Consider the following 49,769-nt stretch of genomic DNA (forward strand, 5'->3'; position numbering starts at 1 on the left):
AGTAACTGAGTTCTTGGGATGCGAAAGAGAAGAAAAGCAAATTGGAATTTCAGTTAACGGTTATATAGTAGGCAATACATGGCACTCTTCTATTCCTGATTTTTCCACAAGTGGTAGCGAAATGTTGCTGTTGATAGAAGAAGCAAGGAAACAAGGCCTACACTTCAAAATTACTCAGTATGAGAGTTCTTACATGGTTATTGTTGGTGAGAAATCAGGTGAAAGCTTCTCCCTTATTTGCTCTGAAAAACATGCTCGTCTACCTAAAGCAGTAGCACTAGCCTATCTAAAAGCTAAATGCGTGGACATTACTCCATATCTAGCGGGTTGCAATGACCAAAAAAACACAAGCTTATCGGAGGTAAGAGAGAATGACTAATGAAGATTTAAAATTCTTTGTAACCGGAGGAACAATTTGTTTTCATGCACTAACGTTAAGTTTACAGAAAGAAAAACCTTTCGATTATGCTCTAGGTAAAGCTCACGTATGGTTAGAAATGATCAATAATCGTCAAATGCCTGTGAAATGGTACAAACCAACTAAACAAGGTCAAAATATACGTTTTCAAACAATATCTAGTAATGCCGATAATCAAAAAGCGTTAGATGCCCTGGATGAGTATTTAAAGAAAATTCGTGATGATTTTGAATATGATATTCACTTGAAAAGGGAAAGCGTGGGTGTGTAAATGGAAAAACAAGTAGCAATTGAACCCACTTTCGAGGATATGTATGAGAGATTTAAAAAGGGAATGAACATAGCATTTGAATACTGGCGTGAAATCTTTAAAAGAATCCAGACGGTTTTTAGAGAAAATCCACTGTTTGCAGAACTTTGTCTCTCTGAGGTTAAACAAGATAGAAAAAAACAAAGACAATTATATTATCGCAAGAAGCGGAGCCAGGCGCGTAAAAAATGGAGAAAGTAACATGCGAAAGGGGATATATACATATGGAAAATAGCAGCATGCAGATCCCCTCGACAGGGGTAGAGGTCGTAATCTACGAAAATGGAGTCGTAGCTGGCAAGCATCAAATGGACCCATATAGTAAGTTATTAATTATAGTGCAAGATGATAAGCTTGCAGATACGGAGACAACAACGCGCAAGCGGTACTTAAATAAAGATAAAAAGAAGTAATTACAAATGAATAGGTAAACCTGACCGAAAAGCGGAGGGTATCAAGTCAATCCACAGGACAAGTGGGCTGCCTTGATACCCTTTTTTATTTTATCCATAGGGGGAATTTGAGAATGGAAGACCTATTGCGAAGTTATAAGCAAACCAGAAAAGAGCTAAATCGATCTTTAAAGGCTATGGATAAAGGGAATGAAACTACTGCAGATCGAGAACACTTAGCTGCTTGCATACGTGATGTAGAATATGTAATCAAGTGGATTGAAACTGGATGGGAACCAGCAGCCGTTCGCGGAATCCAGAGAAGATCAAAAGATCAACGTGAAATTCTAGTAGATCCATTTCTCATGCAAAGCTATGCAAAACATAGTAGTCCTGGTGGTTGCCGAGTTTCGGTTACAGAAGAACAAGCATCGATGATTGATATGTATTTGTCTCTCCTTAGTAATGGAGAAAGAGAGGCATACTTAATGATATATGGCGGTGGTTTATCATATGAAAAAGCAGCAGAGCTCATGTATCTATCCAAAGGAAACATTCAAACGTTAATTCAAAGAGCTAAACGAAAAATTGAACTATTTCAATCGCTTATGGCCATCTCATTGATGGTCATTTTTTATTTTGTGGTACGAAAGCCAACTATTTATAGAGGGGTAAATAATTTGACTCAGGTATCTTGTGTAGAATTGTTTTTCCGTTTAGCGATACCAAGGCTTTAAGCGGCTTTTTCGAGAGTGTTTCTTAAAGCCAAATAATTTGACAAAAACGGTGAGGAGCTGGTCGACATGCAGCGGGGATAAAAACCCCTAAAAGGGATAGCGTCAGGAAAATGCGGATTTACAACGATAAGCCTATCCCTCGATATAAATCTACTGTTTTAACAACGTTAAGATATTTGAGACAAGTTATATGAGACATTATGAAGCCTTTGTTCTCAAGATTTCACTCTTGTATCAATAGGGTTTACTCTATTGGGACGAACTGGGAAACCTTGATACACAAGACTTCTTATCCTTAACGTTGTAAAAGCGCAAAATCCTGACGCTACCCCTAAAAAAATGTAAGTGCGGGTCCTAATGTGTCCGACCGGACCGGTCGGACCACTAACGTATTTTCTGAGTAGATGGAGGGGTGAAAAACAGAAGTGAAGCAATCAGGTGATTTATCACTGGAAGAGCTCTATCAAATAGCTGATGAGCTTTGTTTAAAGTGGTGGAACGTTCGTTTTGAAGGAGATATACGTTTAGTAAAAAACAAGTGGAAGCGGATGAACGCTTATTTTGTACCAGTTAGGCGAGAAGATAATCAAACTTATATCGGGACTGTTACATTAAGCAGCTTAAAAAACGCTCAACGAACTAGAGAAGAGGTAATTAGCACTTTGTTACATGAGCTGGTTCACTGGCGCATGTGGAAGACAGGAAAGCCGTATGAAGATTATTCACCTGATTTTGTCAAAGAATGTTGGCGGGTAGGTGCTCCATTCAGCAAAACAAAAACTGCTCAACGGGCAATGAGGCTATACAAAACGTAGGGAGGAGAAGGGATGGAATATGTAGAGCCGATCCGTGATGCCGAGCAGATCAATACCATGAGAATTATCCTACGTGATAAAACTAAGCGCGACGAAGTAATGTTCGTGCTTGGTATTCGTACAGGGCTCCGGATCAGCGACATTCTGCCTCTTCTTGTCCCTGATGTTGTGGTTGGCCGTGGAAGAACAGCCAGGGTAAAAACAGAGCTCACAATAACAGAAACAAAAACAGGAAAGAAAAAAACGGTAGAGCTGCATGATGAGGTCCGGAAATTGATAAAAGAGTATCTTTTGGGAGCGAAAAACCTCGACTGGAGCGGTTTTTTGTTTCCAAGTCAAAAGCCCAATAAACATGGCCACTATTCGCACATAACTCGCCAGATGGCATGGAAAATTATGAGCGGAACGGCCAAGAAAATTGGCTTGCCGAGAATAGGCACTCATACGCTGCGTAAAACGTTTGGTTATCATGCATATATGAGCGGTGTTCCGATCGAAACAATACAGTACATCTTAAATCATGATAACAAGTATGATACCCTGCGCTACATCGGTATCACTCAGGATGAAGCCAAGCGGGTATATAGGACATTGATTTTTCAACGCGCAGCGGTAATGGAATAAGGGTGCTATTCTCGATCATTTAGGCTGAAAAAAGTAGATAATAAGAATACGAATCGTAAGCTTCACGATAAATCGTAAGAACTTTACTAATAGTTTTGTTAACAAACCAACCACTCCTTTCAATCAAAAATTTATGAAGATATCATATGGTAGATAACTTTTGATAAATTATTCGATTGATAGAGCTTTAACTAGAAATATGAGAGAGCACCATATAAGGGGCGATAAAATGGCAAAGAAGAAATGGAGAAAGTATAAGGCTCATATTACTCAAAAAGCATATGAGAGATTATCAAAACAAGTTGATGATATTTTTGAAGTGGAATTGCCTGATATACGCAAAAAGATTCAAGAAGCAACAGGAGATGAGAGGGAGAGGTTAGAAAAAGAAAAAATTGATTTGCTTAGATCCGTTCTGCGCTACAATAAACAGCGTAACTATGCACATCTAATTCCTGAATTAAATGAACAGCCACAAGTCAGCGTGCATACCAATAAGGCATTTTGTGATGTTGACACATCGTGGTATTACTTTGGAGGTTACGGGGTAAAAATTGAGTCCGAATATAAGTATTATGTAACCTTTGTGTTCAAAAGTCGATTTTCGGCCATTTTCGGCCATTATCAGAGATTAGCATTTTTTTGATAGCCAAAAACTGAATGCATATGTCCATCCATCGTGGACAAAAAGGGTCAAGGGGGTCGTGAAACACGAGCTCCTTTTTTCTCTGTTTTTCTTTGATTTTCTTATCCCTGATAAAGTAGGTGAATAGCGATGAAAGAGATAATTCCACGGCACCTGAAATGCACATTATTAATAGGATTTGTATTTGCAGCGTTAGCTTTTCTAATGGGTAAAGACGTGAGGATTGGCGAGATAGGAATTTTTACTATGATAACTGCAATGTACTTTAAATCGTTTGAGAAATAGAAAGGGGTGAAGGGAAATTAAAGTCTCACAGATAATTAAAAGCTGCTTAATAATTGCCGTTCTACTGATGCTATCCGGTTGCGGAACAAGCAGGGATTTTCTTGTAGTGAAATATAGTGCCACAGGCGAGGTGATAGATAGTTATCACTTAAAAGGTACATATTACATACCACATACCACTGAAGAAGGCGTGTGGTTCTTCGTGAGAGATGGTAAGAAAGAGCAGTTTGTTCAATTGACGGGCAATGTTGATGTGATAGAAACAACTAATCAAAATGTTGATGAAATAAAGGAAAGTCTTGGAATAAAAAAATAGATACGAGGTGATAGCTTATGAAAGCCATCGAAATGATAAAGGAACATATTGAGGAATTGGATAAAAGCATTAGTAAAACATGTCACTCTATTTCATCGGGATACAGTGTGTATGCTAGTTTAATGCATGCAAAAACAAACGCATTGAATATATTAGTTCAAGCAGAAGAGAACTACAGAGAAACGATGGATATTCAAAATGAAGTAGTAAAAATACCATATGAAAAAGGGCAGTTGATTTATAAGCAAATTGTTTCTGCAATGATGGACGATTGCGAGACATTCGCAACTATTTATTATGAAGCAGGTACAGGTGCAACCCAAGCAGCCGTCAATGCAGCAAAAGAATTTGGAGCAGTATTGATGACCTCATCGCAATTATTGAAGTGTGATCTCGTAAGAAAAACACAGATGAAATGGCTTACAGTAGGTGATCTTCACCCATTATCAAACGCACCAAGGACTTTCATTGCGGATTGTCTAACAGACTCTCAATTAAAGCAATTAAAAGAGATAGCAAGAGATCGAAAGTGCAAGATAATTGCTATCAAACGTACCAAGACGGAAACAAATTGTCATTTTGACTTTCAATAATGCCGTGAGTAACAATAAATGGTAGGTTCTTCCAGAGGGGTAGAAGGCTTGCGGGTGCTGACGACCCCAAAATCTGGCTAGATACAAAAATTTTTTGTTCATTTCGCTTCGCAATTTGTGTTTATACAAGAAAATGCATAATGATGTATAACCATTGATACAACTGCATTTGAACGTTGTAATATACAGTGAAAAAAGGGGGTGGTGAGGGTGAGTAATGCGCAATCAGGATAATAACTTTAGCGAAATGGTTTTCACGACGAAGCAACTAAGTGAGATCCTCGATCTATCTGCTCGACGCGTACAACAACTTGCGGAAGAAGGAATTTTTGTCCGTGAAAAGCGTGGGAAATATAGAGCTATTGAGAGTATGCAAAACTATATTCGCTTTTTACAAAGTAATAATTCTGATAGTGAATCAGAGGTAGATTATTACGAAGAAAAAGCCTTGCATGAGAGAGCCAAGCGCCAAAAAGCCGAGATTGAAGTTGCTCTCTTAAAGGGGCAGATGCATACGGCTGAAGCTGTAGCTGCTGTCATGAATGACATGATTGCTTCCTGTAGAGCAAAATTACTTTCTCTCCCTGCGAAAATGGCTCCTTCTTTGGTTGGAAAAGAAGATGTGGCACAAGTTAAAGAGATGATATCAAAAGAAATTAAAGATACTTTAAAAGAATTGTCAGAGTATAGTCGCGAGATATTCTTGTCGAACAGCTCGGAACATTCGCTTGGTGAAGACGATGATTCCTAAAAAAACGTTTAATCTATTTAATGTCATAGCCAAATTATGGGCGCCTCCACCTGATTTAACGGTATCTCAATGGGCAGACGCGAATAGGCGGCTTTCCCCAGAAGCATCTGCGGAACCAGGACGGTGGAACACTGATCGAGCACCTTATCAGCGTGAAATAATGGATGCAATTAATGATCCTTATGTGACCGAAATTGTAGTGAAATCTTCAGCGCAGGTAGGAAAAAGCGAATTAATCTTAAACAGTCTTGGTTATTTTATCGACCATGACCCATCACCAGTTATTTTGTTGCAACCAACTTTAGAAATGGCCCAGTCATTTTCAAAGGACAGGCTTGCACCAATGTTGCGGGATTCTCCAACACTTAAAAATAAAGTAAAAGATGTAAAAAGTCGTGACAGTGGTAACACACAATTGCACAAGCGGTTTCCAGGCGGACAAATTATCCTTGTAGGAGCGAATTCTCCAGCAGGACTAGCTAGTCGGCCTATTCGTATTGTTCTTTGCGATGAGGTTGACCGTTACCCAGCTTCAGCGGGAACGGAAGGAGATCCAGTCAAGCTTGTTACGAATCGCACGAAAAACTTTTGGAATCGTAAACACATATATGTATCAACCCCAACGATAAAAAATGCTTCGAGAATCGAAGCACTATATGAAAACAGTACAATGGAACAGTGGTGTTTAGCTTGTCCAAGTTGTAAAACATATCAACCTTTATCGTGGGGCCAAATTACATTTGATTATGATGAAAAATTTAAAAAAGCAACTAATGTTTTACATGCATGTATAGATTGCGGCTCGTTACACAATGAAGTTGAATGGAAAAATCAAAATGGAAAGTGGATTGCACGACAGAAAGGATTAGATCGAAGGGGATTCCATTTAAACGAATTGTCTAGCCCTTGGAGCAGTTGGGAATCAATTGTAAAGAACTTCAAGGAGGCAAACGAAGCTCTTAAAAAAGGCGATCATGAACAACTAAAAACATGGGTAAACACTTCACTTGGAGAGACTTGGGAAGAAAAAGGCGAACAAATGGAGGCGGATATCCTCTTAAAACGTCGTGAAATTTATTCCGCAGAAGTCCCAGAAGGAGTTAAAGTCCTTACTGCTGCTGTTGATACCCAGGATAATCGTTTCGAGATTGATGTCATAGGGTGGGGAGTTGGCTATGAATCCTGGAGAATCCAGTACCACCGTATCTATGGAGACTTAAATCAGCCGCAAGTTTGGGATGATCTGGACGAATTTTTGCTCAAAACCTGGACTGATTTAAAAGGAAACAAGTTTCCTCTTGCGATTGTTTGTATGGACTCAGGTGGCCACTTCACCAATGAGGTTTATAGATTTTGTAAGGAGCGGGCTGGCCGTCGTGTGTTTGCAATAAAAGGGGAAGATAGTGGAGATGGAACGTATAAACCTTTGATCAACGGCACATCTGAAAATAATCGATATAAAACTACAGTTGTTCGCCTTGGTGTCAGTGAAGGGAAAAACAAGGTATTAAATTATCTGGAGATTGAAGCAGGTAATCCTGGATATTGTCATTTCCCTGAAGCTGTCCAAGGAAAAGAGCGGCCCTGGAACTATAACAAGGAATACTTTGAGGGGTTAACGGCTGAATCAAAGAAAATTAGATATAAAAATGGTGTACCTTACACAGTTTGGGTAAAGACAAGAGCAAGAAATGAACCTCTTGATTTAGCTGTATACAATCGAGCGGCAATTGAGCTGCTTCAACCAGACTTAGAAAATATGCAACCGTATTGTATCGGTGAAAAAATACCAATAGGCCAGCCTAATGCAAATAACAAGAAACGTCGTCGCGGCACAAAAAGCAGTGTGTAATCTAGTAAGGGGGTGAAGGGGAATGGCACTTTACACATATGAGGTAGCAAAGAAGCATTTGGACGCATGGTTAGAATGTGAATTGGCCATATCAAGCAGTCAATCATACAGTATATCCGGAAAGACTTTGACTAGAGCTAATTTAAAAGAGGTTATGGAACAAATTCGGTACTGGCAGAATCAAGTAGATCAGATCCAGCGGGAACAGAATGGATTAAGTCCTCGTAGAAAAGTGAGGAGATATATCCCTGTTGATCTATGAGCAGATGGAATAAACTTGTTGAATTTTTTGCACCATCTGCCATCGTTAAGAGAGAACGAGCTAAGACAGAAATAGCAAAACAAAGGGCTATCAGGGAAGTTTTCAATCAAGGTTATGGAGATCACGGAGGCAGTCGCAAAAAAAAATCTCTTCAAGAATGGGTTCCGTTTGCAGGTGACGCAGAAGAAGACATCCATCAAAATTTAAAAGATTTACGTCCACGAGCTCGTGACCTTTTTATGGGCGGAGCACTGTCAAACGGTGCTATTAAAACAATGAGAACGAATGTAATCGGCACAGGATTGAAGTTAAAGCCTTCCTTTGATGCCGATTTTTTGCGTCTATCACCTGATCAAACGATGGAATTAAAGCGCCAAATTGAACGTGAATTTTCACTGTGGGCTGATTCAAAAGATTGCGATGCTGTTGGCCTACATAATTTTTATGAGTTGCAACAATTAGCATTTCTCTCTTGGATGATGAGTGGAGATGCTTTTGTGTTATTGCCGATACTTCCACGCGATCATACCCTTTATGACCTAAGAATCCGACTGCTAGAAGCTGATAGATGTAGCAATCCATTAACTTATGAGATTGATTCCAATCACAAATTAAGTAGCGGGGTTGAAGTAGATCCAGACGGCATGATAGTAGCCTATTGGTTCTCGGATAAACATCCTGGATCAACTTTTTCAACGCCTTTGAAATGGCAGCGGGTGAAAGTCGTAGGAGAAAAAAGCGGAAGAAGAAATGTACTCCATTTGATGGAAGCCGAACGTCCCGAACAAAGAAGAGGTGTCCCCATCCTAGCACCAATCATCGAATCTTTAAAGCAGTTAGAAAGATATACCGAAGCAGAGTTAATGGCTGCGGTTATTAGTGGAATGTTTACTGTTTTCATTGAATCATCAACACAAGATCATGATCAATTTGGGTTAGGCCTTCCTAATGATAACCCAACTGGAGAACCTTTACCTTCAGGAGATGGCGACGATTTACGCCTTGGAAATGGTGCGGTTCAATTTTTAGAACCTGGTGAAAAAGCGACCATTGCGAATCCAGGTAGACCTAATTCCGGCTTTGATCCATTTGTTACTTCAATTTTACGTCAAGTGGGGGCTTCTTTAGAAATCCCTTATGAATTATTGCTAAAACATTTTACTGCCTCGTATTCAGCTTCGAGAGCAGCACTTTTAGAAGCCTGGAAAATGTTTCGAATGCGTAGAGCTTGGATGGCGGCAGACTTTTGCCAACCCATCTATGAAGAATGGTTTGCAGAAGCCGTAATAAAAGGGCGCATTAATGCTCCAGGCATATTTGACGACCCTCTCTTGTTTAAAGCTTATACAAAAGCAGAATGGCATGGGCCATCACAAGGATTATTAAATCCTGTTCAAGAAGTAACCGCATCTGCTTTGAAAGTAGAACATGGATTTAGTACAAGAGAACGTGAATCTGCTGAGATTACAGGTTCAGAATATGAAAGCAATGCCAGACAGCTTTCCTATGAAAAGAAAATAAGAGAGCAATATGGACTTGCAGAAGGAGGTGAGAAAAGAAATGTCAAAAACCACGGCGATGACGACCAGGAAATCGACTCCGATTTGGAACGCGACGAAGATAGCAAATAATAGCGCAGAGCTAACCATGTACGCTCCAATTGAAGATGAAGAATCTTGGTGGTATGACTCCGTAACTCCAAAAGGGGTAATGCGGGCGCTAAACAATCTAGGGAAAATATCTGAAATTACTGTTCGAATCAACTCTAATGGTGGAAGTGCCTTTGCAGGATTAGCTATCTATCAATATTTAAAAGATCATGATGCCAAAATTATCATAAAGGTAGATGGAATAGCTGCTTCAGCGGCTTCCATTATTGCGATGGCAGGTGATGAAATCGTGATGGGTGTGGGAGCCATGTTGATGGTGCATAATCCCTGGACTGTTGCAGCAGGAGAAGCAAAAGATTTTCGAGATACAGCAGATTTTTTAGATAAGGTCAGCGAATCTCTAATATCCGTTTATCAAGAAAGAACAGGTAAAGACGAAAATGAACTTAGAGAAATGCTAAATAATACTACATGGTTGACAGCAGATGAAGCAATTTCTACGGGGTTTGCCGACAGAGTAGACCGTAAACAAAAAGTATCTGCTTCAATAAAAAACGGAATCGTTACGTTTAACGATCAAAAATTTGATTTAAGAGCTTTTGCTTCGATTCCACCTTTATTTCAAAACGGAATAGAAGATTTAGGAGCGGAACCCCAAGAAAATATACAGACGACCGAACAAGCGCTAATAAGCGTAGAAGGTGAGGGAAAGATCGTGAATAGTTTAGAAGAATTGAAAGAAAAATACCCTGATATCTATAATCAAGCTGTTACTGCCGGAGAAAAAAAGGAGCGCGAACGCATTGCTGCACTCAATGCCTTAATTGATGCACCAGGAGCGGCTCCAATTGTCGCGAAAGCCATTGATGAAGGAAAAACTGTTGGGGAAACAGCAGTGGAAATTGTAAGAGCATCCAAAGAAAGATTAACGCAAGAAGGTAGTAATCGTATTTTGGATTCACAAAACAGTGGATTGCACCAAGTACCAGCAGATAAAGCACCAGAGCCTTTAAATAATGAAGCTGTTTGTCAAGCTGAAGCCGATGCCCTAGCAGCAGAAATCAAAGCTTTAAGAGGAGGTAGTAACTAATGCCAGCCTATGAAATGAAAGGGTACGATGATTTAATTGCTGGAATGGTCGTTCCAATTGCCACAACGTCAGTTATTATAAAGTCCGGTGTTGGAACGGTTCTTTCTCGCGGGACTGTTTTAGGGGTTTTGGATCAAAATCCTGATGGCACATATATTGTAGCGCCAGTAGATTCTAAAAAGGCGGATGGACCTAAGTCTCCATTCGGTATTCTAGCAGACCAAGAGGTTGATGCTTCTATTACTGATCGTCGTGCAACAGCTTACATTACTGGAGAGTTTAATCGGGATGCATTGAAATTCGGAGGAACAGATACAATCACTACTCATGATATTGCTTTACGAGAAATTGGGATTCTTACAAAACGGGTTGTAAAATAGGGGGACTGCAAGCATGGCCATCAAAGATATTTACTCTTTTCCAACACTAATAAAGGTAGTTGGGCAACTACCACCACCAAGTATGTATATATTAAATACATTTTTCCAAGACGGTGAAACATTCGACACAGAATATGTTGAAATCCAAACTATCAAAGGGAATAAGCCCATTGCGCCGTATGTATCTGAATTGCAGCCTGGTAAAGTTATTCAGCGCACAGGTTTTACTGCTAAACAGTACAAACCTGCTTTAATTAAGCCAGCAAGACCGATTACCGCCATTGATTTAAAGGTAAGAAGTGCGGGTGAAAGCCTAATCAATCCTGATAATCCAGAAGTGCGTGCTCGTAAATTATTGGCCCGTGACATCATCGACTTGACAGATACGATTACTCGCAGATTAGTTCAACAAGCCTCTGAGCTTATTTTCACTGGTAAAGTAACACAAATTGGAGAAGGCGTTGAACAAGTAATTGAATATGACTTCACAAATTCGGTTGTACTTTCAGGAACTGATCTGTGGAGCAATCCTGCTTCAGATCCTATTAAATTTTTAGCTAGTCAACGAAAGCTTATCCTAGATGGCAACGCTCCTACTCCTAACGTTCTTCTTGCCGATTATGATGCAGCCGTTGCCTTGATGCGTCATCCAAAAATTCTGGAACTAGCAAACAATCGTGGCGTAGATGTTGGGGCGATTGATACAACGTTATTACCTGATGGTGTTACTTATCATGGACGACTTCGTGATGTTGGCCTTGACGTATTTAGTTACACTGGGACATATACAGATGATGAAGGTAAAGAGCAGCCATTTATTCCTTCTGGTTCAATTGCCCTTCTATCAACTCGTGACAAATTTTCATTCCTTTATGGGGCAAATGTAATTATGGACCCTAAAACAGAGCAATTTGTGCGTGTAATGGGTAAAATCACGCCACAATCCTGGGTAACAGTTGAACCTGCCCAACGCTGGCTGCAAATGCTATCTCGCCCTCTTGCGGTTCCTGCAAATGTTAGCGGATGGGCTGTGGCTAAAGTTCTATAAGGAGGCGAATTACATTGTCTTATACTGCGAAAATGAGAATTAGGCATAATGGCGAACAGTACGAAATTGGAGATAGCATTCCTGATTTAAAAGAAACAGAAGCAAAACGCCTTTTGGATCTCCAAGCAATCGAAACAGACGAATCAACTGAAAAACCTCAAAAAACAAATAAGGGAAGCAAACCATCCACCGATAAAGGATGAAGAAAATGAACCTAAAGGAACAAATGAAACTTGATACTCAAACTGTATTTTTTAATACAGAAGAATTTGCTGAAATCCATAACGTAGATGGCAATGATATTCCTATTGTCATTGATTCAGAAGAGCTCATACATCGTAAGGCCAATGCCGTTAATCCGGAGGATGGCATTCACGATGCAGAGCTCTTATTTTATGTCCCAAAATCCTTTTTAACCTCGCGTCCAACGGTTGACAAGATGCTGACACTAGACGGAAAGAAATACCGTACTGTTTCGGTCAGCGAAGACTTTTCAACTTATACAGTCGCATTACATCGGGCTAGATCGTGATTACCATTGATGATTCCAAGCTGCAAGAGGTTGAACGTCGATTGGGACAATACGCAAAAAAAGCACCGATTGTACTAAGTCGTGCATTAAACCGTGCTTCTGCAAACCTAAAGACAAATGCTACAAAAGAAGTGCGTGCGTCTTATATGGTTAAAGCTAGCGATGTAAAAAGTACATTTCGTGTAAGTAAATCAACCAGTAAAAATATTGCTTCATCTGTTACATCTCGTGGAACTGCACTTGGCATTGAAAAATTTAAAGTAAAACCCACAAAGAGTAAATCTTCTAAAACATTAGGTGTCCAGGTAAAAAAAGACGGTGGGATAAAGGGATTACTCAATGCCTTTGTTGCAGAGGTAAACGGCCAGAAAGTGTTTGAACGCGAAAAAGGCTCCAGGCATAAAAAGCGAAAAGATGGCAAGTGGACGCAACTTCCGATTAAACGGTTATTTGGGCCACCAGTTCCCATTATGCTTAAAAACAAAAGAATCAAAGCTACATTGGAAGCCGAATCTTCAAAAGTGTTCGATAAACGATTGGATCACGAAATAAAACGTGTGTTGGAGGGTAACTAATGTCAACACCATTTCTATTGCAAGATGCCTTGGTCAATGAGATCAAGGCGCTTTTTTCTATTATGAGCTTTAAAAATGTGAAAGGGGAAGAGACAGAACTTAATGTTTTTGCTCAGTATCTCCCTGCAAAACAAACGGATGAAGATGGTGAGTATTTCCCCTATGCAGTTGTCCGAATATTGGACGGTGGCACTCCAAGTCAAACAGAAGCAGCTACCTGCAATGTGTTAATTTACTTTGGCTTATATGATGAATCAGAAGATTTTCAAGGGCACAAGGACTTGATGAATGTATTACAAAAACTCGAAACCTATTTTTTTGAAAAAAGAATTATCGACGGGAGCTATATGATCGGATATCCCTACGATTGGTCACTTCCAGACGAACCAACCTTTCCTTATTATTTTGGCGGTGCACAGACCGTGTGGACACTACCAGCTATCCGACAGGGGGTAAATTATGGCTGAGAAAAAAGAAACAATCAAAACAAGTAAACAGAAAAAAGAGATCGATTCGATGGAACAGTTAATCTATATCGGGCCTAATATTCCAGGCGGACGATTAACCCAAAATACTGTGTTTCTGGGTGGCATTCCAGAACATTTAACCGATTTGCAAGAAAAGCATCCAGAACTTAGTGATTTATTTGTGCCAGTGACTCAATTTATTGAAGCACAAGCTCAAATAAAACGACCTGGAACAGCAGAGCACCAAGCATATCAAGCGTTGAGCAGAAAGGAGGAAAAACATGTTTAAACACGGAGTATCCACTAGTGAAGTCGCAACCTCTCTCATTTCTCCTGTTGAATCAACAGCATCGCTACCTATTGTATTTGGTACTGCACCAGTGAATTTATCAACTAAAAAAACAATGCCTGTTAATGTGCCTATTCTTTGCTACACCTTTGCTGAAGCAGTATCACATTTTGGATACTCGGATGACTGGAAAAAGAACACTTTGTGCGAGTTTATGGATTCGCATTTCCGTTTATTTGCATTGTCTCCGGTTGTCATGATTAATGTACTCGATCCAGAAAAGCATAAAAAAACGGTGGAACCATCGAGCCTAGCCATGATAAAGGGGATAGGTACAGTCAAGGTTGAAGGTATTTTATCAAAAAGTGTGATTGTACAATCTACAAATGATACCCCTATCACCTACGAGCTTAATACAGACTATACCCTCTCTTTTGACAATGACGGCCACTTAGTTATCTCTGCTAAAAAAGATGGTGCAATGAGCTCCGTCACTTCAGTGCTGGTTGGATATGACAAGCTGGCTCCAGAAGAGGTTAAATCAACAGATATCATCGGTGGGGTAGATAATAACGGAAAATTGACGGGGTTAGAATTAATCAGACAAATATTCCCTCGTTTCGGTCTTGTTCCAGGATTGATATTAGCTCCAGGTTTCTCGCAAGACCCTGTTGTCGCAGCTGTAATGACAGCAAAGGCGGCTAATATTAACAGTGTTTTTAACGCGATTGCTCTTACAGACCTTCCAACTGATAAAGTGAGTCAGTATTCAGACGCTCCAGCATGGAAAAATTTAAATAACTACACTTTACCCCGTCAAATTTCATCATGGCCTAAATTAGCTTTGGGAGATAAACAGTACCATTTTTCAACGCAATTAGCGGGTGTAATTGGGGCAACGGACGCAGCCAACAGGGGAATCCCTTATGCATCACCTTCAAACAAAGCACTAAAAGCAAATGCAGCCGTGTTAGATGATGGAACCGAAATTTTTCTTGGCGACGAGGCAAATTACCTTAACAGCCAAGGAATCGTAACGGCTTTTAACTTCGTCGGCAGTTGGAAAGCGTGGGGAAACTTTACCGGCGCTTATCCATCCATTACAGATCCAAAGGATTGCTTAATCCCTGTGAGACGTATGTTTGATTTTGTAGGCAATACCCTCATCTTGACTTATTGGCAGAAGGTGGATGCCCCTACTAATAAGCGTTTAATTGAAACAATCGTCGACAGCGTAAATATTTGGCTTAATGGTTTGGCCTCTGCGGGCTATTTATTAGGAGGACGTGTAGAATTTCGACGGGAGGACAATCCCGATACGGAGTTAATGGCCGGGCACATTCAATTCCGTGTGTTTTTGACCCCGCCTTCACCTGCGCAACACATCGAGTTTGTTCTTGAATATGACACATCCTATCTAGCTGCATTGAAGGAATAAAGGAGGAAGAACATGTTAGATCAAGTCCCTGCAATTGTAAATGACTACAGTGTTTACCTAAATGGGAACGAATATCTTGGCGCTGCCGATGTTGATTTACCAGATTTAGAGTCTATGACAGAAACAATCAACGGCGCTGGTCTGAACGGAGATCTTGATATTCCAATACTAGGTCATTATGGATCAATGACCGTGACTATTAACTGGCGTGTCTTAGAAAATGCAAACTTTAAGCTGACAAGACCAGAAGTCCATCACCTTGATTTTCGCAGTTCGATTCAAGTAATCAATAAACAAACAGGTAAATTCGATCAAGTTCCACTCAAGGTCACGATCAGGGGTATTCCAAAAAACACGACACTTGGAAGTTTTGCTGTCGGATCTACGATGGATAATTCTAATGAACTCGAAGTAGTATATATCAAAATTCTCCACAACGGTGAAACAAAATTAGAAATAGATAAATTTAATTCGATATGTGTTATTGATGGAACGGACTTTTTCGCAAAAATACGCGCAAATTTGGGAATGTAGAGGAGGAATCAATATGAATGAACAAGATAAAAAACCTGAACAAGATAAAAAACCTGAACAAAACAAAAAACCTGAACAAAACAAAAAACCTGATATTAAAGAGGATATGGTAGAAGAGGTAGATCCAAAAAAATATGTCTTAGTTAAACCAATTCAATTTGACGGGGAAACAGTAACTAGTCTGAACCTAAACTTTGATGATCTGAATGGAAAAGACTTGATTCAATGTTCTAAATTAGCACGTCGATTAGATCCTTTAGATATTAATCCTGGACGAGCATTGTCTCTCTCGTATCAAATTGCGGTAGCAGCTAAGGCTACTGGTGTGGTTCCTGATCTTATCGAGTCTCTGAAAGGTAAGGACTTTACTTATGTCACCCAGCAAGCTGAAAATTTTTTAATTCAACGGGAATAGAAGGTGATATCGGACAGGGCATCCGTGTAATAGCGGTTATCCTGTCTTCTTCTATTCCTTCCTCCAGCCCGATTGATTGGTTAAATGAAACAATCTTCGACTTAAAGGAATGGGTTATAGCTGAAGAAACGGTTCGTAAAAAAAGAGAAAAAATGAGAAAGAATCAAGCGAATACAAGTAAGTCCTCACCCCGAAGGAGGGGTAAAAGATAAATGGCTAAAGTTTATGAAACAACCTTTGAACTTGGTGGAAAAATCAGTCCAGCCTTTAATAGTGTGTTTAAGAAAGCAGAAGGTAGAATAAAAGGTATCCGTGACGATGCTAAAGAGACAGAAAGCGCATTTTCAAAGCTTTCCAAGTCAGTTAGTAACTTTGGTGGTGTGGTTTCGAAGGTCGCCCAGTTTACAGGAGCCTATGCACTTGTTACAGGTGTAGCGGATACCTTTTCAAATCTCGTTAGCTCAGTTGGTGGATTCCAGGAGTCCATGGCTCAAATACGTGCTTCTACTGGGGCAAGTAAAGAAGAGATGACGGCTTTATCTGCATCAACAAAAAATTTGTATAATCAAAACTTGGGTGAAGATTGGAATGACCTTGCTAATGCTATTAGCCTTACAAAACAGGTTACTCAAAAGCAAGGGGCAGCCCTTGAAGAAACTACCAAAAACGCTATCGTGTATCGAGATGTTTTTGGTGAAGATATTAGAGAATCGATAAAAGCCTCGGACACTATGGCCAAAAATTTTGGGATCACGAGCAGCCAGGCATTTAATCTATTGGCCCAAGGAGCTCAGAAGGGGTTAAACAAGTCTGATGAGTTACTTGATTCTGCGAATGAATACGCACCCTATTTCAATACGTTAGGATTTACCGCCAATCAAATGTTTGATACATTCAGCGCTGGACTAGAGTCTGGCGCTTTTAATTTGGACAAAGTAGGGGATGCAGTAAAAGAGTTTGGTATACGGGTTAAAGATGATTCCAAGGGCACAAACGAAGCGTTTACTAGTCTTGGATTTAATGCTGATAAGATGGCCCAAACCTTTGCGCGTGGTGGGCCGAATGCACAGAAAGCATTTACCCAGGTTGTCGCTGCTATTTCTAAGGTGAAGGACCCTGTTAAAAAGAATACTATCGGGGTTCAATTGTTCGGTACGATGTTCGAAGACCTGGAGAAAGATGTAGTTGCAGCTATGGGTAGCGCAAGAAGTCAGTTCGATATGACCAAGGGAACAATGGATGAAGTTACGTCTATCAAATATGACACCGTAGGCAAAGCTTTTCAAGGAATCGGCCGGCAACTCATGACAGAATTTATACTCCCACTTGGAGACATCGCATTGCCGTTACTTCAAGGTTTTGGCGATTGGTTTGGCAGTGCTATTCCAAAGGTAAAAAGTTTCTTTACTAGTGTTGGCAGTGCAATCGGTCAAGGATATAGCATGGTACAAGACCTGTTTACTAATGGATTTGGAATCGAAATACAAAGCAACGTGTTTAACTATGCAAAAATGTTCGGGTTCAACGACTCGGATGCATCTTCTTTTGTAACGGGTGTTCAAAATGTATTTACTAACATCATGGATTTAAAAAACGACTTTATTAACGCTTGGACAAGCCTTCTACCTGATGTCAGTAGCGTTTTTGATTCTGTTCAAAATACCGTAATGGAAGTGTTACCTGTTTTTCAATCTGTAGGAATAGGTGTTTGGGATGCAGCCACCAAAATATCAAAAGCATTCCTGCCTATTGGATTTTATCTCTCATCCAAGCTATGGCCCATCTTTTCTAAGGTCTTTGGTTTTATTGCAAATGACGTTGCTCCAGCCATCTCGCGAGGATTCTCGTCAATGTTGCCAACTTTTATAAGCGTAGCAGGTAAGATTGGTAGCACCGTATCATCTATCTTTAATGTGACTAAGCCCATTATAGATGGATTGGTTGGTGCTTTTAATTTTGCGTTCCCTGTTATTAAATCGGTCGTAGTTAGTGCTATTAACGGAGTTAGCGGGGTTTTCAACGGTTTAATGACAACACTTGGCGGTGTCTTGGACTTCATTACCGGGGTGTTCTCAGGGGATTGGGGAAAAGCCTGGCAAGGGGTCAGAGGTATTTTTGAAGGGGTATTTTCCTCATTGGGTGAATTAATCAAAGTTCCTATAAACGCAGCTATCGGAGTCATAAACGCAGCCTTACAGGGCATTAGTAGTATCTCGATCGAAATTCCTGATTGGGTTCCGGGAATGGGCGGCCAAACCTTTGGCATGAGCATACCTGAAATTCCAATGCTGGCTACAGGAGGGATTGCAACTGGCCCGACCTTGGCCATGATCGGTGAGGGAGCAGAAAGCGAAGCTGTGTTGCCTCTATCGAAACTCGATGCTCTACTCAGTTCCTCTCCATCCATGGGAGGCGGAGGCAATCAGCCAGTAAATGTCTATTTTAAAGCAGAAGTTACCATAAATGGCGGTGGGCCAGAGACGCGGGAACAGGTGAGAGCGGGCATAAATGACGCTACTGAAGACTTTCATAGACAAATGAATGATTGGAGTGCACAGAAAGCGAGGACATCCTATGCCACGTAACTATACAACCTCTCAAGGAGACATGTGGGACGCTATATCTTGGAATCTATTAGGTAGTGAATACTATATGGATCTTCTAATTACAGCTAATCCGGAACACAAGGATATAGTAGTTTTTCCAGCTAATATAAATTTGGTTATCCCTGATGTAGATACATCTCAGATACCAGAACATTTACCACCTTGGAAGTATGAGGGGGACTAGAAACTGTGACAAAAGCAAGAAGTGCAAAACTAAAAGTCATATACAAAAAAAAGGATTTGACGGTTGATTTACTCCCTCATCTGTTAAGTTGGACTTACACCGACAACCTTAGCGGCCAAGCGGATGATCTACAACTAACCCTAGAAAACGTTGATCAACTATGGAGTGGAAAGTGGCTTCCTGACCTCTCTACATCAATACAAGCAACTATTCAAAGGGATAACTGGGATAAGGATGGAGTCAAAGAGGGTTTACCACTGGGCTCTTTTGAAATCGATGAAATAGAGATTAAGTATCCACCCTCTACCGTATCGATTAAAGGAATCTCAGTTCCAGAAACTACATCATTGCGAGGCGAAAAGAAAAATAAAGCCTGGGAAAAAACGAAATTGTCCGTAATAGCCAAGGAGAAGGCAAAAAAAGCAGGTCTAAAACTATTTTTTGATACCAAAGATAACCCTAGCTATGACAGGATCGAGCAAACAGAAGAAACAGACCTAGTATTCCTGCAACGACTATGTAATGATGCTGGCTTATGCCTGAAAGTAAGCGGTACACAAATAAATATTTTCGACGAAGAAAAATACGAAAAAAGTAAACCAATTGCAACATTAAAAAGAGATAAATCCGAGCTGAAATCATATCAAGGTCGCACAAAAACAACGGGCATGTATCGAGCATGTACAGTTACCTACTTTGCACCGAAGAGTAAGAAGAAAAATACAGCTACATTTACACCACCAAAAGCTCCTAAAACGGGCAGAGTCCTTAAAATAAATGAGCGAGTAAATAGCGTAAGTGAGGCGCTACGGCTTGCCAAAAAGAAGCTACGGGAAGCAAATAGAGAAGCTACTCAAGTATCACTTAGAATGGTAGGAAATCACCGGTTTGTCGCAGGGGTTACAGTTCTATTGGATGGGTTCGGAACCTTCGATGGCAAATATATCATTACACAAGCTACCCATACGCAATCTAGTGGGTATGAAACTAGCTTAGAGCTGCGTCGCTGTTTGGAGGGATACTAATGGATTCCTTGTTAAAAAATCTAATTCGTGTAGGCCGTGTTTCGGTCGTTTATCCGGAACGCTGCACCGCAAGGGTCTTATTTGATGATCGGGATGATCTCGTTTCTTCTGAATTGCCAATGCTTGGACGTGGATCTCTATCAAATAAAGATTACTGGCTGCCAGATGTAAATGAAATGGTTTGGTGTTTATTTCTACCTACAGGAAATCAGCAGGGTGTTATCTTAGGAACGATTTTCAACAAAGAAGATCCACCACCTTCAGCTATACAAGACAAAGATAAGCGGCACTTGCTATTTGGAGATGGAACATCAATTGAGTACGACCGAAAAAGTCACACACTGACAATTGACCTTCCTAATCCGGAAGGAACCGTTGTGATTAACGGAAGGTTAATTGTGAATCAACCAGGAGGAGGATAAGATGGGGCAAATAGGGAGTTATGGAAGCCTTGTTTTCGAAGTCTCTATTGATAAGAATCGTACCCCTTCTGACATCTCGCGATCGGCTTCTGCTCGATGGACACCGCATGAACGATTTGGCCAAAAGCCACGTTCTGAATTTTTAGGGCCTAACCTTGATACGTTCGGATTTACAGTACGATTCGACGCAAGATTCGGTATGAATCCAAAGGAAGAGATGGATCAATTGCTTGATTGGTGTCGATCTGGAAAGGCTGAGACATTAATCATTGGAGGTATCCCGATCGGGCGAGATCAATGGGTGATTACAAATGTTGTGCAAAAAATGCCTGTAATTGATGGCCAAGGTCGAGTGCTTGTTGGAATAGCCGATGTGACTTTGGAAGAATACATGAGGAAATGAGGAAAGACCAGTGGAGCATGAAGTGACATTGGATGATGAAAACATCGATTTTGGAGCAACCGGATTAGATGAGATCAAACAAAATTTGCGAATGATCTGCTCTATCTTTAAAGGCAGCGTTTCACTTGATCGAGGGTTCGGCATTACCCCGTCTCTTGTGGACTATCCTATCGAAATAAGCAAGGCTCATGTAACAGCCGATATAATAGCAGCCATACAAAAATATGAGCCTCGCGTAAAAGTAACAAGGATAACCTTTACACAAGATCATCCGTCTAGTCGCCTTATTCCTCATATTCGATTTGTCTTACAAGAGGAGGTGTGACGGTTGCGTTTATCCGAATTACCAGATATACAATTTATCGATACAGACCCAAATAAAATTACGGCCAGCATTATTAATTTATACGAATCGATAACAGATAGAAAGCTGTTTCCAGGTGATCCGGTACGGCTTTTTTTGTTGACCATTTCTAACATCATCGTGCATCAACAAACGTTAATCAATGATACAGCTAAACAAAATTTACTCCGATACTCGCGCGATGATGTCCTGGATCACATCGGAATTTTGGTAAATACACCGCGTTTATCCGAAATACCTGCCATAACAAAAGTGAGATGGTGGTTATCGATTCCTCAGCCAGAAGTTGTAAGCATCCCTAAAGGGACCAGGATTAGTCCAGACGGCAACTTGTTTTTTGCCACAATCGAAGAAGGGAAAATATCGCCTGGTCAGGATTATATAGATGTTTTATGCGAGTGTCTAACGCCTGGAACTTTAGGAAATAATTTTCTACCTAATCAAATTAACCAAATTGTCGACCCTCTGCCTTGGATCGAGCGAGCTCAAAATATAATCGAAAGTAAAGGGGGCGCAGATCGTGAGGACGATGACCGATATCGCGAACGCATTCGCGAAGCTCCAGAATCATTTTCGACAGCCGGCCCTGATGGGGCCTACAAATTTTGGGCTAAGACAACTCATCCAGATATAGAAGATGTTGACGTTAATTCTCCTTCTCCTGGTTCTGTAGAATTGAGGGTACTTCTAACCCGTGGGCGAGCTCCGGATAAAGAAATGCTAGATGCCGTTTATGCTAAATGTAATGATAGAAAAATCCGTCCTTTGACAGATAAACTTCAAGTGCTGGCTGCAGAAGAAATTAAATACCAAATAGATATGTCTTATTGGATTGACACGGAGGATATGGATAAAACCGAGGACATCAAGAAACAGGTACAAAAGGCAGTAAATGATTATATCGAGTGGCAAAGAAAAAAATTAGGGAGAGACATTAATCCTTCTGAGCTCATCCTTAAAGTTCGTCAAGCGGGCGCTTATCGCGTTGATATTCGATCACCCATATTTACTAAGATATACCGCCACCAATTTGCCTCGGCTAATACCGTCAATCTTGTATATGGGGGGATAGAAGATGTTGAATCTTGAACAAATTCGTTTGGTTGATATCCTCCCCCAAAATTTACGAACGGATAAGAAAGTCCTAGCTGCCGCAACAGCATTTGATCAAGAACTAACAAATTTGACCAAGGCTATCCCTACATTAAATCTACTGTATACCATTGATCAACAAAAAGAAGCGATTGTTGATGAGCTGGCTTGGGCGTTTCATGTAGATTTTTATGATAAGAATCTACCTATCGAGAAGAAACGAGAACTTGTAAAGAAATCAATCGCTTGGCATCGAATAAAGGGGACACCTGAAGCGGTAGAACAAGTAATCACAGCGGCTTTCGATGAATGCAGGGTAGAAGAATGGTTCCAATACGGAGGGAAGCCTTATCATTTTAAAATCATCACAAAGGATCGAATACCCGATAAAACAACCTTAAAGGCGTTAGCACGAGCGATAGAGTCCGTCAAAAACACAAGGAGTTGGCTCGAATCTATTTCCTTTCAACGGGATGAGCAGCTGACAGTTTATCACGGCCAAATAATTACAATCACAAAAAAAATAAATATTGGGGGCGATCAAAATGGCCCAATTTAACAACCCTGTACTAACAGAGAAAGGCTTATCTCTTTTAACGAAGGCTCAAATGGGGACACCGTTAACATTTACTAGAGTGGCAGTGGGAGACGGGAACCTATTTAGTAGTGATTTAAAAGAGTTGACCAAATTAATCAATGAAACGGAATCACTTCCTATTCTGGAACTGAAAAAAGTAAAAGAAGGTCAAATTGTGATACAAGCTGCAATAACTAATGAAAAAATGACAACGGGGAGTTACCTGCGTGAAATAGGAGTATTTGCCCTCGATCCAGATGAAGGCGAGATCCTATACAGTGTTTCTCATGCTGGCGAAAGAGCCGATTATTTACCTCCAATCGATGGAGGCCTCAATGAAATCATGATTGGGATACACATCATTATTGGGGAGGTTGCGAATGTTACTGCTGAAATTACACAGAGCGTATATGTCACTATGGAACAATTTAAAGAACATATCAATGATATGTCTATACACATTCGCAGGAGTGAATACGAACATGACATCAACGATTTAAGAGCCCGCATTCTCCTGTTTGAAGCAGCCTTACCGGAAAATTATAAACACAATAAATTTACCATTATGTTTAGTACCATTGACGAAATTAATCTACTAGATGGATATTATGACTCCACTCTCCAAAGGCTGGTGTTATAGTGGCAACGATAAAAAAAGAAGTAAAGAGATTCTCAGAAAGCACGAGCAGTACGCAAACAGTTACCATGACTTTGCCAGGCCTTAATAGTATTAAATCGATAACCGTAGACACAGGTGTGGTGTCATATAAAGTCAACGGCTCGACGGTAACATTAACACTATCTGGAGGTTCTTACTCACGGAGAGCGCAAACGGGCGGCTCCTATGTATCGTCTCACACCAAAGAGGTCAGTACATCACAGACCAGTTCAACCAATTCCTTTCCTAGCAGCGTTTCCTATAATAGCGATGGATATAGCGGAACCCTAGGTAAAGATGGAAGCGCGACTCAAAAACTAGTAAATAGCATCCCCGGCAGAACTAAGACGGTTTCTACCGAAAGAAATGCATCGAGTCCAGAAAGAAATTCTTGCGAGGAAGCATACAGTTACGTAGTGAGCGCTTTGCCCGACAGCATATCCTATAATCAAGGTGGATATAGCGGGACCTTGCGACTTAGTTCCAGGTCTATCGGTAATTGCAAAAGGCGAGTTAACATTTATTGGATAGATTCTGCAATTGGCTATTATTCGGGGACAGTCTCCGAACCATCAACAAACGTATACAACTATACACAAAACTACCGTGGCTCTGTTACGAAACCTGGATATGATACAAGAACCTACGCCTATTACTATCAATATACCGTAACTGTTGAGTACTCTGATAACTCGAATCCGAGCATTGTAGTATCTACAGCAAGTAATCAGGTATTAAATCCTGGATCAAAAATTCTCCTAAAAGGGACTGCCACGGATATTGATAACGGGAACGTTGTAGGCATTAAATATCAAGTGAACAACGGACCTATCAAGACGTTACACTCTGCCGTTTCAAACGGTACAGCGATAGCTTTCACAAGTACTCTAACATTTAAAGACAAACGTTTATATGATGGTACAGTTGATGTCACAAACGAAAACCTAGCCGAAAATATAGACCATCGTATTAATATATGGGCCGAAGATGATCAGGGTGGAAAATCGGAAACGGTTTTACGCAATTTCCGTGTTATCCTCAACCGGCCACCAGTTATTAGTGTAGATGGAGATCCACAAGATAAGGGACTCGATTTAGGGGAAATTACCACTCCACCAACTGTGAAATATTCAGTTTTTGATCCCGATGGAGACAAGATATCTATTGTTGAGGGTTGCGAGAAAACTGGAGGCGGTTTTAACGTTTTCCTACGTGATTTTAAGGCAGAGCCTAATAAGACCAATGAATTTCAATTAGATAAAGATACATGGTCTAAGCTACAGCCATCTCCAGCGCAATATTCTCTGGTTATAAAAGCTACGGATAATATCAATCCAACTGTATACCGTAATGTGCTTTTTAAGCGTAAGATAGGCAGGATTGAATACTTTTTGAAAGAGCCGTTTGTCACAGACATTGCGGCGAAACGGATTTTAATTACTCTTGATGCTGTTATCCCAAATGGGGCTGAGTTTTTTGTTAAGGTCACCAATAATGCTTTTGATGAGTCCCCTGTATGGGAGGACATAACTGCAAATGTAATTTATAATCGTGGCTACGCTTTTAAAAATCAAGCAAAAAGTAGTGACAAATGGGGTATCGGTATCCATATGGTCTTCCGCAAAGGGACAGCGACACAAGATATCATTCTTCGCGGGTTTGGGGGGGCATTCGATTGATTAAGTGGTCCAATCGTAAAGAGTTGTCTGACATAGCTAGTGGAACTGACCAGGAGGATTTAAGTCCTGAATTGATTGATGCATACGCAGCCATTGCGTCCCTGGAGGAAGAGCTGGCTGAAATTAAAAAGCTGATGAAAGGTGGTGAGAAAAAATGACGGTTAAAGAATACATGATACCTGTTTATAGTGTCTTGGTTAAAGCAGGTCGACGCGAAATCGAAACACTGCCAGAAGCATATCAAGTACCGGTAGCTGAGTATCTGGTCAAAAAAACTGAAGTTTAAAAACGCCTTTCCCATTCGGAGAGGCGTTTTTTCATGGGGAGCTGATAGGCTCCCTTTTTACTTTTGCCCCAAAGGGGGGGATAAGGAGAGGGAGAAGCATGGAAGAGAGTGTAATGAATGCATTGCTTCAACAGGGCCCGTTCGCTGCTCTGTTTGTCTGGCTGTTATTCTCTACCAAAAAAGAGGGAAGAGACCGCGAGACTCGATTGGTTAAACAAGCTCAAACACGCGAAGCAAAGCTTATGGAGCACAATGAACGGATGGTTACCCATTTGGAGCGCAATACAGCTACATTACAACAGATTGAACGCAGTTTAAGCGGGCTGGAGAATGATGTCCAAGAACTAAAAGATAAGGTGGGATGAGGATGATAGAGATAGGCATAGTGATTGCGGTAGTGATGGCTTCAGGGGCATGGTTGAAAACGCGGAGTTGGTTCCCAAACGATTACATTCCTCTCGCTATTGTTGTGATGGCGGTAGCTTATAATGCGATCAATGCTTTACTCTACGGGGGCGATTTACTCGAGGCTGGAAAGATTGCGTTTCTTGAGGCAACGGCTGCCATCGGGATTCATTCAGGGGTAAAAAATTCGTTTCAGAAGGGAGATGTAGAGTAATGAAAACACAAGACTTTATAGATAAGATAGCACCAAGTGCTGTTGCTGACATGAAGAAAACAAAGATACCTGCATCCCTTACAATCGCTCAGGCTATCCTTGAATCAGCATGGGGAGAGAGTGGACTAACTAAAAAAGGTAACAACCTGTTTGGTATCAAAGGTACAGGACCAGCAGGCGTATGCGCTATGCCTACAAAGGAGAATTACAACGGTCAATGGACAACTATCACAGCTAATTTCCGAGCTTACAACAACTGGGGAGAGTCTATTTCAGATCATTCGAAGCTAATCTTAAACGGTACCAGAGACAAGCCTACACGTTATCATGGCGTGCTAGGTGCTGATTATAAGACTGCTTGCCACGCTATTCACAAGGGCGGCTATGCTACTGATCCGGGCTATCCAGGTAAGCTTATTGGATTAATTGAAAAGTATGGTCTAGCTAAATATGATAAGGAGGAAACAACAGTGAAACCAGAAATAGCGAACGAAATTATTAGCCATTTACAGGGGCAATGGGCTTTTTACAATCAAATGGATATGAAGGATGAGGCTGTGAGGATCGGGCAATTGGCAGATGAGTTGAGGGTAGCTAGTGGGCAGGAAGCACAAAATAAATAGTTCTTAGAAAGTGCTAGTCCAAAGCTGGCACTTTTTCTTTTCCCTACTACGCACACATAATCTACTACATCATGGGAGCTGGTATGATGATATTTAACATGGATTGCATATCTGGAGCTAAACAACACCTACAAGACGACTCTATTGATCTACTTATTGCCGATCCACCGTATAATCTAGGTTTTGGGGGCACAAACATGACAAAGAACAAAAAGCCTAGATTTAGCATCATCGCAAACGATCGGCTACATCCACGAGATTATCAGCGATTCACTTTCCAATGGCTCCGAGAAGCGTATAGGGTTTTAAAGCCAGGTAGACACATCTACGTTTGTATCGATTGGCGCATGTATCCCCTTTTGTACTTATGGATGCAGCGCGTCGGATTTACTATAAAGAACTGTTTGGTCTGGAACAAAGTACACATGGGAATGGGCTGGCAATATCGCTATCAGCATGAATTCATCATCTTCGCTGTCAAGGGTAAGAATAAGGCCCGTCGTGTTTCGAATCGTCGTGCTACCGACATCTGGACACTGCCACGAATTGCAGGTCAAAAGACCATTCATCCCACCGAGAAGCCGGCTAAACTTATGGAAGACATCATTCTTAACAGTAGCCAGGAAGGTGAAACGATAGCAGATTTTTTCTTGGGTTCTGGTCCAACAGTCGAAGCGGCAAACAAACTTGGCCGTAAAATAACAGGCTTTGAAATAGATGAAAACTACTTTAATTTAGCAAGTAGTAGAAAAAAATTGCCTCCTTTATAGGAGGCTTTTTTTAATATTCTTCATCATAGTCTTGTGGGTGTTTGTATTGATAAATTTCTGTTAGTTTTTTAATTTCCTCATTCACATAGATAATTCGTGCTATATTGTCTAAAAATATTTTTATTTAAACAACTTTCTAATCACCTTAAATATATCAAACGTAGTCCTGTTATACGCCTTATTATAAGCATACTTCTTAGGATTTCTGAGCCATCCCCAACCTCTTGGCATCTTCAATCCAGCGCGGTGAGCGATTTGACGTTTCAAGCTGGTGCGAGCTGATATTCTCTTTTTAAGGCTAGGCTTTCGCATACCAAACTTCATAGGTAATCCCATCCCTTCTCCTTTAGTTATTGAAATAAGCAGACAGGATTTCAACATCTTGATTTGTGATAATAGTACTTGAAAAGTCCTCTATATCCCCCATTTTAAAACTTCTCAGTAACATCACTGTATATTTAATTTCATCGTAAGGCCCACGTAAAATAACGGTTCTTAAATCACCTTGCTCGGAGATTATGTCACTTAATATTGTGTATCCATTCTCAAAATAAGTAGATAAATGTTCTTCCATTTTTTCAAATTTTATCGGTTGATCCATGCTTTTCCACCCTGCTTTCTATCGATTTTTTTAAAGGTTCCTTTTTTTATGGCCCGTTGCCTCCTTATGAAAACAGCACCGATTTTTTATCGATGCTGTCTGTTTCTAATCATCTTCCATTCCTGCCATGATTCCATCAAACAAATTTTGCACTGGAGCAGGCATTTCAATAGATGATTGCTGTTCTTCTCCAGTAATATCAATCGGCCCGACTGTATTTTGAGTTAGTAATTGATATAACCATTTTCCAAGGATTCTTTGAGACTCCTTATTTTCTATCCATTGTTTTTTATCTACAGGCAATGTATCAGGAAGAATCAAAGAAACCTTTGGAGAATCATCCAATTCATCCAGGAATGCATTAACGTATGCTCTGCTAGATTCCTTTCCAAATTCTTTTGATTCCTTTAATTTTGTCAGGTGATTCAGCACTTCTTCTGGTGTGTTAACTGGTAATCTAAAAGTAACAATATCACCAGCCTCAACCGGTTTAACTTTCTTGCCCATGTTTACCACCTTATACGGATTGTTTTTGTTTTAAATACAATTTAAGGATATGCATGTAACTTTTTACAATCATCCAAATAGAAGTTTCGGCATCAAAAAAGTATAGAGGGTATTTCTTGTCTCTTTCATTTTCTGCTTTAATATAGCTTTCAAGAATGATAGAGCCTCCCCCTATCAAATGGGCTTTGCGGGTATTAGGAACATTGTTCCACGTCATTCTAATAAGTTTATGCTCTTCGATCGCAATAGGTCTTAAATGTTTATCAATGATCGGTTGAATGTCGACACGATTTCCATTCAAAAAGATATGACCTTTAATTTCTGGTAATGGAGAGATAATGATTTCTTCTAAATCTTTACGAGAACGGAAGACATAACCATACACTTCTCTTACTTCTCGAATAATATTGTCCAAATAAGGAGCTACCCCAATTTTTTCTCCATGACTATTTACGTTATCTACATTTCCGTTTGGTTCAACGACAGCTATATCCGTTGAAAGTCCACCGATATCATGTACTAGATATGTCATTTTGGACAAGTCTTCATTTTTTAAAGTCCCGTCCTCGTTTACAGTCAATTCCATAGTAGCTGCTTGACCTTCTGATGATACCAAGACTTCATCAAACGACGTATGTACTATTTTACCAGAATACAAAGGGGTATCCAAAAAGCGAATCTCATGGATACCATTTTTCAATTTTTCTCTTAATGCCTTGCGAGAGCCCTTCTTCTTAGCTTCGCTCATTGGCAAACCTGTAGATAAATGGTAGGTTGTTTCAATTTTTATAGTATTTTTTGCTTTAGCGTTTTCAACAGCATCTAATGCAATTGCAGTAAGCAATAAAATGATAGGTTGATCGCTTTCTCCTTTTTTCGAATCAATGGTTAATTCGTCATTGTTATGATATTTAGTCGCTAGATTACCTACTACATAGCAGCCTCTCCCTTTAGAAAGAGCGGAACTTATTATTTCAACATGTATCCCATCCAAAGGATTTTTCTCTAATTCAATGTAATCTCTATCCACTTCAGCTTCAGCAATAACATTTGGTATCTGAATGCGATTAACTTTTGTTCCTCTTTCAAATATTCCTTTCAAAGAATAGTTCCCCATATCAATTGCTGCATAATTCATATTCTAACCCCTCCAAAATTTTCTTTCCTGTTTCTAATGTATACAAAACGTATACGTTTGTCAATAGGCATGTATACATTTTGTATACGTTTTATATCAGCGAAATATTTTTAAGCTATTTGTCATAGCTTTCTTATCCTTTACATACACATTGATTAAATGATTAAACGATTAAATCACTAAATCATTAAGTGAGATAACAGGCGGGAAAGGGGGTTTTAAACAAATGGTAACGAGTGGGGGAGGGGCAGGAAATACACGTAATAGAAAAGTTAGGTCAGATAAAAAGCATCCCATCTTATCTAAGTTGGATGCTGATACTCACGACAAGTTAGTGAAACTTGCAATAAGCTGTGGAATGACAAAAACTAAGCTTGCGGAATTCCTAATAGACATCTGTCTTAACAGTCCTGATACGGTTAAAGCCATCCAAGATAAATACAACAAAACCCAAAAATATTATGTGTCTCCTGTGGTGGTAAATAATAAAGTTGAGTATATGTTTTTAGATTAGAGGACCCCTGTTTTCTTCCAATACTTAACTGATTTACGCATTATCTCTGCACACTTTTTGCACATTCCAGCGCGCACTGTTAATCCTTTTTTAGTTGTCTTATCACGACATACTGTACATTTCATTTCAATTTCTCCTTTTTATCCCTGGCTTGTAGGTCAGGGTTATTTACGTTCATAGATGCTCCGTAAAAATATGGCCACAAATATTACTCTGTGGGGCTGTATAGTAACGTTTCATCGGCAACTTATTTATTTAAGATAAATTGTTTAAAAAGCCTGTAAATACAACATTTTTAATGACCCTTATGTTCCTACATACGTATACAAACTTCAATTTAGGTATGTTTTGTATTCTATTATTTAAGAAAAATATAGATAAAAATGTTAACCAAATATTGTAGAACATTCGACCTTAATTTTACATATCCCAAAAATCGGTCTGTTTCACTTTCGGATCTACTTGGCGTAAAGCCTGAAGAATCTTCTTTACTGTTGTCATCGTAGGCAACTTATTTTCTTTAGAACATAGTTGACTAATTGTTTCACGGCTCAACTTAGATTTACTGGATAGCCATTCTTGACTCATACCTCGATTATCCAGGTACTTTCCTAATTTTGTTCGTTTCTTGCCAAGTCCAAACATTTCTAAATCACCTCAACAACATCCTTGACCTAATTTAGAAATTTAATACAAATATTTTTGAAAAAAAGTTGGAATTTTGGACAATCCATACGGCATTCATTTAGAACATACAAAAGAATATTCCGAAGAATGTTTCTCTAAAGAAGACTCCCACAAATTGTGAAAACCATTGATATATCCGGTTTATTGCGTGTTCAATAGTATTCTTTTTAGTTGAAATACTACTAGTAGTTAGGAGGTTTTTATCATTCCTATTTTTACTGTTTCTTCATCAGCAGCTATTGCATTAGGAATTGCCTCAATTGCTGGAATAGCCACAATGTTTCAGAAAGAGAATGACATTAAAGACAAAATATTAAGAGTGTGCAAACGTCGAGGAATTTTTGTGAAAGTAGGAGAGTTCATTCATTTGCCAAAAATAACAGCTTGTCCCAGGCGCTCATGGGGCGTACAAGTGCGTTTATATCTGCCGAAAGGAATTACAACAAAAGAAGTTATAAAGCAACAGGACGCCTTTTCCGAGGCTCTAAAACGCGATGTCCATTTTGAGTATTCTCATTGCACTGGATTGGTTATGGATGTTTATAGTCGAGGACTCCCAAGAACGATTAATTACACCTATGAAAAGTCCCATAGTTGGCGTATCCCGATTGGAGTAGATCGGAGAGGGGAGACTATCTATTATGATTTCGCTGGAGCCTATCCACACTTACTGAATGCTGGCATAAGTGGTGGTGGAAAGAGTGTATTCTTGAGATCAGTTTTGACCTCCCTTTCAACAGGGCCTAAACCGGATATGTATTTGTGCGACTTGAAAGGCGGTGTTGAACTAGGTTTATTTCGTGAGTTTAGGCATGTCAAAGAATTCGCAATAAATCTTTATGAGGTATACCAGGTGATGGAGACAGTCGAGCGAGAAATGAACCAGCGACTCAAATGGATGGCTAGTAAAGAAATTCAGGAATGGAAAGGGAAACGAATAATTTTAGTTATCGATGAGCTGTCAGACTTTCGAGCCAGTGGTCGTACAGATCCACACAAGGAAGTAAAGGCAGCCATTAAAGAAAAGCTAACAACAATCTCAGCAAAAGGGCGAGCTGCTGGTGTCACGATGATTCTTTCTACCCAGCGACCAAGTGCTGATATTATCGACGGCATCATAAAAACCAATGTGGCCACGACAATAGCTTTTAGAACCAGAGATAGCATTCAGTCTCGTATCATCTTGGATAATGACAAAGCTTCCGATCTTCCCGACATACCAGGGCGAGCTATTTTCCAACAGGGAAAAGATAATGAAATACAGACATTCTTCTTGTCTTATCAACAGGCGAAAGAACTCCTAAAAAATGTTGAAAAGAGGGAACCTAATGAACACAGCAACCATCAAGAAGCAATCTCGCTGGACGCAGATACTCTTATCCTTGGATGATCTGGGGTTCTTAACTACAAGCCAGATTCAGCGTCTTCATGGTCTAGGAAGCAGGCGAAACACTCATCGCATTTTAACTGATATGGACGGGATGTTGAATTCATTTCGCCTTGATGAGTCAGTCTATTACCTCTCAGCTAGTGGAAGGAAAGCTATCGGGTCAAAAAAAGTCCGTAGAAAGACACTTACAGCCACGCACACGCTTTTAAGAAATGAAGTGTACATTTGGGCCCGACCTGGATTTTGGAAGCATGAGCAGGCTATCAAATGGCAAGGGAAAACACTAGTTCCGGATGCCTTATACCAGGAAAGGGAGCAGTATTTTTTCCTCGAAATTGATTTAACTCAATCAATGGCAGTTAACAGACAGAAAATTACCTTGTATCAAGAACTGCGCGAGAGTGGGGGATTCCAGAAACAATTTGGCCAGTTTCCAATTATCCAATTCGTAACTACGACAGAGTATCGACAAAAGCAACTTCGCGGCATGCTCAATAAGCTGAAATCAGAAGTGCTATTACATTCCGATTTGCGGTAACACCTGTTCCATCGAATAACTAGAACCTGCGTCAAACTGACCATTCTTCACACATAACCTTTATTTGCAAGTCGTATATTTTTTTCAAAGTCCCGTAGAAACATTGGCAAAAACGGTCAATCAACCAGTGTCTATTGCTTGATCTATAAGCATTGATAGTATATTCCCATGCTTGCAAAGCAATAGGCATAATAAATTCATTATTTACTATACCTTCGGATTTTTTGAACATAACAAACCGTTTGTATATTTCTTTGATATCAGATACTTGCTTGAATCCTACAGAAAAAGCTTTTGCAAGTTCTTTTGGAATATACCAAGGTAATTTTTCTTTTGAACGTTGGTTTGGTACGTATTCTTTATTACTGTTCTTGTATGTAGAATTAGGAATATTAGTTTTAGAATCAAATTTCGATACTGAATTCCCTTTTACAATAGGGTTCTTTGCATCTGGTCGATCCGACAAATTCGATGCGACTTCTTTTTTTACATAACGTTGGAACACATAAATATTTGACGCTTTTCCTTTTCGTTTTGGGTTGATCTGAGCAATTCTTTTTAACATCCTGATTTCTTCCATTAGTTTTAAAGCTCTTTCAACTGTTCGCCTGTTGACTCCTGTTCCAATAGCGATAGTTTCGATTTTTAAACGGCAAACACCAGGATGCGTCTTGTAGGCACTTACTCTAGCAATATAATCTTTGATTTTAATAGCAGACTTACTAAATTTCTTTCCACATGTTTTCATGTGCATCATGATTGCATAGTCCATCTGTTCTCTAGTTGCAAATAGGCTGTATTGTTTGAGAAATTTCATTTTTGATTCTCCTTATTTCGGAGATCAAAAAAGCCCTGACACCGGTTTAAAAATTCGGGTGATCAGGGCCTACTAATTGTAAGCTAATATTCATACTCCACGGGCACGACAGAAAAAGACAACTTTTTCCCGTTGTATACATTACCAAAAATCTGTTATAATGGTAGTGTAAACAACAGAAGCGAGGCTTCACCAAATAGGAAAAAGTCAATGGAGCAGAATTGCCTGTTCACCGTGTGCGAGACGGTTTGGACAGAATCATGAAGGTTTGCAGACCTAAGTGATCCCGTTGGCTTTTTTGCTTTATCCGATTCAATTTTGATAGATTTAGTTTACCATCGAACAAGAAGATTTGTCCACATGTGGATAACTTTTTTATGACATACACGAGAAAAATGCGCCCCCCCCGTTCGTTTTCGGGAGATAGGGCGCATTTTTGTGTTTTGATATATCCACATCTGGGGATATATTTTTATTTCGGCTCTTTTTTGATGAAGAAAGAGAGTAGAATTATTACCGCACTTATTGCTAATTCCCAGTAAAAAAGCGTGTAGAAAGAATCAAGAGAATAAGGGTGATACCTACTAGTGAATTTGTATTCTTCCAACGCGAACCATTCGCCACAAACCATAGCCAGAAATAACTGAAAGAACGCCCCAAAAAGAAAAGCAACACCTATTTTAAACATAAAATCTCAATACCTCCTAAATACGGAATATAATCAAAATACTACAAATGATCTGGAATATCCAATTATTGTATGCTAATATAAAAATGTTTAAATTTTACAATATTGGAGGAATTTATACCGTGAAAAAATTAGTAGCACTATCTGTAGTGGCTGCATTATCTATTGGAGTCGCCATTCCTTGGACAAGTACCAATGTTCAAGCCAATGATTTACCAGCTGCATTAAGCGAAAGTAGCATTGTACCAGATAAGATTGAATACATTACGAGTGAAAAAGGAGACAGAGTACCTGTTATTTACATCGACGATCCTGATAAGGCTCAAAAATTTATGGAACAGAATGGATTTGCAAAAGAATCTGACGTTATCGAACAAAACGACGAAGATATTGAAAAAAGAAAGGGGATTCAACCTGCTCTTTTTGAGGATTATGAGTATTTAGGATATGTTGGGCCCATGAAGCACGAATATGAAGTAGATTACACGGAAAATAGAACAAAAAAGGATTTTGAGTGGGTTCGCACGATAGAGCGGGATTCATATTCCGAAACCTCAATATCTGTAGGTGGGGGATTTGAAGATTTCTTTAAAGCTGAGGTAGGAACGAAATGGGGTGGCAAAGCCACCTATAAAGATACATTCACTGTCAAAATCCCTCCAAAAAAGCAAGGTGAAATTTGGACTTGGAATAATGCAAAGGTTTACAAATTCAAGCTAAAAGGGTTTATAAAAGATCAACAATTCACTGCTATTTACGCAACTAATAACTTTGGTAAAAGTATTTTAGTTACTGATTTCCGTGATCCGCACGGAAAAATTCCTAGGTAAAAAAGAGCGCATCCGAGAGGGTGCGTTTATTTTTGTGTTCATAAGCTATTTAGTTTTCCAAAATGCTGTTATAATTTTCCTAATACAATAGATGGCTCTCTCAAGGGGGGCGGCTCACTCTCTTTTATCCCGATAGGGAAGGGGGTGAGGGTATGGAGGTATATCAAGCGTTGACTTTGATGTTCATGTTCGGCATGTTCATTTTAGCTCTGCTTACCTACCTAAAAAAGAAATGACCTCCCTTGAGCTAAGGACCCTGGGAAGTCTATTTCTTCAACAAGTCTTTTGAGCCGCCCCTTTGAAGGGACAGTCTATTGTATCGACCGTAGGTGTTCGAGCACCTGCGGTCTTTTTTTATTGTATGCAGTCTTGTACCAATATAATACCATATTATGAGTTTTGATCAAATATAGTTCAAGTAAATTTGAAAAGTCAATAGTGACTTGTTACCAGTAGTGGAGGTAAAATGTTACTAGTAGTGATAAAATTAGTATTGGGGAACGAATATGGATATTTTGTTAAGCCTTTTGATCGGTACAATTAATCAAATGGCTATTATTATTATTGCTTTTAGGATGTTCCGGTTTCCGGTTTTAAGCTATATAAGGGATTTTTTACTAATTGCAAGCGTTTTATCACTAATCTCTTATTTTAATAGGTTTATACTGGATATACCTCAGTACGATGCCATCATTCAGTACATAATGTTAGTGGTATTTTTTAGACGAATGTTTGAGTTTAGGGTATTTGAGGCTACATTGGTTACAGCTGCTGGCTGCGCAATCTTTACTTGTATTAAAGTTGTGGCATTATCACTGTTTTTAAAAACAAATGTAGTATCTCTCGATGATTTAGTCCATTTTACAGGACTAAAAATGATGCTTATACAGCTTCTTGTAGATGTTCTGGTGGTAGTCGTAGCATGGCTGGTGAAAAAGCTAAACATGGGCTATAGTTTTATGTCTCAGCCCCCACATAACTTGAACTACAAGTTGAAAAAGAGCATGCTATCCTATTTGTTAATTGTAGCAGCGGGATTAGTGGTGTTTGTAATGAGCACTTACTTGTATGTGCTAAGCCAGGCTAATTTATTTATGGTATTTGCATATGGAGTAATCCCACTTGTTATTCTGTTATGGCTTTTACACAAACAAGATTACGAGTCGATCTGAAGGAGGGGATCTATTGCGAGATATTTATAGGTTAACTTTTATACAACGAAAAATTGAGGTAATACAATGGACACTCTTTTATACATAATTTTAGGCAGCATTGATATTCTAGCGATACTGGTTCTGGCATTCAAGGCGTTTCGATTCCCTTTGACTTATAAAAAAGAGCTATTAATCATGTCCCTTACAGCATCACTAGTGTCATATCTAAACAGGGCTATACTTGACATACCCACCATTGATGGTTTAGTACAATACACGATACTTGTGCTATTCCTTAGATATATGCTAAAGGTGAGACTATTTGACGGCATCGTATTGGCAACTGTAGGGTATCTAGGTTTTTTTATTGTGCAATATAGCACTTATCTTGTTTTGCTATGGACAGGTATAGTCTCATTCGCAGACGGACAAGCACTTGCAAACTTAGGTACTTACATAATACAGTTGGCAACTCATATATTTGTGTTTGGTGTAGCCTGGTTAATCTACAGGTACAATCATGGCTTTTCATTTATTATGGTTCCACCACAAGATGTTCATATAAGAACTAACATGACAATGTTAAGAGTGCTTATAATGGTAATGGTATTTTTGTCAACGGGGACTTTTTTATTTGTAACAAACTGGTTGATTTCTTATGACGGCAACCCCACTAGCTTGATTCCTGTGTTTATTCTGTATTTAGTTATTCTCCTTAAACTATTGGAGAAAAAGGATATGACCAATGATTGAGAAACTATCCCATTTTCTTGCAGTTAAGATTCATGCTACCGATCCAGAAAAAAAAGAAAGTGTGGAAGTATTATCTTATTCATTGTCCATTACTCTTAATTATTTACTAATATTATTCTTTTCTCTCTTGATTGGATTTTTAACAAATAAATTTGCTGAAACAATTGTTGCGATGATCAGCTTTATTGCTCTACGTATTTTTTCGAAAGGGTATCATGCAAAGACTTTAACTACATGTTTTGTGTTGACAACAGCAATCATAGCTGTGGTTCCACATGTCCCAGTTCGAGAGTATACGAGTATCACAAATATATTAAATGTTATCCTTGTACTAATTTTTGCACCTAATGGAAGCTTTGAAGAAGGAACGATTTCCAAAAGTCGAACTCAATTATTAAAAGGAGCTTCTGTCCTAATAGTTGCATCTAATTTTTTAATGTCTTCGCAGGTTGTAGCTTTGTCTTTTTTAATTCAATCACTATTATTGATCCCTAAAAGGAGGTGAGGAACAGATGAAGAAGTTTGCGACAACGATCTCAAAGGGATTAGGTACTTTAGGTAAGGTTTACGCGAAGTTTGCTAAGGTTAGTATTGGTAATCCAGTTGCACCTAAAGAATTAAGAAAGTAAGAGTTGATTATGGGGGACATAAAGTTTTTTGGGGTGAAACCGTCAGGCAACAGGAGCGACAGGTCAGCATACGTGGAATTGTCAATTGATGATTTATACACTATTGATAAGTACAACGATACGACCGTTGCCTACAACACTAAAATGGGGTTATTCCTTCCAGTGAATTCATTAGAGGGATATAACATTTGCCTAGAAAAACACGGATTTACAAACTTAGACACAACGAATGTCACAAATTTAAAAAGCATAGATAAAGTAGAGGTCACTCCGTATGGGGTTAAAGTCTATTTCCCCGACGGGACCTACACAACGGCCTCGCGTCAAAAGTATAGGCAGTTTCTAAAAGGGTTATCAAAAAAACCACCTGAATGAAGGTGGTTTTTTTATGTTTATATCTAGTATGAAAAAACGGGGTATTATACATCAACTGAGCATAAAAGTAAATATCAATTGACCCAGGGGTCCATTGATACATATTAATTGTAAATTTCATGGTAAAGTTTAACTAATCAAGGATTTAACTATTCTTTAGATATTTCCCTTTTTTCTCTAACAGAAGTAATAAACGAAAGAAGATCTTCTTTCGTTAGAGGTTTACCATCAACATGAAAAACACTTGAATTTGTCAAGAATTTATCGTCGGTTAGTTCGAAAATTTCTGGTTCGATTCTACCAACTAGATAGTCAACTGAAACACCATAAAAATTAGCTAACTTAATTATCTGCGCAAGATTTATTGGCCTTTGATCTGCTTCGAAATAACAATACGATCTACGTGATATTTCTAGTAGATCGACTAGCTTTTGCTGTTTAACTTTTCTGCTCTTTCTTAGAGTGCTTAATCTTTGCCCGATTGATTCCATTAGAATTCACCTGCTCTATCGCTTGAAAAATTTGACATGAAATTTATGAAGTTTTATAATGTGAACACGCAGTTCTCATTATAGTATACAAAAAACTACTAAAAAAGCAAAATGCCAACGGGGTTTGCATAGTTGCGAGCTATGCAAACACTTTTACCACCAAGGATGTATCTTGGTGGCGGGCTAAGCCACTTTTCCGTCAGCAAACATTATTTTACAGTCATTATCATTTTGGGACAAGTGGTAGATTAAAAGAAATACCTGCCATCAACTTGGACGTAGGCTTTTGCTCCTTAAAAAGGAGAAGTGATTATGTGTAAAGAAACGGTTGACAGTCGAAGATTTTTTGGTATGTGTCTAAAATCTTTGAGAAAGAATGTAAAACTGAGTCAAGAGGAACTAGCAGAACAGTTGCAAGTATCTAGGACAACTATCGCAAAAACCGAAGCTGGACAGAATTTACCTAAAAGTGAGTTTATTGCAAAGGCTTTTTTATTTTTTAAATCCAGTGAGATAATTGATCAATATTTTAAAGTTCAAACAGATCGTAAGGAGTTAGAGAACTTAACCCAATCATTCTATTTAAAGGATTACCAATTAGCTCGAAGGGTGATAAAGAAATTAATCCGTGAATCTTTGAAAGCAGGGGATGTTGAAGCTGCTGTTAATTGTGTATTCCAAGTGATGATGTGGGACTTGGAATTAAGGAAAAAGGTAAACCACAGAAAAATAAGATTTGTCATTAATGCCTTTTCGGATCTGGAAGACAATAAATTTGTTGATTTACTAGATTCTCTTTATGACATTTCATATAAATGCGGAAAGCAATTTGATGCTTTTATCAGGATTGTAGAAGTAATAAAGGATAGTTTAAATTCAGATAAAAATAAATTGGCTGTGTTGATGTATGAATATGCTACTGCTCACTATTACAGTGGGAATGCATATGATTCATACAAAATATCGTTGAAATCGTTGGAATACATGGGGAATACTTTGCTGAGAAAAAGGGCAAATATTTTTCTTAGACATGCGCTTATAAGTCTACAACTTGAAAACTTTTTGGAATCTGCTGAGTATTTCAGAAGATGCTATGAAGAGGGGAATGAATTATTAAAAAGAGCTGCACTTATAAACTTGGGGCGGACTTACTACCTAAGCGGAAATTTGAATGAGGCAAATGTATATTGGAATAAAAGTCTGAAACTTTTGCCTAAACATGACTTAATGAGGATTAACATTTATACGGATATGAGCATGGCAGCGTTAAAAGTGGGCGATTTAAAAAAGGCCGAAAGCTATAATCGAAAAACAGAAGAGTTGTTAATCTTAGCCAAGACAAAAGTCTGGGGAATGTATGATGAAGAAAAATTACTTTTAGAACGAAACAAAGCGTTATTAAATGCTTTGAAATCGAACTCATTCCAAAGCGGAGATATTTCTATGATTGATCTCAAATTAAAGAATAGTCATTTAAAAGATGAATATAAAATAACTCGAAATTTTATTCTGGATAAGCTCCTCCCATCAGTTACAATGTAGGTATCTACTAAAAAAAGGAGTTGTTCAGGATGTTGAAAAAAATTATTCCACTAGGTTGTGCATTATTAATAGGGATCGTGTCAGCAAGCTCTGCTGCGTTCGCTGGCCCCGTAGAAGGAAATGTGTATAAAGAACCTGAATTATATTCTAGTGTGAAAACAAAGGGAATAGTGTTATACGGGCCCGTTGAAGGCAATTAACCTCATTAACACTTTTTGTAAAGCGGTAAGGTGTTTTGCCTAAAAAACTGTTATCACTTTACAGACGAAAATGACATATTTGGTATAAAATAGCGACAGGTAAATAAAACCGTCGCTATTTTCTTTTTAAATAATCGATTCAGGAGAATAGGGATATTTTTTATATTAAAAGAACTAATGTTCTGTTATAAAAGGGGTTATCTGTACTATGGAAAAAGTTCGGGATGATTACAGCAGACTAGAATTACAATCGTTCTTAGTGAATTATTGCTCAACAGAACAAATAGAAGCTTTGTTAATTGAATTTCAAAATAAAAAGGAAAAAACCGCCTCATGATTACGGGCGGCTTTTTGATTTAATTCCGTCTACAGCAACTTGCATAATTTGAAAAAAGCGTTCTTGTTCCTCTTGATCCATGTTAACCAATGCATTATTGAGCAATCTTGCATTTTCTTTTATTACTTCTATTTTGTTCGGAGGTGTTTTTTCATCTGTCCGACCCAGAAGATAGTCGGTACTAACTTCCAGAAAATCTGCCATTTCGACTAATAAAGGAAATGAAGGGGTTCTCATGCCACGTTCATATCCAGAAATTGTTACCTTTGATATTTCAAAACGTTCTCCAAATTCCTCTTGCGATAAATTCCTCATTTCGCGTAATTCGCGAAGTCTATTTCCAAATATCTTTTTCATTTTATCTACACCCTTATCGTCACTTACCTCTCATTTTATTTCATAGGTTAGCAAACTGCAAACAAAAACTTGAAATAAGTTCTCAATTTGTAGTTGACGGTTAGCGATTCGCTAACTTATTATATAAATAGATAGCGAATCGAGTACTGGATGTGATTTAGTGAACAGGTTCAAAAGTCGTCGTTTAGAGTTAGGCCTTTCACTTGAAGAAGTGGCAAAAAGAGCTGAAATATCTAAAGCTTATCTTTCTCAAATAGAAAATGGCGTAAGGGGTAAAAGGCTGAATTATCCAATGCTATTAAGGCTTGCTAATGCTTTAGAAACAACTCCAGATGAGCTTATGAAAAAAACTTAATACAAGTCAGAAAATCGGTGAATCTTATGATTAGTGAAAATCATCGTGATGCCATTGAATATGACAAAAAAGGGAGGTTGAAGTACCATCCAGACTTTCATCCAAATCAAAAAAAAGCTTTCACAACTCACGAACTAGCTTATATATGCCACTTTTGCGAAACCGACAACATTAAATCACTTGCGCTAGGGCTAGGCCGATTAGAGGGATCAGTTAGTACCCAAATTAGTTTTTTAAAGAAAAAGAAACTTTTTAATCATTACAAAGAATTGGGGAAACGAATTTATACATAAAAAGGGGAGCGATTATATGACCAAATCCGAATTTGATCTTCGACTAGCAGATATTTTTCTTAGAACCTTAGAGCCCGAACTTGCACGCATGGCTCCTACAGCGGGACAAGAGGTATGTGATGAAGCTAGAAAACGATTCGAAGCCTATTTCAAGATGCTCGGTATAGATGTAGGGGAGGGAATACAAATGGAGCAAAAACCTGATAAGGCTAATGAGATCCAGCAAGCATTAGAATCGACGGTCCTATCAATATGTAACTGGGCTAACCGTCGTCTTGATACGAACTTGGACAATCAACCAATTACCCAAGAAGAAGCCTATATATTCAATAGATTATTAGATAACGCACTAAATAATAAGTAATTAACAAGCGGGGAAATCATCTCCGCATGGAGCTCATAAAAATTTGTGGGTTGCATGGGTTGATGATAACCCTGGACGGTGAGGGACAGGGGGAGCTGCTCGTTCGATCCGAGCGCCTAAGAGCGCGGTGTCTGCACTGCCGCGCCATTCCGTCCGATCAAAGCATACAAAGTAAAGGTCAACGGGCGCAGTCACAGGAGCTGTACGGCTGCCGCAGAGGTAGGGGCGGTGGCGATCTTTTTGAAAGGGGTGATGCTATACGAAAAGACCAATTCAACAGTGGTTTTTATTACCAGACCTATACATGGCACTCAACAGCCAGGCTGCACGAATCAGGTTTGCTAAGGCTTATATGCGAAAGCATTTCCCGAAATGGGAAACGAAAACGTTACAAGGAAATAGGGTGTTGGCAGAGCTTGTCGAAGAAGGGGACTGATGAAAAATGTTAGCTATTAGACAGCACAAGCTGCACAGGTTTTCGTTGGTTACAACAAGAGATAGAGCAGAGAGGTTACTAGGCCTGTGTAACGACAAAAAGACTCTAATTGATATGAGCGCCTATCTTAGAAACCTAAATCCGAATGGATATTCTGAGATGTGGATCGTTAACAACCGTACTAGAAAAAAGGTCGTTACAGGTCTATAAAAAAAGACCCCGTAGCAGCGGAGTCTTTCACGTTTCACAAAAACAATCAATTACTAAATATGGTAGCGAATTAGCCTAGAAAAATCAAGCCACGGAGGAAGAATCGTGTCAAATAAATTACTACTTGATGAGCGTCCCTTAGTTATTCAGCCTTCTCTGGCAACAAAAATAGGACTAAACGAGGCATTATTCGTGCAGCAATTACATTACTGGTTGCAGAAAAGTTCACACCATTATGATGGCCGGGCATGGGTGTACAACACCTATGATGATTGGCAAGAGCAATTCCCGTTTTGGGGCAGAAGCACGATTATAAGAGTTGTCAATAAGCTTTCCAAACAAGGAATAATTCTTATTGGTAATTACAACAAACACAAAATGGATAAAACCAATTGGTATTCGATCGATTATGAAAAACTTTATAATTCCCCATCTACCCAAATTGAGTGCATCGACTGTGAAAATCCACAGACGAATGACCATTATGGGCAAATGGACGACCCAAAACCAGCAATCCAGGAATGCGATTTGAGTACAGCAATACCAGAGATTACTACAGAGATTACTACAGAGATTACTACAGAAAAAGAAGAAAAGAAGGAAGAAGAAGAAGGCAAGGAGCCTGAAAATCCAATTTTGCTCTATCAAAACAATATCGGAACCATGTCTCCAATTGTATTAGAGAATATGGATGTATGGATTAACGACCCTTGTTTTGATGATGGGACTGCAATTGTTTGTGAAGCTATTAGAACTGCTGCTATAAACGCTGCCTATCGTTGGAAGTACATAGACTCGGTTTTGAGAGATTGGTCCAAACGGAATCTTCGAACGATAGAACAGGTCAAAGCGCACTTGTTAGAAGTAGAGCGGGCCCGTGAGCAGCAAAGAAATGCTGGTAAAAATGGATCAACCCGAAGCAAACCAGTCTTGCAAAGTAAGCTGCCAGCTTCAGTGCAGCGGCAATTGGAAAGAGAACGTCAACAGGAACAGCAAGGAGCTCCGGTTGAACCAGAACCAAAAAGGACAATTATGGACGATCCTTACCTAAAGGAGCAGTACGAAAAAATGAAGGCAGGACGGAATAGAAACAAAAATGATGGAGGATGACATGAAAAGAAGAATAAAAATAAGCCAGGGCAACAGAGGCATGGCTTTCGAAAACATGCTGGAGCGTGCGAACGATCAGTATGATAAGGCAGATATTGCGGTAATTAATAAGCTCCCTACTCCAGTAAAAGTGATCAAGCTACGGATGGGACGGATAATAGACGGTGTTTACGCTAAAAAGTCAACAGTCGATTATAAGGGTACTTACAAAGGCAGATCGATCTATTTTGAGGCAAAGTCAACACTCGAAACAACTAGATTTGCTTTAAATAATATCCACTTACACCAGGTTGAATATCTCGAAAAGGTGCAAAGACATGGGGCTATATGCTTCTTCCTTATCGAATTCGCCAAAAGAGGTGAGGTGTACTTTGTGACTTTGCCAGTTATGCAAATGGCCTTGTTGCACGCTTCTGCTGATGGCCCAAAAAGTATTCCTTACAAAGATTTCAAAGAATATGCGTATCTGGTCCCAAAGACGAAACGAGCGTTGCTCGATTACCTAGTCTACGTGGACAAGCTCATTGAGGAGAGCGTGGCATGAGTAGTAAGGCTGCTGTATTAAGAGAGCTGCGGAAGCTGGAAAGCATTAAACGCCAGAAAATCTATGTGGCTTGTGAGCATTACGACTTCACCTGGTTATAAACATGAAATCACTCTTGTAAGGAAAATGTGGAATGAAGGTATATCCATCATAGGAATTGCTAAGGTAGTCGGACGTCATTTAAACGAAGTTGCATTCCTTATCATGGATCAAGCAGATCAAGGTTATATAAAAGCGAGAAAGGGCGGGGTTTTGGGTGAATTTTTCGAATCAAAATGCGACTAATGTAGATTGGCTGGAATGGCAGAAAAAAGTTATTCGCGAAGAGATGATCAGCCATTGAGCATGCAAAAGAAGCTTTTGCGGGAACGAGCTGCTGGTATAAAACACGGTACAAATACATCATGGGATCTTTTCGAAAGGGCATTGGCTGAAACACCTGGTATCGGACCTAAACGAATGGCAGCAATATTAGCAACCGCGACCAGATTAGCACGAATGAAAGTAGAAGAATTGAGGAGGAATTAATAATGCAAGTGAAAATTAAAAAACTCCATCCAGATGCAGTAATACCGACATATGCCACTCCTGGTAGTGCAGGATTTGATCTTGTAGCGGTTGAGGAAACGATTATCGAACCTGGTGAAACCGTAAAAATACCATTAGGGTTAGTCTTTGAAATTCCAAGGGGATATGTATTTCTTTTATGCATGAGATCTGGAATTGCAATTCATACAGCTCTCCGTTTACCAAATGGTGTCGGTGTTATCGATTCGGACTACCGTGGGGAAGTCTCTATGATTTTCGAAAATTCATTTCCCGAAAATGATATTGCAACATCTACACCATTCCGAATTGATGGATCTCCAGAAGATATCCGCCTAGAACAATACGACTTTGGTACTTACATCATTCGAAAAGGTGATCGTGTTGCCCAAGGTATTATTACTCCGGTTATTCAAGCGAGTTTTGTTGAGGTAGATGAGCTAAGCGATACGAAGCGAGGAACAGGCGGTTTCGGTTCAACGGGAGTGCGTTCAGATGCAAAATAGCTACGGCTTTACATGGATAGATATTGACGATGCTCAGGCGTTGCGAGAGTGGGCGGAGAAAGCGAGTAGGGATTGATGGCTAGAGTTGGTAGTAAGCAAGGAGGGAAGAGATGTTTCCAGGGCTATTTCTACCAGATGAAGTACGGAAGCTGGTGAGCAAAGGAGCTATCTTCTATGTATCACACAGCGGCGGGAAAGACAGCCAGGCTATGTATGTGAAGCTACGACAGTTAATCCCATTTGAACAGTTAGTAGTGGTTCATGCAGATCTGGGTGATGTTGAATGGGCTGGAGTCCAAGACCACATTTTTAAAAATACAGAACACAAAGTGAATGTGGTTCGTGCGGGTAAGACCTTCCTTGGAATGGTTGAAGCCAGAGGGATGTGGCCTAGTGCGGCATATCGGCAATGTACAAGCGACTTGAAGAGAGGGCCAATCTTCAAATTCATTCGGAATGATCTGAAATCAAGAGGCGCAGCGATTGCAGTAAATTGCATGGGCATCAGAGCCGAGGAATCGACAGCGCGAGCCAAGAAAATACCGTTTCGCTTCAACGCTGCCGAGAGCTGTGGACACCGTGACGTATGGGATTGGATGCCAATCTTCAACCTAACAGCAACAGAAGTGTTTCAAGTTATCGCTGATGCGGGGCAGAAGCCATTCTGGGCATATGAACGTAACGAAAGGCTTTCTTGCGTCTTCTGTATCATGGGGAGCGTTAACGATCTGCGGCATGGAGCTGAACGAAACCCAGAGCTTTATCGAAAGTACGTAGAGATAGAGAAAAAGATCGGGCACACGATGTTCATGAAAGGCAAGGAGCCAATCTACCTGGAGGACTATGTTGGAGTAAAAGTTACAGTTTAGGTTGGTGCTTATCAAAATAATTAGGGAGAAAGCGCAATGAGCAGCAGATCATTTGGGACAAAAAAATATAGACAGTCGGATTACAAAAATGAATAAACGGGGGATGTAGAATGTCCAGTGAAAAGAAATTCCGCGATACCGTTGCTTCCAGTGGAACATATTTGGGAGTAAGGACGAAAGCTGAAATATCACATCCAACATATGAGAGGCTTTTTGAAATAATGAGGTCTAGGGGATGGGAAATTCAAGTAGATCAAGGTGTGTTGATGAGATACCCGGAGATTTCAGTAGATTATTTTGAAGGTAAAAAAGATGAATTAAGATTCAAGTCACACAAGTATCCAACAGGATTTCAATTGGAATTCTATCAGGAGGTTAACACCATCAATCGGAATGGGGGGCAGTATGATTCTCAGAAATTGTCCCTAATGCCTTACTTGATTCGGTGCAGATTTCTGGTTGAGTTAAGCCACATAAAAAAGTTTTTGCTTAGCGAGGGGTATACAGACAATAGCGATCCGGTATTTAAAACAGCTTCGGAAGAGGTTAATCATCGGATTAAGAGTTGTTGGCACTATGAGGAAGACAAGGCTGATAAACAACCAAATTACAACGCTACAGACAAAGATGGAAAAAGACTCAGGGATGGAGAGGTTAAATACTTTCGAGATCGCAAGGGACGGCTTCAAAGAGGAGTGGTCTACCACAATATAAACAATATGTGGTGGGTAATATTAAACCGATTTGAATTTAGTAATAAAGCTTGCTTTGAATTGTTCGATTTAGACAAAGTTGAAAACAAGGTACGGAAACTGATCAAACCGTCAGGTCATCACAATCCAAAAGCAAGACAGACTCCTCCGGCAGAACAAATTGAAAAGTGGAATTTGGTAGCAAAGAAGGCTGGCAAAGAATACCGAGTGGAGAAAGCAAATGAAATATTGTCGTATTTGTTTTCGATTAACTGGCTGTCTCGCAAATTCAAATTATACCTAAAGGAAACAGGTAGATTGGGGCTGCAAGAACTGGAAAGCAACGCATGGGGGATAAACAAAATATTTGATAACCCGGTTGAATTGTCTTTATATGCTCGTTGCCTACCAATGTCATCTTCAGAAAGTAGTTGGGTAAAAGGATTGAGAGATTATGTTGTACACGGTAAGTCTTCACTTACTAAGTGGTTCTGCAATGATAGGAATGGTGAAGGTCCTACAGCCCATAAATGGCCAGAAGTTCGTGAACGACTTTGGAAGATAGGAGCATTAGCAAGCTAGTTAGGAGGAAGCACAATGACCGAACAGCAGAACAGTTGGGACAAAAAAAGGATGGTAAATATGAAAAAATTATCAAAAAAGAATGCTGAAAATATGTTGAAAGAATACTCACGAGGGCGTATTTTCGCAGATTACTCAAGAGAAGAGATTTTCCAACTTGGTATGGTGGAAGCTCTGAATATAGCAGAAATAATAGTTCCTGGTATTAATGATTCAGATAAAGAAAAGGAGTAATGACGATGAATGCATTTACTGCATGGGCGGTTATAACGGTTGCCTTGTTCATCTTAATCGGGATATCGGTTTATTCTACTGGATCGTTAGCACCTTTGTGGCTTAGTGTTTTACCATTCTTAATCTCTATTAAAAAAGATGCGCAAAAGGGAGATAAAAATGATCGAACAACAGATCATTGAAACACTGGGAACTGAGGTTATGGGGTGGCGTATCGACAAACCTTATTGGTCTAAAAAAACGGTTTGGGTAAAAAGTTCCACTCAATATGATTGGATCGAGAATTGGAATCCACTCGAAAACCTATCTGATGCCTTTCAAGTGGTAGATAAGCTACTAAGCCATTTTTATATATTTGAGCTTGTGGGTTGTGAGGGAGGATGGGTTGCAATATTTAAGCTTGAAGACGGGAATTTTAATTATCCAAAAATGTTTGAAGGTGCAGGAAAAACTAGGGAAAAAGCCATATGCAAAGCTGCTATGAAAGTGGTGGAAATGTAGTTATGAAGAAATTTAGGGGCAATCTTTTTCAAAAACATGACAGAGAAATGCGAAGAATGGGACGGATATTTTGGATTTTCTTCTCAGTCGTAGCAGCCATCATCGTGGCAAGCTGGATAGTTTACGGATACATTGCGATTTATGTGCTGAATAACCCAGAAAGTGTGGGGGATTGGTTTGGCAAATTGATCAATGGAATTTCTGGATGATTAACAAAACACACGATTTGTAAATGGGGAGGCTGGAATGAAGCGTTACGCAATTGCGAGAAGAATCGATGGAGAAATCCACTTTTTACGAGATGGCTGGGAAAGAGCAGATGCATATACAGACGACCTTGGATGCGCACTGATCTCCTCTTCAAAAGAAGAGATTCCCGCATTAGCAAGCCAAGAAGAATTTGTGATTGAAATGGATGAAGACGATGAAGGCGGCCTATCAATAGTCTACGACATTATAGTGGTCGTTTAACAAACTATTTCTTGTGATAAGGGAGGATTAGTAATGGCAACCAATTACGATAAATTATTCAAAGATTTGAAAGAAGCGAACGAAATCGCTTGCCAAACTGTTGCCCAAGTCACTGATGGAGGTAGTGCAAACCTAGATTCTGTATTTTTGAAAATCCCAAGAGCTCGTGAAGTATCAGTATTGGACGCAATCGAAAGGGCAGGATTGTACTGCTTGGGGAAAAGAGAGTGGATTGGGAAGGGTTACTTCATCACACCTACTTGTGGTGGTCAGGGAGATAAGCGCGCAAAGGCTGTTATCGTAATGACAAAAACGCTAAATGATCTTGGATGGGAAGCATTAACTTTTCAAAGGATTGATTAGAAAAGGAGGGCAGCCAATGAGCAGAGTGAGTGAGAACCAATCTGACAAACTTATCCAGCTCAATTTTATCCGGCTTGAACGCAATAAAGAACGAAAATGCACTTGTGAATTCCGTAAATACACCGTGGATACGGTTAATCGTGAAATCACTTGCGAGTGTGGCATGGTTGTAGATCCATTTGAAGCAATGTTGGATATGGCAAAACACTACGATCACTTGAACTATCAGCATAGACTCATGGAAGAGCAAAGATTGCAATGGTTCAAAGAAAAGCCACATTCAGTTTTGTTTAAAAACCTTGAACGGTCTTATCAAAAGGGAAAAATGCTGCCTTATTGCCCTTCATGCCAACAATTATTTGACTTCAAGGATGTGACGGGTTTCGGAAACGCAGAATTTTATCGTAAGCTCCAGAAAAGGAATGGTGGCAGCCAATGAGTAGAGAGATTGACGCTAA

77 protein-coding genes are annotated in these 49,769 nt (G+C 39.5%); 67 read left to right on the forward strand and 10 right to left on the reverse strand.

The features are described 5' to 3' along the window. From ACQV1I_RS24740 to ACQV1I_RS24940, 41 genes are all read left to right on the forward strand, one after another. On the forward strand, positions 1-379 hold a 379-nt coding region (locus ACQV1I_RS24740), incomplete at its 5' end, for a hypothetical protein (protein WP_438770015.1). Next, positions 372-689, forward strand: a complete 318-nt coding sequence (locus ACQV1I_RS24745) for a hypothetical protein (protein WP_438770016.1) — start codon at positions 372-374, stop codon at positions 687-689. The genes ACQV1I_RS24740 and ACQV1I_RS24745, both read left to right, overlap by 8 nt. Continuing rightward, positions 690-929: a hypothetical protein gene (locus tag ACQV1I_RS24750; protein ID WP_438770018.1), complete on the forward strand. Its 240-nt coding sequence runs from the start codon at positions 690-692 to the stop codon at positions 927-929. A 23-nt stretch (positions 930-952) separates the two neighbouring features. Beyond that, positions 953-1,141 (forward strand): hypothetical protein, encoded by a 189-nt coding sequence (locus ACQV1I_RS24755; RefSeq protein ID WP_438770020.1) that lies wholly within the window; start codon positions 953-955, stop codon positions 1,139-1,141. 113 nt (positions 1,142-1,254) lie between these two features. Beyond that, entirely contained in the window at positions 1,255-1,857 is a 603-nt protein-coding gene (locus tag ACQV1I_RS24760) for a sigma factor-like helix-turn-helix DNA-binding protein (protein ID WP_438770022.1), read from the forward strand. A 425-nt stretch (positions 1,858-2,282) separates the two neighbouring features. Continuing rightward, positions 2,283-2,672, forward strand: coding sequence for a hypothetical protein (locus tag ACQV1I_RS24765; RefSeq protein ID WP_438770024.1), 390 nt, complete (start codon positions 2,283-2,285; stop codon positions 2,670-2,672). Between the two features lie 12 nt (positions 2,673-2,684). Next, entirely contained in the window at positions 2,685-3,296 is a 612-nt protein-coding gene (locus ACQV1I_RS24770; protein ID WP_438770025.1) for a tyrosine-type recombinase/integrase, read from the forward strand. 229 nt (positions 3,297-3,525) lie between these two features. After that, the gene (locus ACQV1I_RS24775) at positions 3,526-3,942 is read left to right on the forward strand and encodes a hypothetical protein (protein WP_438770027.1); all 417 of its coding nucleotides are present in this window, start codon (positions 3,526-3,528) and stop codon (positions 3,940-3,942) included. 391 nt (positions 3,943-4,333) lie between these two features. Then, positions 4,334-4,543, forward strand: a complete 210-nt coding sequence (locus ACQV1I_RS24780; protein WP_438770029.1) for a hypothetical protein — start codon at positions 4,334-4,336, stop codon at positions 4,541-4,543. A gap of 17 nt (positions 4,544-4,560) precedes the next feature. Beyond that, on the forward strand, positions 4,561-5,136 hold the full coding sequence (locus ACQV1I_RS24785) for a hypothetical protein (protein ID WP_438770031.1): 576 nt from the start codon (positions 4,561-4,563) through the stop codon (positions 5,134-5,136). Positions 5,137-5,353: 217 nt separating this feature from the next. Beyond that, positions 5,354-5,887, forward strand: a complete 534-nt coding sequence (locus ACQV1I_RS24790; RefSeq protein WP_438770032.1) for a hypothetical protein — start codon at positions 5,354-5,356, stop codon at positions 5,885-5,887. Next, complete coding sequence (locus tag ACQV1I_RS24795; RefSeq protein ID WP_438770034.1) at positions 5,877-7,739, forward strand: phage terminase large subunit family protein; 1,863 nt, start codon at positions 5,877-5,879, stop codon at positions 7,737-7,739. Before ACQV1I_RS24790 ends, ACQV1I_RS24795 begins: the two co-directional genes overlap by 11 nt. 22 nt (positions 7,740-7,761) lie before the next feature. Next, positions 7,762-8,001, forward strand: a complete 240-nt coding sequence (locus ACQV1I_RS24800; protein WP_438770036.1) for a DUF6148 family protein — start codon at positions 7,762-7,764, stop codon at positions 7,999-8,001. Continuing rightward, the gene (locus ACQV1I_RS24805; protein WP_438770037.1) at positions 7,998-9,632 is read left to right on the forward strand and encodes a phage portal protein; all 1,635 of its coding nucleotides are present in this window, start codon (positions 7,998-8,000) and stop codon (positions 9,630-9,632) included. The genes ACQV1I_RS24800 and ACQV1I_RS24805 overlap by 4 nt, the downstream gene beginning before the upstream one ends. Further along, positions 9,562-10,701 (forward strand): head maturation protease, ClpP-related, encoded by a 1,140-nt coding sequence (locus ACQV1I_RS24810; protein ID WP_438770038.1) that lies wholly within the window; start codon positions 9,562-9,564, stop codon positions 10,699-10,701. Before ACQV1I_RS24805 ends, ACQV1I_RS24810 begins: the two co-directional genes overlap by 71 nt. Further along, positions 10,701-11,081 carry a head decoration protein gene (locus ACQV1I_RS24815; RefSeq protein ID WP_438770039.1) on the forward strand — a complete coding sequence of 127 codons (381 nt, stop codon included), beginning with the start codon at positions 10,701-10,703 and terminating at the stop codon, positions 11,079-11,081. The genes ACQV1I_RS24810 and ACQV1I_RS24815 overlap by 1 nt, the downstream gene beginning before the upstream one ends. A 13-nt stretch (positions 11,082-11,094) precedes the next feature. Further along, a complete protein-coding gene (locus tag ACQV1I_RS24820) occupies positions 11,095-12,129 on the forward strand; it encodes a major capsid protein (RefSeq protein ID WP_438770041.1) in 1,035 nt (344 codons plus the stop codon). A gap of 14 nt (positions 12,130-12,143) precedes the next feature. Next, a complete protein-coding gene (locus ACQV1I_RS24825) occupies positions 12,144-12,332 on the forward strand; it encodes a DUF7210 family protein (RefSeq protein WP_438770043.1) in 189 nt (62 codons plus the stop codon). Positions 12,333-12,337: 5 nt separating this feature from the next. Continuing rightward, positions 12,338-12,661 (forward strand): hypothetical protein, encoded by a 324-nt coding sequence (locus ACQV1I_RS24830; RefSeq protein ID WP_438770045.1) that lies wholly within the window; start codon positions 12,338-12,340, stop codon positions 12,659-12,661. Beyond that, complete coding sequence (locus ACQV1I_RS24835) at positions 12,658-13,236, forward strand: phage tail protein (RefSeq protein WP_438770046.1); 579 nt, start codon at positions 12,658-12,660, stop codon at positions 13,234-13,236. The genes ACQV1I_RS24830 and ACQV1I_RS24835 overlap by 4 nt, the downstream gene beginning before the upstream one ends. Then, positions 13,236-13,703 (forward strand): hypothetical protein, encoded by a 468-nt coding sequence (locus tag ACQV1I_RS24840; RefSeq protein ID WP_438770047.1) that lies wholly within the window; start codon positions 13,236-13,238, stop codon positions 13,701-13,703. Before ACQV1I_RS24835 ends, ACQV1I_RS24840 begins: the two co-directional genes overlap by 1 nt. Then, positions 13,696-13,992, forward strand: coding sequence for a hypothetical protein (locus ACQV1I_RS24845; protein WP_438770049.1), 297 nt, complete (start codon positions 13,696-13,698; stop codon positions 13,990-13,992). The genes ACQV1I_RS24840 and ACQV1I_RS24845 overlap by 8 nt, the downstream gene beginning before the upstream one ends. Continuing rightward, on the forward strand, positions 13,985-15,430 hold the full coding sequence (locus ACQV1I_RS24850; RefSeq protein WP_438770050.1) for a phage tail sheath family protein: 1,446 nt from the start codon (positions 13,985-13,987) through the stop codon (positions 15,428-15,430). Before ACQV1I_RS24845 ends, ACQV1I_RS24850 begins: the two co-directional genes overlap by 8 nt. Positions 15,431-15,442: 12 nt before the next feature. Next, positions 15,443-15,964 (forward strand): phage major tail tube protein, encoded by a 522-nt coding sequence (locus ACQV1I_RS24855; protein WP_438770052.1) that lies wholly within the window; start codon positions 15,443-15,445, stop codon positions 15,962-15,964. A gap of 13 nt (positions 15,965-15,977) precedes the next feature. Then, a complete protein-coding gene (locus tag ACQV1I_RS24860; RefSeq protein ID WP_438770053.1) occupies positions 15,978-16,379 on the forward strand; it encodes a phage tail assembly protein in 402 nt (133 codons plus the stop codon). A 212-nt stretch (positions 16,380-16,591) separates the two neighbouring features. Continuing rightward, entirely contained in the window at positions 16,592-18,964 is a 2,373-nt protein-coding gene (locus ACQV1I_RS24865) for a phage tail tape measure protein (RefSeq protein WP_438770055.1), read from the forward strand. Further along, positions 18,954-19,169 carry a tail protein X gene (locus ACQV1I_RS24870; protein ID WP_438770057.1) on the forward strand — a complete coding sequence of 72 codons (216 nt, stop codon included), beginning with the start codon at positions 18,954-18,956 and terminating at the stop codon, positions 19,167-19,169. The genes ACQV1I_RS24865 and ACQV1I_RS24870 overlap by 11 nt, the downstream gene beginning before the upstream one ends. A 5-nt stretch (positions 19,170-19,174) precedes the next feature. Then, positions 19,175-20,194 carry a phage late control D family protein gene (locus tag ACQV1I_RS24875; RefSeq protein ID WP_438770058.1) on the forward strand — a complete coding sequence of 340 codons (1,020 nt, stop codon included), beginning with the start codon at positions 19,175-19,177 and terminating at the stop codon, positions 20,192-20,194. Then, the gene (locus ACQV1I_RS24880) at positions 20,194-20,616 is read left to right on the forward strand and encodes a phage baseplate assembly protein V (RefSeq protein ID WP_438770060.1); all 423 of its coding nucleotides are present in this window, start codon (positions 20,194-20,196) and stop codon (positions 20,614-20,616) included. Before ACQV1I_RS24875 ends, ACQV1I_RS24880 begins: the two co-directional genes overlap by 1 nt. A 1-nt stretch (position 20,617) precedes the next feature. Further along, positions 20,618-21,019 carry a phage tail protein gene (locus ACQV1I_RS24885; protein WP_438770061.1) on the forward strand — a complete coding sequence of 134 codons (402 nt, stop codon included), beginning with the start codon at positions 20,618-20,620 and terminating at the stop codon, positions 21,017-21,019. A 10-nt stretch (positions 21,020-21,029) separates the two neighbouring features. After that, positions 21,030-21,344 carry a GPW/gp25 family protein gene (locus ACQV1I_RS24890; RefSeq protein WP_438770063.1) on the forward strand — a complete coding sequence of 105 codons (315 nt, stop codon included), beginning with the start codon at positions 21,030-21,032 and terminating at the stop codon, positions 21,342-21,344. A gap of 3 nt (positions 21,345-21,347) precedes the next feature. Continuing rightward, complete coding sequence (locus ACQV1I_RS24895) at positions 21,348-22,472, forward strand: baseplate assembly protein (protein ID WP_438770065.1); 1,125 nt, start codon at positions 21,348-21,350, stop codon at positions 22,470-22,472. Then, positions 22,459-23,034 (forward strand): phage tail protein I, encoded by a 576-nt coding sequence (locus ACQV1I_RS24900; RefSeq protein ID WP_438770067.1) that lies wholly within the window; start codon positions 22,459-22,461, stop codon positions 23,032-23,034. The genes ACQV1I_RS24895 and ACQV1I_RS24900 overlap by 14 nt, the downstream gene beginning before the upstream one ends. After that, positions 23,021-23,692, forward strand: coding sequence for a phage tail-collar fiber domain-containing protein (locus ACQV1I_RS24905; RefSeq protein ID WP_438770069.1), 672 nt, complete (start codon positions 23,021-23,023; stop codon positions 23,690-23,692). The genes ACQV1I_RS24900 and ACQV1I_RS24905 overlap by 14 nt, the downstream gene beginning before the upstream one ends. Then, positions 23,692-25,389, forward strand: a complete 1,698-nt coding sequence (locus ACQV1I_RS24910; protein WP_438770070.1) for a hypothetical protein — start codon at positions 23,692-23,694, stop codon at positions 25,387-25,389. Before ACQV1I_RS24905 ends, ACQV1I_RS24910 begins: the two co-directional genes overlap by 1 nt. Beyond that, a complete protein-coding gene (locus tag ACQV1I_RS24915) occupies positions 25,386-25,547 on the forward strand; it encodes a hypothetical protein (RefSeq protein ID WP_278430015.1) in 162 nt (53 codons plus the stop codon). The genes ACQV1I_RS24910 and ACQV1I_RS24915 overlap by 4 nt, the downstream gene beginning before the upstream one ends. Further along, positions 25,544-25,675: a CD1375 family protein gene (locus ACQV1I_RS24920; RefSeq protein ID WP_278430016.1), complete on the forward strand. Its 132-nt coding sequence runs from the start codon at positions 25,544-25,546 to the stop codon at positions 25,673-25,675. Before ACQV1I_RS24915 ends, ACQV1I_RS24920 begins: the two co-directional genes overlap by 4 nt. A gap of 98 nt (positions 25,676-25,773) precedes the next feature. Further along, entirely contained in the window at positions 25,774-26,040 is a 267-nt protein-coding gene (locus ACQV1I_RS24925) for a BhlA/UviB family holin-like peptide (protein ID WP_278430017.1), read from the forward strand. Between the two features lie 2 nt (positions 26,041-26,042). Then, on the forward strand, positions 26,043-26,294 hold the full coding sequence (locus ACQV1I_RS24930; RefSeq protein WP_278430018.1) for a hypothetical protein: 252 nt from the start codon (positions 26,043-26,045) through the stop codon (positions 26,292-26,294). Next, positions 26,294-26,917, forward strand: coding sequence for a glycoside hydrolase family 73 protein (locus ACQV1I_RS24935; RefSeq protein ID WP_438770072.1), 624 nt, complete (start codon positions 26,294-26,296; stop codon positions 26,915-26,917). The genes ACQV1I_RS24930 and ACQV1I_RS24935 overlap by 1 nt, the downstream gene beginning before the upstream one ends. A gap of 86 nt (positions 26,918-27,003) precedes the next feature. After that, the gene (locus tag ACQV1I_RS24940; protein WP_438770074.1) at positions 27,004-27,687 is read left to right on the forward strand and encodes a DNA-methyltransferase; all 684 of its coding nucleotides are present in this window, start codon (positions 27,004-27,006) and stop codon (positions 27,685-27,687) included. A 120-nt stretch (positions 27,688-27,807) separates the two neighbouring features. Here ACQV1I_RS24940 and ACQV1I_RS24945 read toward each other — a convergent pair whose 3' ends face one another. The 4 genes from ACQV1I_RS24945 to ACQV1I_RS24960 form a co-directional block, all read right to left on the reverse strand. Beyond that, positions 27,808-28,011, reverse strand: a complete 204-nt coding sequence (locus ACQV1I_RS24945; protein WP_438770126.1) for a hypothetical protein — start codon at positions 28,009-28,011, stop codon at positions 27,808-27,810. 22 nt (positions 28,012-28,033) lie between these two features. Then, positions 28,034-28,288, reverse strand: coding sequence for a hypothetical protein (locus ACQV1I_RS24950; RefSeq protein ID WP_438770076.1), 255 nt, complete (start codon positions 28,286-28,288; stop codon positions 28,034-28,036). Between the two features lie 105 nt (positions 28,289-28,393). After that, positions 28,394-28,795, reverse strand: coding sequence for a hypothetical protein (locus tag ACQV1I_RS24955; protein ID WP_429829014.1), 402 nt, complete (start codon positions 28,793-28,795; stop codon positions 28,394-28,396). A 10-nt stretch (positions 28,796-28,805) separates the two neighbouring features. Next, positions 28,806-29,933 (reverse strand): Alp7A family actin-like protein, encoded by a 1,128-nt coding sequence (locus ACQV1I_RS24960; RefSeq protein WP_438770078.1) that lies wholly within the window; start codon positions 29,931-29,933, stop codon positions 28,806-28,808. A gap of 226 nt (positions 29,934-30,159) precedes the next feature. On the opposite strand from ACQV1I_RS24960, the gene ACQV1I_RS24965 reads away from it, so the two are divergent. Further along, positions 30,160-30,447: a hypothetical protein gene (locus tag ACQV1I_RS24965; protein WP_438770080.1), complete on the forward strand. Its 288-nt coding sequence runs from the start codon at positions 30,160-30,162 to the stop codon at positions 30,445-30,447. Here ACQV1I_RS24965 and ACQV1I_RS24970 read toward each other — a convergent pair. Together ACQV1I_RS24970 and ACQV1I_RS24975 are read right to left on the reverse strand one after the other, a co-directional pair. Continuing rightward, positions 30,444-30,572 carry a hypothetical protein gene (locus tag ACQV1I_RS24970; protein WP_438770081.1) on the reverse strand — a complete coding sequence of 43 codons (129 nt, stop codon included), beginning with the start codon at positions 30,570-30,572 and terminating at the stop codon, positions 30,444-30,446. The two genes, ACQV1I_RS24965 and ACQV1I_RS24970, sit on opposite strands and share 4 nt — an antisense overlap. Positions 30,573-30,867: 295 nt before the next feature. Then, positions 30,868-31,092, reverse strand: a complete 225-nt coding sequence (locus tag ACQV1I_RS24975) for a helix-turn-helix domain-containing protein (RefSeq protein WP_438770082.1) — start codon at positions 31,090-31,092, stop codon at positions 30,868-30,870. A gap of 409 nt (positions 31,093-31,501) precedes the next feature. On the opposite strand from ACQV1I_RS24975, the gene ACQV1I_RS24980 reads away from it, so the two are divergent. Together ACQV1I_RS24980 and ACQV1I_RS24985 are read left to right on the forward strand one after the other, a co-directional pair. Further along, complete coding sequence (locus ACQV1I_RS24980) at positions 31,502-32,524, forward strand: FtsK/SpoIIIE domain-containing protein (protein WP_438770083.1); 1,023 nt, start codon at positions 31,502-31,504, stop codon at positions 32,522-32,524. After that, complete coding sequence (locus ACQV1I_RS24985; RefSeq protein WP_438770084.1) at positions 32,463-33,062, forward strand: replication-relaxation family protein; 600 nt, start codon at positions 32,463-32,465, stop codon at positions 33,060-33,062. The genes ACQV1I_RS24980 and ACQV1I_RS24985 overlap by 62 nt, the downstream gene beginning before the upstream one ends. Positions 33,063-33,093: 31 nt before the next feature. Here the strand turns inward: ACQV1I_RS24985 and ACQV1I_RS24990 are convergent, their stop codons facing one another. Then, a complete protein-coding gene (locus ACQV1I_RS24990; RefSeq protein ID WP_438770086.1) occupies positions 33,094-33,879 on the reverse strand; it encodes a hypothetical protein in 786 nt (261 codons plus the stop codon). Between the two features lie 472 nt (positions 33,880-34,351). Beyond that, positions 34,352-34,567 carry a hypothetical protein gene (locus ACQV1I_RS24995; RefSeq protein ID WP_438770087.1) on the reverse strand — a complete coding sequence of 72 codons (216 nt, stop codon included), beginning with the start codon at positions 34,565-34,567 and terminating at the stop codon, positions 34,352-34,354. A gap of 122 nt (positions 34,568-34,689) precedes the next feature. Here ACQV1I_RS24995 and ACQV1I_RS25000 point away from each other — a divergent pair, with 122 nt between their 5' ends. From ACQV1I_RS25000 to ACQV1I_RS25015, 4 genes are all read left to right on the forward strand, one after another. Next, on the forward strand, positions 34,690-35,397 hold the full coding sequence (locus ACQV1I_RS25000) for a hypothetical protein (protein ID WP_438770089.1): 708 nt from the start codon (positions 34,690-34,692) through the stop codon (positions 35,395-35,397). Between the two features lie 185 nt (positions 35,398-35,582). Beyond that, a complete protein-coding gene (locus ACQV1I_RS25005; protein ID WP_231504337.1) occupies positions 35,583-35,633 on the forward strand; it encodes a putative holin-like toxin in 51 nt (16 codons plus the stop codon). A 270-nt stretch (positions 35,634-35,903) separates the two neighbouring features. Beyond that, positions 35,904-36,569, forward strand: a complete 666-nt coding sequence (locus ACQV1I_RS25010) for a hypothetical protein (protein WP_438770091.1) — start codon at positions 35,904-35,906, stop codon at positions 36,567-36,569. Between the two features lie 727 nt (positions 36,570-37,296). After that, a complete protein-coding gene (locus ACQV1I_RS25015; protein WP_438770092.1) occupies positions 37,297-37,809 on the forward strand; it encodes an accessory gene regulator ArgB-like protein in 513 nt (170 codons plus the stop codon). Positions 37,810-38,457: 648 nt separating this feature from the next. Here the strand turns inward: ACQV1I_RS25015 and ACQV1I_RS25020 are convergent. Next, positions 38,458-38,799, reverse strand: coding sequence for a helix-turn-helix domain-containing protein (locus ACQV1I_RS25020; RefSeq protein ID WP_438770094.1), 342 nt, complete (start codon positions 38,797-38,799; stop codon positions 38,458-38,460). A gap of 312 nt (positions 38,800-39,111) precedes the next feature. Between ACQV1I_RS25020 and ACQV1I_RS25025 the strand changes: the two genes are divergently transcribed. The 3 genes from ACQV1I_RS25025 (at position 39,112) to ACQV1I_RS25035 (ending at position 40,878) form a co-directional block, all read left to right on the forward strand. Next, positions 39,112-40,341: a helix-turn-helix domain-containing protein gene (locus ACQV1I_RS25025; RefSeq protein ID WP_438770095.1), complete on the forward strand. Its 1,230-nt coding sequence runs from the start codon at positions 39,112-39,114 to the stop codon at positions 40,339-40,341. Between the two features lie 29 nt (positions 40,342-40,370). Beyond that, positions 40,371-40,541, forward strand: coding sequence for a hypothetical protein (locus tag ACQV1I_RS25030; RefSeq protein WP_438770097.1), 171 nt, complete (start codon positions 40,371-40,373; stop codon positions 40,539-40,541). A 208-nt stretch (positions 40,542-40,749) separates the two neighbouring features. Next, positions 40,750-40,878 carry a hypothetical protein gene (locus ACQV1I_RS25035; RefSeq protein WP_438770099.1) on the forward strand — a complete coding sequence of 43 codons (129 nt, stop codon included), beginning with the start codon at positions 40,750-40,752 and terminating at the stop codon, positions 40,876-40,878. Here ACQV1I_RS25035 and ACQV1I_RS25040 read toward each other — a convergent pair whose 3' ends face one another. Continuing rightward, a complete protein-coding gene (locus ACQV1I_RS25040; protein WP_438770101.1) occupies positions 40,879-41,235 on the reverse strand; it encodes a helix-turn-helix domain-containing protein in 357 nt (118 codons plus the stop codon). It lies immediately after the preceding gene. Positions 41,236-41,395: 160 nt separating this feature from the next. Here ACQV1I_RS25040 and ACQV1I_RS25045 point away from each other — a divergent pair, with 160 nt between their 5' ends. The 16 genes from ACQV1I_RS25045 (at position 41,396) to ACQV1I_RS25120 (ending at position 49,750) form a co-directional block, all read left to right on the forward strand. Continuing rightward, positions 41,396-41,590 (forward strand): helix-turn-helix domain-containing protein, encoded by a 195-nt coding sequence (locus tag ACQV1I_RS25045; protein ID WP_438770102.1) that lies wholly within the window; start codon positions 41,396-41,398, stop codon positions 41,588-41,590. 26 nt (positions 41,591-41,616) lie between these two features. Then, positions 41,617-41,883 carry a DNA-entry nuclease gene (locus ACQV1I_RS25050; RefSeq protein ID WP_438770104.1) on the forward strand — a complete coding sequence of 89 codons (267 nt, stop codon included), beginning with the start codon at positions 41,617-41,619 and terminating at the stop codon, positions 41,881-41,883. A 16-nt stretch (positions 41,884-41,899) separates the two neighbouring features. Next, entirely contained in the window at positions 41,900-42,247 is a 348-nt protein-coding gene (locus ACQV1I_RS25055) for a hypothetical protein (protein WP_438770106.1), read from the forward strand. Between the two features lie 751 nt (positions 42,248-42,998). Next, complete coding sequence (locus ACQV1I_RS25060; protein ID WP_438770108.1) at positions 42,999-44,003, forward strand: DnaD domain-containing protein; 1,005 nt, start codon at positions 42,999-43,001, stop codon at positions 44,001-44,003. A 1-nt stretch (position 44,004) separates the two neighbouring features. After that, positions 44,005-44,547, forward strand: coding sequence for a Holliday junction resolvase RecU (locus ACQV1I_RS25065; protein ID WP_438770109.1), 543 nt, complete (start codon positions 44,005-44,007; stop codon positions 44,545-44,547). Positions 44,548-44,886: 339 nt separating this feature from the next. Then, positions 44,887-45,075, forward strand: a complete 189-nt coding sequence (locus ACQV1I_RS25070; protein ID WP_438770111.1) for a hypothetical protein — start codon at positions 44,887-44,889, stop codon at positions 45,073-45,075. A gap of 2 nt (positions 45,076-45,077) precedes the next feature. After that, positions 45,078-45,599: a dUTP diphosphatase gene (locus ACQV1I_RS25075; protein WP_438770112.1), complete on the forward strand. Its 522-nt coding sequence runs from the start codon at positions 45,078-45,080 to the stop codon at positions 45,597-45,599. Between the two features lie 110 nt (positions 45,600-45,709). Next, the gene (locus ACQV1I_RS25080; RefSeq protein WP_438770114.1) at positions 45,710-46,468 is read left to right on the forward strand and encodes a phosphoadenosine phosphosulfate reductase domain-containing protein; all 759 of its coding nucleotides are present in this window, start codon (positions 45,710-45,712) and stop codon (positions 46,466-46,468) included. A gap of 110 nt (positions 46,469-46,578) precedes the next feature. Then, positions 46,579-47,742, forward strand: a complete 1,164-nt coding sequence (locus ACQV1I_RS25085; protein WP_236645952.1) for a hypothetical protein — start codon at positions 46,579-46,581, stop codon at positions 47,740-47,742. Positions 47,743-47,757: 15 nt separating this feature from the next. Next, positions 47,758-47,976 carry a hypothetical protein gene (locus ACQV1I_RS25090; RefSeq protein WP_116335479.1) on the forward strand — a complete coding sequence of 73 codons (219 nt, stop codon included), beginning with the start codon at positions 47,758-47,760 and terminating at the stop codon, positions 47,974-47,976. A gap of 5 nt (positions 47,977-47,981) precedes the next feature. Then, complete coding sequence (locus tag ACQV1I_RS25095) at positions 47,982-48,158, forward strand: hypothetical protein (RefSeq protein WP_438770116.1); 177 nt, start codon at positions 47,982-47,984, stop codon at positions 48,156-48,158. After that, on the forward strand, positions 48,136-48,477 hold the full coding sequence (locus ACQV1I_RS25100) for a BC1872 family protein (protein WP_438770118.1): 342 nt from the start codon (positions 48,136-48,138) through the stop codon (positions 48,475-48,477). The genes ACQV1I_RS25095 and ACQV1I_RS25100 overlap by 23 nt, the downstream gene beginning before the upstream one ends. Before the next feature lie 2 nt (positions 48,478-48,479). Further along, positions 48,480-48,686, forward strand: a complete 207-nt coding sequence (locus tag ACQV1I_RS25105) for a DUF7248 family protein (RefSeq protein ID WP_438770120.1) — start codon at positions 48,480-48,482, stop codon at positions 48,684-48,686. 37 nt (positions 48,687-48,723) lie between these two features. Further along, the gene (locus tag ACQV1I_RS25110) at positions 48,724-48,948 is read left to right on the forward strand and encodes a hypothetical protein (protein WP_438770121.1); all 225 of its coding nucleotides are present in this window, start codon (positions 48,724-48,726) and stop codon (positions 48,946-48,948) included. Between the two features lie 33 nt (positions 48,949-48,981). Further along, positions 48,982-49,311 (forward strand): hypothetical protein, encoded by a 330-nt coding sequence (locus tag ACQV1I_RS25115; RefSeq protein WP_438770123.1) that lies wholly within the window; start codon positions 48,982-48,984, stop codon positions 49,309-49,311. A gap of 16 nt (positions 49,312-49,327) precedes the next feature. After that, positions 49,328-49,750, forward strand: a complete 423-nt coding sequence (locus ACQV1I_RS25120) for a hypothetical protein (RefSeq protein ID WP_438770125.1) — start codon at positions 49,328-49,330, stop codon at positions 49,748-49,750. Positions 49,751-49,769: the final 19 nt, after the last annotated feature.

This window comes from Brevibacillus sp. JB24b (assembly GCF_051713385.1).
GTDB classification, from domain to species: domain Bacteria; phylum Bacillota; class Bacilli; order Brevibacillales; family Brevibacillaceae; genus Brevibacillus_B; species Brevibacillus_B laterosporus.

Bases quoted from the DNA above. Each gene is read 5' to 3' on its own strand.
- ACQV1I_RS25050 (WP_438770104.1), top strand. From the start codon at position 41,617: ATGATTAGTGAAAATCATCGTGATGCCATTGAATATGACAAAAAAGGG.
- ACQV1I_RS25015 (WP_438770092.1), top strand. From the start codon at position 37,297: ATGATTGAGAAACTATCCCATTTTCTTGCAGTTAAGATTCATGCTACC.
- ACQV1I_RS25105 (WP_438770120.1), top strand. From the start codon at position 48,480: ATGAAGAAATTTAGGGGCAATCTTTTTCAAAAACATGACAGAGAAATG.
- ACQV1I_RS24995 (WP_438770087.1), bottom strand. From the start codon at position 34,567: ATGTTTAAAATAGGTGTTGCTTTTCTTTTTGGGGCGTTCTTTCAGTTA.
- ACQV1I_RS25035 (WP_438770099.1), top strand. From the start codon at position 40,750: ATGGAAAAAGTTCGGGATGATTACAGCAGACTAGAATTACAATCGTTC.
- ACQV1I_RS24925 (WP_278430017.1), top strand. From the start codon at position 25,774: ATGGAAGAGAGTGTAATGAATGCATTGCTTCAACAGGGCCCGTTCGCT.
- ACQV1I_RS25055 (WP_438770106.1), top strand. From the start codon at position 41,900: ATGACCAAATCCGAATTTGATCTTCGACTAGCAGATATTTTTCTTAGA.
- ACQV1I_RS24955 (WP_429829014.1), bottom strand. From the start codon at position 28,795: ATGGGCAAGAAAGTTAAACCGGTTGAGGCTGGTGATATTGTTACTTTT.
- ACQV1I_RS24950 (WP_438770076.1), bottom strand. From the start codon at position 28,288: ATGGATCAACCGATAAAATTTGAAAAAATGGAAGAACATTTATCTACT.
- ACQV1I_RS24965 (WP_438770080.1), top strand. From the start codon at position 30,160: ATGGTAACGAGTGGGGGAGGGGCAGGAAATACACGTAATAGAAAAGTT.
- ACQV1I_RS25010 (WP_438770091.1), top strand. From the start codon at position 35,904: ATGGATATTTTGTTAAGCCTTTTGATCGGTACAATTAATCAAATGGCT.
- ACQV1I_RS24920 (WP_278430016.1), top strand. From the start codon at position 25,544: ATGACGGTTAAAGAATACATGATACCTGTTTATAGTGTCTTGGTTAAA.
- ACQV1I_RS25040 (WP_438770101.1), bottom strand. From the start codon at position 41,235: ATGAAAAAGATATTTGGAAATAGACTTCGCGAATTACGCGAAATGAGG.
- ACQV1I_RS24775 (WP_438770027.1), top strand. From the start codon at position 3,526: ATGGCAAAGAAGAAATGGAGAAAGTATAAGGCTCATATTACTCAAAAA.
- ACQV1I_RS24840 (WP_438770047.1), top strand. From the start codon at position 13,236: ATGTCAACACCATTTCTATTGCAAGATGCCTTGGTCAATGAGATCAAG.
- ACQV1I_RS24865 (WP_438770055.1), top strand. From the start codon at position 16,592: ATGGCTAAAGTTTATGAAACAACCTTTGAACTTGGTGGAAAAATCAGT.
- ACQV1I_RS25110 (WP_438770121.1), top strand. From the start codon at position 48,724: ATGAAGCGTTACGCAATTGCGAGAAGAATCGATGGAGAAATCCACTTT.
- ACQV1I_RS24815 (WP_438770039.1), top strand. From the start codon at position 10,701: ATGCCAGCCTATGAAATGAAAGGGTACGATGATTTAATTGCTGGAATG.
- ACQV1I_RS24900 (WP_438770067.1), top strand. From the start codon at position 22,459: ATGTTGAATCTTGAACAAATTCGTTTGGTTGATATCCTCCCCCAAAAT.
- ACQV1I_RS25115 (WP_438770123.1), top strand. From the start codon at position 48,982: ATGGCAACCAATTACGATAAATTATTCAAAGATTTGAAAGAAGCGAAC.
- ACQV1I_RS25090 (WP_116335479.1), top strand. From the start codon at position 47,758: ATGACCGAACAGCAGAACAGTTGGGACAAAAAAAGGATGGTAAATATG.
- ACQV1I_RS24850 (WP_438770050.1), top strand. From the start codon at position 13,985: ATGTTTAAACACGGAGTATCCACTAGTGAAGTCGCAACCTCTCTCATT.
- ACQV1I_RS24800 (WP_438770036.1), top strand. From the start codon at position 7,762: ATGGCACTTTACACATATGAGGTAGCAAAGAAGCATTTGGACGCATGG.
- ACQV1I_RS24770 (WP_438770025.1), top strand. From the start codon at position 2,685: ATGGAATATGTAGAGCCGATCCGTGATGCCGAGCAGATCAATACCATG.
- ACQV1I_RS25080 (WP_438770114.1), top strand. From the start codon at position 45,710: ATGTTTCCAGGGCTATTTCTACCAGATGAAGTACGGAAGCTGGTGAGC.
- ACQV1I_RS24790 (WP_438770032.1), top strand. From the start codon at position 5,354: ATGCGCAATCAGGATAATAACTTTAGCGAAATGGTTTTCACGACGAAG.
- ACQV1I_RS24945 (WP_438770126.1), bottom strand. From the start codon at position 28,011: ATGAAGTTTGGTATGCGAAAGCCTAGCCTTAAAAAGAGAATATCAGCT.
- ACQV1I_RS24745 (WP_438770016.1), top strand. From the start codon at position 372: ATGACTAATGAAGATTTAAAATTCTTTGTAACCGGAGGAACAATTTGT.
- ACQV1I_RS24860 (WP_438770053.1), top strand. From the start codon at position 15,978: ATGAATGAACAAGATAAAAAACCTGAACAAGATAAAAAACCTGAACAA.
- ACQV1I_RS24750 (WP_438770018.1), top strand. From the start codon at position 690: ATGGAAAAACAAGTAGCAATTGAACCCACTTTCGAGGATATGTATGAG.
- ACQV1I_RS24885 (WP_438770061.1), top strand. From the start codon at position 20,618: ATGGGGCAAATAGGGAGTTATGGAAGCCTTGTTTTCGAAGTCTCTATT.
- ACQV1I_RS24970 (WP_438770081.1), bottom strand. From the start codon at position 30,572: ATGAAATGTACAGTATGTCGTGATAAGACAACTAAAAAAGGATTAACA.
- ACQV1I_RS24930 (WP_278430018.1), top strand. From the start codon at position 26,043: ATGATAGAGATAGGCATAGTGATTGCGGTAGTGATGGCTTCAGGGGCA.
- ACQV1I_RS24855 (WP_438770052.1), top strand. From the start codon at position 15,443: ATGTTAGATCAAGTCCCTGCAATTGTAAATGACTACAGTGTTTACCTA.
- ACQV1I_RS24755 (WP_438770020.1), top strand. From the start codon at position 953: ATGGAAAATAGCAGCATGCAGATCCCCTCGACAGGGGTAGAGGTCGTA.
- ACQV1I_RS25120 (WP_438770125.1), top strand. From the start codon at position 49,328: ATGAGCAGAGTGAGTGAGAACCAATCTGACAAACTTATCCAGCTCAAT.
- ACQV1I_RS24905 (WP_438770069.1), top strand. From the start codon at position 23,021: ATGGCCCAATTTAACAACCCTGTACTAACAGAGAAAGGCTTATCTCTT.
- ACQV1I_RS25075 (WP_438770112.1), top strand. From the start codon at position 45,078: ATGCAAGTGAAAATTAAAAAACTCCATCCAGATGCAGTAATACCGACA.
- ACQV1I_RS24830 (WP_438770045.1), top strand. From the start codon at position 12,338: ATGAACCTAAAGGAACAAATGAAACTTGATACTCAAACTGTATTTTTT.
- ACQV1I_RS24960 (WP_438770078.1), bottom strand. From the start codon at position 29,933: ATGAATTATGCAGCAATTGATATGGGGAACTATTCTTTGAAAGGAATA.
- ACQV1I_RS24985 (WP_438770084.1), top strand. From the start codon at position 32,463: ATGAACACAGCAACCATCAAGAAGCAATCTCGCTGGACGCAGATACTC.
- ACQV1I_RS24940 (WP_438770074.1), top strand. From the start codon at position 27,004: ATGATATTTAACATGGATTGCATATCTGGAGCTAAACAACACCTACAA.
- ACQV1I_RS25085 (WP_236645952.1), top strand. From the start codon at position 46,579: ATGTCCAGTGAAAAGAAATTCCGCGATACCGTTGCTTCCAGTGGAACA.
- ACQV1I_RS25020 (WP_438770094.1), bottom strand. From the start codon at position 38,799: ATGGAATCAATCGGGCAAAGATTAAGCACTCTAAGAAAGAGCAGAAAA.
- ACQV1I_RS24805 (WP_438770037.1), top strand. From the start codon at position 7,998: ATGAGCAGATGGAATAAACTTGTTGAATTTTTTGCACCATCTGCCATC.
- ACQV1I_RS24935 (WP_438770072.1), top strand. From the start codon at position 26,294: ATGAAAACACAAGACTTTATAGATAAGATAGCACCAAGTGCTGTTGCT.
- ACQV1I_RS24880 (WP_438770060.1), top strand. From the start codon at position 20,194: ATGGATTCCTTGTTAAAAAATCTAATTCGTGTAGGCCGTGTTTCGGTC.
- ACQV1I_RS25030 (WP_438770097.1), top strand. From the start codon at position 40,371: ATGTTGAAAAAAATTATTCCACTAGGTTGTGCATTATTAATAGGGATC.
- ACQV1I_RS24990 (WP_438770086.1), bottom strand. From the start codon at position 33,879: ATGAAATTTCTCAAACAATACAGCCTATTTGCAACTAGAGAACAGATG.
- ACQV1I_RS25095 (WP_438770116.1), top strand. From the start codon at position 47,982: ATGAATGCATTTACTGCATGGGCGGTTATAACGGTTGCCTTGTTCATC.
- ACQV1I_RS24785 (WP_438770031.1), top strand. From the start codon at position 4,561: ATGAAAGCCATCGAAATGATAAAGGAACATATTGAGGAATTGGATAAA.
- ACQV1I_RS24820 (WP_438770041.1), top strand. From the start codon at position 11,095: ATGGCCATCAAAGATATTTACTCTTTTCCAACACTAATAAAGGTAGTT.
- ACQV1I_RS24845 (WP_438770049.1), top strand. From the start codon at position 13,696: ATGGCTGAGAAAAAAGAAACAATCAAAACAAGTAAACAGAAAAAAGAG.
- ACQV1I_RS24870 (WP_438770057.1), top strand. From the start codon at position 18,954: ATGCCACGTAACTATACAACCTCTCAAGGAGACATGTGGGACGCTATA.
- ACQV1I_RS24760 (WP_438770022.1), top strand. From the start codon at position 1,255: ATGGAAGACCTATTGCGAAGTTATAAGCAAACCAGAAAAGAGCTAAAT.
- ACQV1I_RS24795 (WP_438770034.1), top strand. From the start codon at position 5,877: ATGATTCCTAAAAAAACGTTTAATCTATTTAATGTCATAGCCAAATTA.
- ACQV1I_RS25065 (WP_438770109.1), top strand. From the start codon at position 44,005: ATGAAAAGAAGAATAAAAATAAGCCAGGGCAACAGAGGCATGGCTTTC.
- ACQV1I_RS24810 (WP_438770038.1), top strand. From the start codon at position 9,562: ATGTCAAAAACCACGGCGATGACGACCAGGAAATCGACTCCGATTTGG.
- ACQV1I_RS24975 (WP_438770082.1), bottom strand. From the start codon at position 31,092: ATGTTTGGACTTGGCAAGAAACGAACAAAATTAGGAAAGTACCTGGAT.
- ACQV1I_RS25100 (WP_438770118.1), top strand. From the start codon at position 48,136: ATGATCGAACAACAGATCATTGAAACACTGGGAACTGAGGTTATGGGG.
- ACQV1I_RS25025 (WP_438770095.1), top strand. From the start codon at position 39,112: ATGTGTAAAGAAACGGTTGACAGTCGAAGATTTTTTGGTATGTGTCTA.